The sequence below is a fragment of the uncultured Cocleimonas sp. genome, from assembly GCF_947495625.1.
Classification (GTDB): Bacteria; Pseudomonadota; Gammaproteobacteria; order Thiotrichales; family Thiotrichaceae; genus Cocleimonas.
Genome location: NZ_CANLZW010000028.1, coordinates 1 through 57,671 on the forward strand (window position 1 = coordinate 1; position 57,671 = coordinate 57,671).

Sequence of the window (57,671 nt, forward strand, 5' to 3'; positions counted from 1 at the left end):
AAGCGCAGCGATGAGCCTCCGCCTCCCCGATGCCCTAACTATGATCGTAGATTAAGGCAGAAACAACCATACAAGCGCGAGCGAGTAGTTTTTCCAATGCTGTAACTTGTTATGTAGTATTTATTTCATTGATCATTAGATGAATTGTTTTTAGTGAAAAACTGAATTACCCAAAGAATAATAGTAATTACTAGGCAAGAAATACCTATGCCCGGTCCAACAAGTATAAGACCTATACCTCCTTGCTCTCCACTATAACCAACAGTATAAATAGAAAAAGCTATAGCTAACAAAATTACAATCAAACAAAGTTTACTATGTATTTTATTTAACTTTTTATTTAAGCCAGCTCCAGATACTGAGAAAAGGGCAACAATAACAACTATGATTAAACCAACAATTTCCACTGCTATTCCTATTTAATTAAAAAGTGCCTAAAAGTGGGGGGGTGTCAAAATAAACCACACAAACGTCCAATATAGGTTTTAGCGTCGCAGACACATAAAGTTTGCTGTTAAGCGGATTGAGGTTAGAGCATATCACTTGAGCGTAGCGAATGTGATCTGGTCTTGCCTTAATTCCGTCTTCAACGCCTTGATATACCGTGCTATGAACACGAGCGAAGCGAGTAGTGAATGCCGGTATAGAAAGGTGTTCGAAGCGGTAGCTGAACAGCAAACTATATATCCGCATGCCATTCTCCTGAAGCATCAGCGGAAGGTGAATGGCGTGCGGATATATCGCCCCACTAATGGGACGCCGATTAATTAATTTGCATGCCATCATAAGCTAGGATAACCCAGAACTGCAAACGCCAATAAAAAACCCTGCTTAGGCGTTCCAAATTAAGTGGCTTGTTATGTTAAGTTCTCACTACTCATTCAATAAGTACAAGCTGTTCACCAGTTTGAGGGTCATAAGCAGACAACTTTATTTTTTTTGCGATATCGATTGCTTGTAATTGCGAGCAACCTCGTAATGAAATTATATTATTACTTTTTTGGACACTTATTTCGAATCCGTGGTCTGTAAAACAACCCTGTGACCAATAATTACCATCTTCTGATTCATTCCATTTAAGCTTGCCTAATATGTTTTCGAACATAGCTTTAATTACATCTTTATCGCCAATAGGCAATGAAAGGTCAGTAGTCCATTCATTTATAGATGGTGTTTCTGGATTGCATTTATAAAGAAATTGATCGTAACTCATATATTTATTTTAAAAAGTGCCCAACAGTAGGGGGGTGTTAAAATTAACTACTTAAACGTTCCAATATGGTTTTAGCGTCACAGACACATAACGCCGCAATAAACGGCGAGCGTTAGCGAGTCCAGCACAACGTGTTTTTGTTGTGCGTTTGTTTAATTGCCTTGTTATGTTGTTATTTACTATGATTTTTAACCAAAATAATTAATTGTATTAAAGCAATGCAGCCTAACAAAAAAGCTAAAGAAGAATAAACAGTATTTAAATTTTTAGATGCTTTAATTAATGAAATATCTGATCTTTGGTTTGATGAAATAACACCTAAAAAGTTTTCTGTTGTTAACTCAATCTTTCCAGATTTTATTCCGCTAATTAATTGTTTCCTTTTTTCAACTAATTCTACTGCTGGAGATACAAATTTATTTTGAAGTTGATTTAAATATATAACCCCAAGAGCAAGACTAAATAACAAAGTTGTTGTTAACATTAATATTACTAAATATGATTTTCTCATATACAACCCTTGTTTAAATTAAAGTACACCCCCGTACTTTTAGGCACTTTTTTATTCTTTTGAAACATAACAGCTTATTATACAGACGAAGATAATATCTTACTATACGGATTAACTCAATTTATCATCTGAAACCACGGCATACAAAGGTGGTTAGATTTTACGCGCACTTAATATCTTACTATACAGAATTAAACTGATGTCGTATTATTTCAGAATGTCTATTGATTTAACGCTTCCTAAATATAAGTCTCATAACTGGGCGACCTACCTGAATGTGTTACGTCAGCAAAAGGTTTATTCTCAATCACATCCTTATTACGTTATGGCGGTTGAGGCGTTTATTGGATCTTTCCCTAAACGGAATATTCAGGATATATCTCAACAAGAAATTGAAACGTATTTGGAACGTACATTAGCGACTCGTCTTGAGTCGTGGCAAAAAATGCAGTTGATTGAAGCGTTACGATTATTGTTGATTGAGGTGGCTGATACGCGTCCAGCTCGATTCGTAGATTGGGCTTTTTGGCGTGAGTCAGTAATGGGCGAGGGGGAGCAGGAAGGACCAGATAATCGACCTTTGCATCAAAAACAATCTGGTATTAATGGGTTATGGTTAAATGAGCTCGCACGTAAAATTCAGGCTAAAAACTATTCGATTAGAACTGAAAAAACCTATGTGAATTGGGTTAAACAGTTTGACTTCTTCTTGCAAGGTCGAAAATTTGATGAGGTTAAACCGCAAGATGTTGAAGCTTTTTTAAGTTATTTATCGGTCGATCGAAAAGTCTCTAAAAGTACTCAAAATGTGGCGTTAAACGCTGTGGTGTTCTTAATGAGAGAGATTCTAAATAAGAATCCCGAAGAATATCGTTTTACGCATGCCAAACGTGGCAAACGATTGCCTACGGTACTTTCTAAAAATGAAGTGAAAAATTTGTTATCTCACAGTGATGAGAATTATGCACTGCTAATCGGCTTAATGTATGGCACAGGTATGCGTTTGATGGAGTGTGTCCGTTTGCGCGTAAAGGATATAGATTTTGATTACGGACAAATTATGGTGCGTGAAGCTAAAGGCGATAAGGACAGGGTGGTGCCGTTGCCAGAGCGATATAAGCAACAGCTAAAAGATCAAATTAAGAAAGTTGAAGTACAGCACGCTATGGATACAAAAAAAGGAGCAGGAACGGTTTATTTACCTATTGCTTTAGCTAAAAAGTACCCGAGCGCACAATCAGAGTTGATATGGCAGTATGTTTTTCCCGCTAGCAAGATTAGCCTAGACCCTCATTCTGGGGTTAAACGTCGACATCATTTGCATGAAACTAGCCTGCAAAAAGCAGTCAAACGCGCTTCAATAAAAGCGAATATAAAGAAGAAGGTCAGTAGTCATGTATTACGTCATAGTTTTGCTACCCATATGCTGGAAGCGGGCTATGACATTCGTACGGTTCAAGAATTATTGGGGCATAATGATGTGGAGACCACGATGATTTATACCCATGTGTTAAATAAACCTGGCTTAAGTGTTAAGAGTCCGGTGGATTTTTAGGCAGATTAGATAAAGTAAATTAACAGGCATTCTAAATGTTCATAATCACTTCTAAAGGAACGGGTATGGTTCCTTTAGAATGCGATGTTATAGAAAGTTACTTGGTTTTATAGGATTTAAGCAAAAAATTCTCTTTATCAATATTAACCTTAATCAATATTTACCAAAGAATCTCGACTCAAATCATTGATGCTTTTAGCGCCTGTCAGCGTCATTGCGACACGCATTTCTTTTTCATACAAATCTAATAAATTTTCTACACCTGCTTGCCCTTGTGCTGCTAAGGCATAAATGAAAGATCGACCAAGTAGTGTGCAATCTGCACCTAATGCCATCATTCTGACTACATCTAAGCCAGATCGAATGCCTGAATCTGCAAAAATTTTAAGATCACCTTTTACGGCATCTGCTATATCGGGCAGGGCTCTCGCGGATGACATCACACCATCTAGTTGGCGTCCACCATGGTTGGAAACAATAATGCCATCAGCCCCAAAACTAACCGCGTCTTTAGCGTCATCTACATCAAGGATGCCTTTAATAATCATAGGGCCATCCCAATAATCTCTAATCCATTCCAGGTCTTTCCATGATATTGAAGGGTCAAAGTTATTACCTAACCAGCCAATATAGTCTTCTAATTTGGTGGGTTCGCCACGGTAAGTTGAGATATTGCCAAGATCATGGGGCTTGCCAAAAACGCCGACATCAAACGCCCATTGTGGGTGGCGCATAGATTGAAAAACTCGACGAGCAGCAGCATTGGGGCCACTCATACCGGAATGCATATCACGATAACGAGCGCCAGGCACAGGCATATCAACAGTAAAAACTAAAGTGGTTACACCTGCTGCTTTAGCGCGTTGCAGTGCATTCTCCATAAATCCACGATCTTTAAGTACGTAGAGTTGGAACCACATCGGCCGTTCTATTGCTGGTGTTACTTCCTCTATTGGGCAAACAGATACGGTAGACATGGTAAATGGAATGCCTTTTTTATCGGCTGCTTTTGCTGCGAGTACTTCCCCTCGACGAGCAAACATGCCTAAAAGACCTACCGGCGCAAGTACTATCGGCATCGCTAGCTTTTCACCAAAGATTTCTGTTTCCAGGTTTAGGTCTGACATATTATTCAAAATACGCTGTCTTAAGGCAACATCCGCTAAATCTTCAGTATTATGTTTTAACGTGTGTTCACCGTAGGAACCGCCGTCTATATAATGAAATAAAAATGGGGGGAGCTTTGCTTTTGCAGCCTTACGATAATCAGTTGGTGCAGAAATAATCATGTTAACAATCCTACTTTGTGTAACGTTATTTATAGGGCTATGTAACTAATACATAGTGTTTGTGTTTATACCTGGTAAAACTCACCAGATTCTTTTGTTGAAATAATCTTCTTTATTTGTGAGTCAAATATGCAGCGTCATAAGTTGTTGGTTTTTTAAACTAGGTTTGATCTTGGCTGAATTTTTGAGCCTTGTTTTTGTTCGGCTCAGTTTGTAACGCGTTTAATGTCGTTAAACGACGCAACGAACGCGTTTTACGAACTTCTTCTTTATCGATTTCTTGTAACGAGTCTTCTACAAATGCCAAATGATCTTGAGCTGCCTGTCGGGCTTTTTCCGGATCTCCTGCGATAACGGCTTCCATTAACGCTTTATGCTGATTACTCAGTGGTTCAAATACTCGTGGTAAGGTATAGAGCTTGTCCAGATTATGCGAAATACTATTTTGTAATAAGGTGAACAAACCGCGCATCATGTGCAATAAAACAAGGTTGTGTGATGCTTCGACAATACTTAAATGAAACTCTGCATCCGACTGTGCTTCTGCCAATGGGTCGTCGCCATTGTGCTGTAAAATCATTTTTTCATAACAGGCTTTGATGTTTTCTTTATCTTCGTCTGTTGCGCGGATAGCGGCATGCCACGCTGCATTCCCTTCTAAAGAGTGCCTGACTTCGAGTACATCAAAGCGTGATTCCGGGTGTTCTTGAAAAAAGCTGATCAGTGGATCAACGAATTCAGGATTCAAACTCGATTCGACCGTTGTACCGCCACCAGGTCGAGTTTTAAGTAAGCCACGACTTTGTAATTTTTGAATGGCCTCCCGCAATGATGGGCGCGATACGCCGAAGCTTTCAGCGAGTGTTCTTTCTGCAGGTAGGCGATCACCTGGTTTAAGACTGCCTTCAACAATCAGGGTCTGTAGTTTATCTGCAATGGTATCTGCAATTCGTTTTTTGTGCATGATGGTCTCTGGTCTTACCAATTATTTATTATTGTAGTCGATAAAAGCAAGAAATCAAGAAAGTTTATAAGTGTCTGAAGCCCTTATAAATAGGCAAATAGTATGAGAAATAATTTGATTTTTTCAGAAAATTAACTACTCTTCTTTTGAATTGGTAAAATAATTGGTAAATTGGTAATACCAATTATTTAAAAAGTATTGGTAATACTCGCTCTACACCTGCCATAAAATTTTAAGAGAAAAACTATGTCTAATAATGAATTGATAACAGCACTCAAAAATATTCTGGGTCAGGAAAAAGTAGCCACAGATGAAAAGAAAACGGAGTATTACCGTAAAGGATTCCGTGCGGGTAGTGGTGGTGCATTAGCAGTGTTGTTTCCTGATTCATTATTGACGTTATGGCAAGTTTTAAAAGTCTGTGTTGAAGCCAATACCGTCATTATTATGCAAGCTGCCAATACGGGTTTGACGGCGGGTTCTGTACCAAATAATGACGATTATGATCGTGAAGTGGTCATCATTAATACCTTACGCATCAATAATATCGTGCTGTTAAATGGTGGAGAGCAGGTCTTGGGTTTTGCTGGTGCAACCTTGCACGCACTTGAAAAGAAGCTTAAACCGTTGAAACGAGCACCGCATTCGGTCATCGGTTCGTCGAGCATTGGTGCATCGATCGTTGGTGGTGTATCTAATAATTCTGGTGGTTCTCTGGTAAAGCGTGGTCCGGCATATACTGAGCTGGCTTTGTACGCTCGCGTCAATGAGAAAGGCGAGTTAGAACTCGTGAATCACCTTGGTATTGATTTAGGTGACTCAGCAGATGCAACACCCGAAGAGATAATCGCCCGATTAGAACGACAAGATTTTTCCACTGATGATCTCGATGATGGCGGAAAGTTAGCCTCAGATAGAGAGTATGTGGAACGCATTCGGGATGTCGATGCAGTCACGCCAGCCCGATTTAATGCGGATAAACGTCGCTTATTCGAAGCCAGCGGTTGTGCCGGTAAATTAGCCGTATTTGCGGTTAGACTCGACACCTTTGAAGTGGCGAAGAAAGAACAAACGTTTTACATCGGAACCAATGACGCGCAGGTATTAACCAAACTGCGGAGACATATCTTAAGCGAGTTCGAGAATGTGCCCGATGTGGGTGAGTACCTTCATGGTGATATGTTCGATATTGGTGAAAAGTACGGTAAAGATACATTCTTAACGATCCAGCATCTGGGCACAGATAGTTTGCCAAAGATGTTCGCGTGGAAAGGGCGTATTGATGCAACCCTCAATAAAATTCCGCTACTTCCAAAATTCTTAACAGATCATGTGATGCAGTTTGCGAGTCATTTTTGGCCGAAGCATTTGCCAAAACGTATGGTTCAGTTCCGTGATAAATACGAACACCATCTTATTCTTAAAATGAGTGATGAGGGTATCGCAGAAGCCCAAAGCTTTTTAACTGATTTCTTTGCTTCAGATAATTCTGATGGGCTTGCCAACGATGGTGATTTCTTTGTTTGTACCGACGATGAAGCAAGTAAGGCGATGTTACTTCGTTTTGCCGCAGCAGGAGCCGCCATTCGTTATCAAACGGTCAAGAGTCATAAAGTTGGGGATATTCTGGCTTTGGATATCGCATTGCGCAGAAATGATCTGAACTGGGTCGAAGACCTGCCTCGTGAAATTAGCGATCAAATTGATTCTGCTTTGTATTACGGCCATTTCATGTGTCATGTTTTTCATCAGGATTATATCTTGAAGAAAGGTGCAGACACCGAAGCCGTGAAAAAAGCCATGCTTGCCGTTCTTGATGAAAGAGGGGCGAAATATCCTGCAGAACATAATGTGGGTCATTTATATGAAGCGGAGCAGGATTTAAAAGCATTTTATCGTGAGCTAGATCCTACCAATACATTTAATCCAGGCATCGGAAAAATGAGTAAGCACAAAAGAAATTGTAGCTGCTGTTTATAGTCATTAAACACAGTTTTCGAATATCAATACGATAATGTGTTTTTTGTTCATTTTTTATGATTATTTTGGATAAGAAGTATCTATTTTTATAGAAAAATATTCTATTTTAAATCTAATACACACCCCCCCACTTATAGGCCATTTTTTTTTATTCCGTCATAACAATAATTGATTAGTACTTATAGTTATTCCCTCAATAACTTTATCTAAAATATGAACTATAACTCTGATAAGAAAGTAGTTAAACGCCGTTTAATTAGGTTTGATTAAAAACTTACAAAACTAATAAATATTCCACCGCAGGAGTTCAAACATATGAGTAGTGAAGATGTAACCGATTTAGATCCTCAGGAAACGAGTGAATGGCAAGAAGCCATTGACGTTGTTATAGAAAGAGAAGGGCCCGAACGTGCTCGATATCTTTTAAATGAAGCAATAAATGCCGCTTTTGAAGCTGGTGTTGAACCACCCAAAAATAATACACCCTATATAAATACAATTCGGCGTGATCAGCAGCCGGAATATCCTGGAGATTTAGAAACGGAGCGAAAGATTCTTCGTGCTCTTCGTTGGAATGCAACGGCTATGGTTGTTAAGGCTAATAGAAAACCAGCCGAACCTGGCGGACACATAGCGTCATATCAGTCTTCTGCAATCATGTATGAAGTGGGATATAACCATGTCTGGAAAGGGGCAAACCACCCCAGCGGTGGCGACATGTTGTTCATACAAGGTCACACTGCACCCGGTACGTATGCACGGGCGTATTTAGAAGGTCGTTTGACTGATGAGCAACTGGATAACTTCAGAATAGAGGCGGGCGGCAAAGGTCTTTCTTCTTATCCGCATCCTTACTTGATGCCGGACTTCTGGCAGTTTTCTACGGTATCCATGGGCCTTGGTCCAATCATGGCTATTTATCAAGCGCGATTCCTTAAATATCTACAACATAGAGGCCTATCTCCCAAAGCTGAAGAACTTTCGGAACAACGTAAAGTCTGGGCATTTCTGGGTGATGGTGAGATGGATGAGCCTGAATCACAGGGTGCTATTTCTCTAGCTTATCGTGAAAAACTCGATAACCTTATTTTCGTCGTTAATTGTAATCTTCAACGATTAGATGGTCCGGTACGAGGCAACGGAAAAATAGTACAAGAGTTAGAAGGTAACTTTAGAGGCGCTGGCTGGAATGTTATCAAAGTTCTATGGGGGTCTGCCTGGTATCCACTGATAAATGATCCTCAGCATGGTGACACCTTGAAAAGAGCATTGATGGAAACCGTTGACGGTGAATATCAAAACTTCAAAAATAAAGGGGGTGCTTATGTTCGTGAGCATCTGTTTGTGAAATATGGAATCGAAGAACTCGTCAACGATTGGACCGATGATCAAATCTATCTTGATTTGCTTCGTGGTGGTCACGATCAGGAAAAAGTATTTGCTGCATATCACAGAGCGATAAATACACCAGATCGACCTACCGTGATACTTATGCATACCGTAAAAGGGTATGGCATGGGTGAAGCGGGTGAGGGAATGAATATCAGTCACTCTCAGAAGAAGTTAAGTGCCAGCCAGCTTGGTAAATTACGCGATAGATTTTCTATCCCTGTCTCTGATGAGCAGGTAGACGCGGCTGATTTCTACAAGCCAGCAGCTGACTCTCCTGAGATGATATATCTACATGAAAAACGTAAAGCCTTAGGAGGCTATTTACCAAGTAGATCACAAGAATATGAAACACTAAATATTCCGGATTTATCAATATTTGATGCACTGTTAAAAGATACAGGCGAACGTACCATGTCGACCACCATGGCAATGGTTAGGATTCTGGTTGCTATCGCACGTAATAAAGAGATTGGTCCTCGTTTAGTGCCGATTGTACCGGATGAAGCGCGTACCTTTGGTATGGAAGGTATGTTCCGCCAAGTCGGTATTTATGCGCATGAAGGCCAGAAATATGTACCAATGGATTCTAAGGACATCATGCCTTATAAAGAATCACAAAATGGTCAGATGTTACAAGAAGGCATCAACGAGGATGGCGCTATGTCCTCATGGATTGCGGCTTCAACGTCTTATGCTAATAATGATGTAATGACCATTCCGGTTTATATTTTCTATTCAATGTTCGGTTTCCAGCGTGTAGGTGATCTTGCCTGGGCTGCCGGTGATATGTTGGCAAGAGGATTCTTGATAGGAGCGACATCTGGGCGTACCACACTGAATGGTGAAGGTCTTCAGCACCAGGATGGACACAGTCAGTTATTTGCACAATTCATTCCAAACTGTATGTCATACGATCCTACATTTGCTTATGAGCTTGCGGTGATTTATCACGATGGTTTAAAGCGCATGTATCAGAACAATGAGAATGTTTATTACTACATTACCACGCTAAATGAAAACTACAGCATGCCAGCAATGTCAAAAGGTGCGGAAGAAGGCATCATTAAAGGTATGTACCAATTCCAAAAAGCGAAGGGTAAAGCAAAACATACTGTTCAGTTATTAGGTTGTGGTTCAATCTTGCGTGAAGTTATTGCAGCAGCAGAGCTGTTGAAGAATGATTGGGATATTGCAGCTGATATCTGGTCTACACCAAGTCTTAATGAATTAACTCGCGACGGGCAAGATGTGCAGCGTTGGAATTTGTTACATCCGGATAAAAAACCGCGTAAGAGCTGGGTGGAAACCTGTTTAGATGGGACTAAAGGGCCTGTTATAGCCGCTACTGATTATATGAAAATGTATGCAGAGCAAATTCGCCCATTCATTGCTAATGATTACCATGTACTTGGAACCGATGGCTTTGGTCGTTCTGATAGTCGCGAAGCATTGCGTGAGCACTTTGAGGTAGATAGTCGTTATGTGGCAATCACCGCGCTGAAAGCATTGGCTGATCAAAAGGCGAAAGGTATTACCAATAAAATAGTGTTAGAAGCTATCAAAAAATATGGCATCGATCCTGATAAAACTAATCCGCTACACGCATAATTCGGAGAAATAATAATGAATAAAGAAATGTTAGTTCCTGATATCGGTGATTTCTCTGAAGTCGATGTCATTGAAGTTCTAGTAAACGTTGGCGATACCATCTCAATTGATGATGAGCTAATAACTCTGGAGTCTGATAAAGCCTCTATGGATATACCTGCTACCGCAGGTGGTGTAATCAAAGAAATTAAAGTGGCTGTCGGTGATAAAGTGGCGGAAGGCAGTTTGATTTTGATTCTGGAATCTTCAGATGAATCAAGTGTTAATGTGGCTTCAGATCCTGCGCAACCAAAAGTAAGTGGAAGTTCAGCAGCATCTAGTGCTGCGCCAAGTGCTGGTGGAAGCGGTTATGGTGGAGGAGGGCTGGAAGAAATTCTAGTGCCTGATATTGGCGATTTTGACAGTGTCGATGTGATTGAAGTTTTGGTCTCTGAAGGTGATACCGTTCAAGAAGAAGACTCTCTGATCACCCTTGAATCTGATAAAGCTTCGATGGATATCCCTGCGCCAAAAGCGGGTGTGGTTAAACAATTAAAGATTGCAGTTGGCGATAAAGTTTCTCAAGGCAGTTTAATTATGCTGCTCGAAACGAAAGGTGGCACTAAAGCCGCCGCAGATTCAAATCCAGTGCCTGATGCAAGCAGCAGTGGTGCAGCAAAAGCACCGGCACGAGTTCCTGCGGCTTCTAATGTAAAAGATTCTGAAGCATTCCGCAGAGCTCACGCCAGTCCATCAATACGTCGCAAAGCGCGAGAACAAGGAATTGATCTAACACAGGTTACGGGCACTGGTCGCCAAGGCAGAATTACAGAAGATGACCTCAAGAGCTTCAGTGCAAATGGTGGTCAACCGGCTGCTGCAGCTGCTTCAAGTTCACCAGGTGCCGCACCTGCTAAAGCTGCTGGTGGAGAAATGGGTATTCCTCTGATTACTCAGCCAGACTGGTCTAAATTTGGTGAAATTGAAACGGTTCCAATGTCTCGCATTGGAAAGCTTTCTGCCAAGCATTTACATAAAGCCTGGTTGAATGTTCCGCAAGTGACGCATTTTGATGAAGCTGATATTACAGAGTTGGAAGCTTACCGTGGCACTATCAAAGGCAAAGCCAAAGAAATGGGCTTCAACTTCACGCCGCTTGTATTCATGTTGAAAGCGGTTGCGTCAGGTTTAAAAGAATTCCCTAAATTCAATTCAGCAATGGATGATGCGGGTGAGAATTTGATCATGCGCAAGTTCTACAACATCGGTGTTGCAGTCGATACGCCTGATGGATTAGTCGTTCCTGTGATTAAAGATGTTGATCGCAAAGGCATGTTTGAACTGGCGCGCGAGCTGGGAGAAATCTCGGTTAAAGCACGTGATGGTAAATTGAAAGCGGCTGATATGTCAGGTGGTTGTTTCTCAATCTCTAGCCTAGGCGGTATCGGTGGAACGAATTTTACTCCAATCGTAAATGCGCCAGAGGTTGCGATACTTGGTATCACTCGATCTCAGGAACGTTTGGTGCGTAAAGACGGTGAAATTGTTGATCGTTTAATTCAGCCGCTAGCTGTTTCATACGATCATAGAGTGATCGATGGGGCTTATGCGGCACGTTTCGCTAGTCACCTATCATTCGTATTGTCTGATGTTCGTAACTTAATGCTTTAAACAGGGAGTTTTAAATGAGTAATGTAATTGAAATAAAAGTCCCTGATATCGGCGACTTTGATGAAGTAGATGTGATTGAAGTTTTGGTAGGGCCTGGAGATGTTGTCGCTGAAGAAGATGCATTGTTAACGTTAGAGTCTGACAAAGCCTCAATGGATGTGCCATCTTCGCATGCCGGTACGATCAAAGAGATGAAGTTAAAGGTTGGCGATAAAGCCGGCGAAGGTTCTGTAGTTTGTCTTATGGAAGTAGAAGAAGGGGCGGCGGCAGCTGAACCAGAATCTGCTCCAGCCCCTGCAAAAGATGCTTCGACACAACAAGCGGCACCAGCGCCTGCATCTGTTAGCGCACCAAGCGCTTCCAGTCATTCAGGTGGTGCAGATGTAACGTGTGAAATGTTGGTATTGGGTGCAGGTCCAGGTGGTTACACCGCGGCTTTCCGTGCTGCAGATTTAGGTATGCAAACAGTGTTAATCGAGCGCTGGTCAACATTGGGCGGTGTCTGTCTGAATGTAGGGTGTATTCCTTCTAAAGCATTGTTGCATGCAGCCAAAGTACTCGATGAGTCTGAAGAGGTTAATGAGATCGGTATTGATTTCAAAAAGCCTAAAGTCGATATCGATAAACTACGTACCTGGAAAGAGAAAATCGTCGGACGTTTAACGGGCGGCCTTAGTGGTTTAGCCAAGCAACGTAAAGTACAGGTTGTAAGCGGGGTAGGTAAATTCCTCGATCCGAATCATGTAGAAGTCACTGCTGAAGACGGTAAAAAGACTGTCGTTAAATTCGATAAAGCCGTTATCGCGGCAGGTTCTGAGGCGGTTCATTTACCGTTTATTCCAGAAGATCCGCGTGTCATTGATTCAACGGGTGCACTGGAACTTGCTGATGTACCAAAGCGTATGTTGGTTATTGGTGGCGGAATTATTGGTCTTGAAATGGCGACGGTTTATTCAGCATTAGGCTCAAAGATAACCGTTGTTGAAATGCTACCAAATCTGGTTGCAGGTGCTGATAAAGATATCGTTAAGCCCTATAGCAATCGCATCAAAAAGAAATATGAAGCCATTTTGATGGAAACCCGAGTGACTGCTGTTGAAGCAACTAAGTCAGGCATGAAAGTGACTTTTGAAGGCAAGCAAGCACCTGAGAAACCTCAAGTTTATGATCGTGTTCTAGTAGCTGTGGGTCGTACACCTAATGGAAAATTAATTGGTGCTGAGAACGCGGGTGTTGCTGTCGATAAAAGTGGCTTTGTTCAAGTGGTCGATAGTCAGATGCGCACCACTCAGCCGCATATTTTTGCAATTGGAGATATTATTGGTCAGCCTATGCTCGCGCATAAAGCGGTTCATGAAGGCAAGACAGCAGCAGAAGCCGCATCAGGTTTGCCGAGTCATTTCGATGCCAGAGTTATTCCATCGGTTGCTTACACTGATCCAGAAATTGCGTGGGTAGGTGTTACTGAAGAAGAAGCGAAAGCACAAGGTCTCAAATACGGTAAAGGCGTTTTCCCATGGGCGGCCAGTGGTCGTGCATTATCAATGGGGCGTGAAGAAGGCATGACTAAACTTATTTTTGATGAAAAGAATGAGCGAGTTATAGGTGCTGGAATTGTTGGGATTAATGCAGGTGAATTAATTGCAGAAGTAGCGCATGCGATAGAAATGGGTTCAAATGCAGCGGATATCGGTTTGACTGTGCATCCGCATCCGACCTTATCTGAGACTGTGGCTATGGCGGCGGAAATGTTTGAAGGGACGATTACAGACCTTTACGCGCCAAAAAAGAAGAAGTAATAAGATTATGTCATATACAAAACCAGAACCTGGAGTTCCATTACGGCGGGCAGATAAAGTTGCCCGCATTCCAATTAAAGTAGTTCCCAAAGATGAGCCGTTGAAGAAACCTGCGTGGTTGAAAATTAAATTGCCATCGGCATCTCAAGCGGCACATATACGAGGAATGTTGCGCAATAAAAAACTGTATACGGTGTGTGAAGAAGCTTCTTGTCCTAATCTGCCGGAATGTTTTGGTAATGGTACGGCAACCTTTATGATTCTGGGTCAGGTGTGCACGCGCCGTTGTCCATTTTGCGAAGTAGGGCATGGGCGTCCACTGGCAGTTGATGAAGATGAGCCGCGTCACTTAGCGGAAGCGATTCAGCAAATGGGTCTCAAGTATGTGGTAATCACTTCGGTAGATCGCGATGATTTAAGAGATGGTGGTGCTAAACATTTTGCCGATTGTGTTCGCGCAGCGCGTGAAGCCCAGCCGGGTATTAGTGTTGAAGTGCTTACGCCGGATTTCAGAGGACGAATGGATATTGCGATTGCAGAAATGTCCGTAGAGGCGCCTGATGTATTCAACCATAATATCGAAACCGTACCAAGACTGTATAAACAAGCCCGACCTGGTGCTGATTATCAGTGGTCTCTGGATTTACTCAAAAAGTTCGGAGAACGTCATCAAAACATCCCAACTAAGTCTGGATTAATGGTGGGTTTGGGTGAGACCATGGACGAGATAAAACAAACGGCGAAGGATTTGTATGATCACGGTTGCCGAATGCTTACAGTGGGTCAATACCTTGCGCCTTCTGATTCTCATCTACCCGTAGAGCGTTATTATTCGCCGGATGAGTTTGAAGAAATAAGAATCTATGCGGAAGACTTAGGGTTTAAGCACGTTGCAAGTGGTCCATTGGTGCGTTCTTCTTACCACGCGGATCTGCAAGCAAAAACAGTGATTGGCAATACTGGTACTTAAGAACACCAAAAAAGTGCCTCAAAGTAGGGGGGTGACCTATAAAGTCATCTCCCTAGTTGTTTAATCATCTCCCCAAACCAATTCACCACAGGACGTTAAATCGTATCCTGTTAGTGCCTCGGCCATCTGTTGGCTAGGTAATGATTTCAATTCATTGATAAATTCTTGAAACAAATGCCTGAACCAGATATTTCTGGGGAGCGCTAAATCAAAAGATTCCCAACCTAAACTAATAAAACCTAAACCGAACTCTGTCGCTACCGAGCGTGCTCCAGGTGCGATGTCTGCCATATCCATCGCAATTGCGGCTGCGGCTTCGCGTTCTGAATTGGCTTCTACTTCACAATTTAGAAGATCAGTGGTTTTGTGATAATGGCTGAGAATTTCCAGTAAGAAACGTTGTGCACCTGAGCCTTTCTGACGCATTGCCCAGCGATATTGAGTGTCAAAAAATGCATCAGGGCTTTCAGATAACTGTAAAAGTTTAGGGCTGACTATTAGGCCTTGTTCACGCTGAAAGGCTCTAATCAATACCCAGTTTTTGTATTGTGTGTGCTGTTGTAAAAGTGCAGGGTGGCGCATTCTGCTTTCTGCAGTTGGGCCCCAATGCATACCGCAAACGTCAATACGTTGAGATTGTAAGAGTTTTAATCCGATGCCTGTTCCAGTCGGTGAATAACTAACGAGAGCGTGCGAACCCATTTGTGCGGCATAGTTATTAACTACGCGATACAGTAATGGATCATCGCTGCCAGCGATTATGAGTCTATCTTTTAATAGTCCGCTGTGTGATGAATCAAGCATCCAGCGATCGATAAGCTCTCTGGGAAACATCCATTTTCCGGTTACTTTAGTAGCTGGAATATGACCCTCATTAGCAAGTGAATAAACCTTCTTCTCGTTTAATTGCAGATATTCTGCAACCTGTTTCACGCTAAGAAATGGGGTGTTGCTATCGAAAGTAACTGGTTTGCTCATTTAGTTCTTTTTAGTTTTAGATGTTATTGATGTCGGAATAGCGTCAAATTCTATATTTTCAGCGCCGTTATAAACCAGAAAATGCTTACCCTTTGCGCGAGAAATTAGAACTACGCCGAGTTGTTTTGCGATTTCATAGCCCATTTGCGTAGCGCCAGAACGAGACAGTAAAACAGGGATGCCCATTTGTGCGACTTTGATTACCATTTCAGAAGTAAGTCTTCCAGTGGTGTAGAAGATTTTATCTTCACCCGTAATATCGTGAAGCCACATGTATCCAGCTATTGCATCTACCGCATTGTGACGTCCAACATCTTCGACAAAGCGTTGATTTTCGGTATCTCGACACAAAGCACAGCCATGTACAGCGCCGGCTTTTTTGTAAATTTCGTTATGCTTATTTAGCGTTGCGAGTAGCTCGTAGATTTTTGATTGGAGTAGAGATACTTTGGGTAATTCTATCTGGCTAAGGCCATCCATCATGTCGCCGTATACCGTGCCTTGTCCGCAACCTGTGGTTACTGTTTTTTTGCTGAGTTTCTCATCAATGCCGTCTAAAACTTCGTGGGTTGTTACAGCAACGGATTCGGTTTCCCAATCAACTTGAATCGCGCGTATGTCGCTGGCATTTTTTACCAGACGTTGATTGCGCAACCAGCCAAGCACTAATAATTCAGGCTGAGTGCCCAGTGTCATTAAGGTAACGATTTCACGTTTATTGAGGTAGATAGTTAGGGCGCGTTCGGCGGCGATGTGTCCATCGATTGTTTCGCCGAATTCATTGATACCACTTACAGCGAATGCCGCACCGAGTCCTTCGTCCGTGAGTTCAGGTTTTCGTGTAGAAGTGCTGAGTGTGGATTCGATCTCTGATTTAGGAGTCAAGGTGTTAACCTCCCGTGGCACTCATGTGACGCATAATAATAGGCTGTCCATTAAGATTGAAATCATGCCCTTTCGGTTTTAATTGCATCGACTCTATTATAGCGGCACGTAACGCATCATCATCGCTAGGGTTTGCTCTAACGATTTTGCGTAAGTCCATTGAATGTTCCTGACCAAGGCACAGTAAAAGCATGCCTTCAGCAGTGACACGTACACGGTTACAATCTTCACAGAAATTATGGCTGTGTGGAGAAATAAACCCAATGCGGCTTTCAGAGTCATTGAAACGGAAATATTTTGCAGGGCCGCCAGTGGTTTCTTCAGTCGCTGTTAGCTCGTATGTTTCTTGTAGCTTACTGAGTATTTTGTCACTAGAGTAATAAGTATCAGCACGATCGTGATCGCCAATTTCACCTAATGGCATTTCCTCAATAAAGCTGATGTCCATACCGCGACCACGAACAAATTCTACCAGCGCATTAATCTCATCATCGTTGTAATCTTTCATGATGACGCTGTTGAGTTTTACTTTTTGGAAGCCGACTTTTAATGCTGCATCAATACCAGACATGGTTTTTTCAAGCTTGCCGATGCGTGTGATTTTTTTGAAGCGCGCTTCATCTAGGGTATCAAGACTTACATTGATTCGAGTGACGCCAGCATCTTTCAATGGCTGTGCGTATTTTTCGAGTAGGGTGGCATTAGTCGTAATAGTGAGATCATTCAGGCCATCTAATTGTCCCAATGATTCAAATACACTGATAATGTTTCGACGTGTCAGTGGTTCGCCACCAGAAATACGAATTTTATTTACACCTAATTCAACAAAGGCTTTGCCAATACGACTCATTTCTTCAAGTGTGAGTAGTTGTTCGCGAGGCACAAATGTCATGTCTTCAGACATACAGTAAACACATCGAAGATCACATCGGTCAGTGACAGATAGACGCACATAAGTCACCTGTCGGCCAAATCGGTCAACGAGTTGTGGCTTTGTATTTGCCGGGTCTTGTTTCTCTATCGAATTTTGCTCAGATTTATCAGTCATTGTGGCCTGTGGTATTTTTTACGCATCCTGTTTTTAAGTGTGTCAGTTTTAAAGTTAGGATTTCGCGTAATTAGCGGGAAATATAATGTAACTATAGCGTATAGATCGTCTTTTAGCATCTTAGCTATAGTAATCCAAAGCAATTTTTGTACCACTTTATTTAGAGTTAGCCTAATCGAGACCTAAGTCATGTTTTATTTGATTTTTTGGTGTTTAATGTCCTTAAATGTTATGGCTAATGGTACAAATTATACCGTTGTTATTTTATCGAATTGTTATTAGGGTTAGCGTTCTTGAGAGATGAGTGCTGGTAATAAAAAGTATCAGTGAAAAGATCTTTTGTCTTATATCGTTTACCTAGCTTTAATGGTATTTGGGTAAGAAGCTGTAAAGTCGGATTTAAAAAAGTGCTTAGCCGTAGCGCAGCGAAGACAACGTTGGAACGAAGTGACGACGACCTGAAGGGTGAGGTTTTTATTTTGTTATGCAAATAAAAACCTCAAATAAGTAGGGGGGTGACCTTTATTTAAATATAAAAACACTTAAAAAGACTAAATGGCATATAACTTGCTAATCCAAACTAATGGGGAAATCTAAACTATAATTACATCTATGAATACACCAGAGAGCGGTTTTAAAAAAGAGCCTGCAAATAGCAGTGCGGAATTAACGACGACTAATTCTGAAAAGTTAAAAAATAGTTTTACAGTGTCAGTTATTATGGAAAGTCGACCTTCTCAAAACCAATGGGTTGATGAGGTTTGGGATGCTGTAGGTATTGTGGCGTTGTCCGACCCAGATGATGGTTCTAATAAAGACTCTGATAACAACAATGAAATCAAGGTAGTTGAGCAAGGTGATATCAAACAGCTTATCTATAGTGGCATGAAAGTTCGTCTATATAAGGATGAGTGCGAAAGTTATTACCATAACCTGATGTCACCAGAGCCAGGTTGTTTCATTATAGCTCGTGAGGAAGATGCCGAAGGTAACGATACAGGTATACCTATCCCATTTTTGGTCTCACTAAGTTTTGATGAGGCGCATGCTTATCTTGAGGGAGAAGCTACGATCTATGCTGTACCCATTCCCGCTGAGCTTTACCTTTGGGCAGAGGCTTACATAATAGATAATTATATAGCAGAGAAGCGTATTAAGCGTAAACGCACAGACTGGAAAGTAGATACTCGAGAAGGTAATCAACAAAACAAGCCACAAAATAAGCCACAAGATAAGTCGTCAGGTAATTAATCATGCCAACAGAAAAAGAAAGTCTTGGATCCCGCTGGTCGCGTCGTAAGCAGTTAGTTGCTGAAGAGGCCGCTAAAGATAAAAAAATAGCATCAGGTGAAATATCTTTAGAAGACGATGAGGATGTAGTTGTCGACCCTGAAGTGCTTCGTGAGCAGAAGCAAGCTGAGCTAAATGCATTAACCGATGAAGATATGCCAGATATAGAAACACTTGATGAAAATTCGGATTATGCTGGGTTTATGTCTACAGGTGTTAGTGAAAGCGTGCGCAAAATGGCGCTGCGTAAATTGTTTCATGGCGAAACATACAATGTTCGTGATGGACTGGATGATTATGACGGGGATTACACCTTTTTTGAAAAATTAGATCCATCAACAGTTACTTCTGATATGAAGCATATGATTGAGGTTGAAGCTAAAAGGGCGCTTGCCAAGAAAGAGCAGGAAGAGGAAGAAAGACGATTGGCGGAAGCTGAAAATGTTGATGGCTTAGATGAAGTTGTCGATGATGAAATAGAGGCTGATGATCTGGCGCTAGCTGATGATTCGTCTGAAGCTAATAGTTTATCGGAAGCAAATGGCTCATTGCTAGAAAAAGAAAGTTTAGAAAGCACGGTTGAAGTGCCTAGAGTAATAAATAAAAACAGCAATAATAACGCTGATAACAGTAATAATGAGGACGTTGCATGACAGATTTATTTGTCTCAGAGAGTAAAATACAAGCTAGAGAAGCAGCTTATGCTGCCGTTGAAAAATTAAAGCCACAACCTACATCTGTAGTTGAATATAAGTCGCGTGGTCATGTGATTGTCATTGCTAATTCACAGGCGGTGGTAACGAACCTGGATGCTCTGGAGTCTTTAGGTGACTCAAGCGGAGTAATTACAAGCGAGATTATTCAATTTGAAGGTAGCTCTCCAAATTCCCCGGTAGGGCAGCAAATATCAATCAAAGGCGCTTTGGGACAATTCGAGGTCAGTGTTGGAGAGAAAGAGTTTAAGGCTGACTTGATCCTCGATTTAAGCCCTAAACCTATTCTTGAAATGGCTTATAAACCACCTGGTTATATATCTACCGGCACAGAACTGGTAGATATGGATAAATTAAAGGGTGAGCTTGAAGATTTAGTAGGTGTATTTGAAAAGCCACGTTACTTTGATTACAACGAAAGTTTATGTGCGCATGGTCGATCGGGAAAAGCAGGATGTACTCGTTGTATTGATGCCTGTCCTGCAGAAGCAATTACTTCTTTGGTAGAAAAAATCAAGGTAGATCCTTTTCGTTGCCAGGGTGGTGGAATTTGTACCACTGTATGTCCATCAAGCGCAATCACTTACGCATATCCTAAACCCAAGGATTTGTTGACGCATATAAGAACGCTGATTCTAACGTATTCTAAACAGACCGATGAAAGTCCGGATCTCGTTTTTGCAACAGAAGATGAGCAGCAACGAGTTGAGCAGATGTTGCCTGCTGCATTAATTATCACTGTGGAAGAGGTGGCTAGTGTAGGTCCAGAGATGTGGTTTTCTGCGCTGGCCTGGGGTGCAAGATCTCTAAGGCTTTTTAATTTGGATGGAATGCCGGAGACTGCAGAAAGTGCTTTAAATCTTCATTTGAGTATGGCTCACAATATTCTGGATGCCATGTCATATCCTAAAAATTGTGTATCGGTAGTTGCTGATCAAAATGAATTAATAAGTAGTCAAAATTTACCAAAAATTACGGCTGCTACTCATGCTCCGTTAGGTGATAAGCGAACGTCATTTTATATGGCTCTTGATCATTTAGTCTCACAGGCTGAAAAGGTGGAGCCTGTAGTTTCATTACCTGCAGGTTCTATTTTTGGTGAAGCAGTAATAGATCAGAGTAAATGTACTTTATGTATGTCTTGCGTTGGTGCTTGTCCCGGAAATGCATTGCAAGATGGAAGGGAAATGCCTCAAGTGAGTTTGATTGAGGAAAAGTGTCTTCAGTGTAATGTGTGCGTTAATACCTGTCCTGAGAATGCAATTACAATTACTCCGCGATTTTTGTTTGATAGAGAAGCTCGTAAAAAAGCACGGGTATTGCATCAGGATGAGCCTTTCTGTTGTACGAAATGTGGCAAACCATTTGCGACGACATCCGGCATTGCTACGATTATGGTCAAGCTGGCAGGGCATTCCATGTTCGCAGATGAGCGATCCAGAAGTCGTTTAAAAATGTGCGACGACTGTCGTGTTGTCGATATGATGGAAGATCCAAATACTGATTTCTGAATTCAGTCAGTTTTTTTGTTAATTGCATGTTAAATGCATGAACGAACACTAGGCGCCTTTAACCGGTACATTTTGTACGTTGGGCCATGATCAGGGTAATTAGGATACATTTTAGCAAATACCTTGGTTAAATCCCTCCCTTTTGGTTATTTGATTCTCCTGATAAGTGGCACGTTCATTGCATAATAAATTAAATATAAGGAATTTATGTCTGAAGGAAAGATGTTACAACAAACCCGCTCTCAACAAATCGATGATAATTTGCAGCAGATTTCTTCTACGGAAGTACAAGATATGACTGCCCAAAGCGATGCTATGAGTGTTCAGGTAGAGCAACAATACAGAGCATCTGCTTACAGTATTTTAGCTGCCCTTATTAGAGGTGTTCCTACACAAGATATTTTGGAGCACGTTGCAGAGTTCGCTAAAGTTAATATTGAAAACGTTGAAGAAGATGAATTGCTACTATCAATGTCCGCATTAGGATTGGCAGCTCAGTCATCTAATGTTGCTGCGGTCGATGATGAATATCATGTTTTATTCGTTGGCTTGGGACGAGGCGAATTGATTCCTTATGGTTCTTGGTACTTAACGGGTTTTCTGATGGAGCAACCCTTGAGTATTTTGCGAGATGATCTTAAAGCGCTGGGCTATGAGCGCGATGAGAGTGTCGTTGAGCCAGAAGATCATGTGGCTGCTTTGTGTGAAATGATGGCGTTACTTATCACAGAAAGTGCAAACTCAGAGCAGCAAGAAAACCAAACTGGGAATATCGGAAAAGACGAGACACAAGTTATCTTTTTTGAAAAACATATCGAGCCTTGGATGGGGCGTTTCTTTAAAGATTTGTCTGTCGCAGACTCAGCTGTTTTCTATCGAGCAGTAGGGCGATTCGGTACAGCCTTAATTAATTTTGAAAAGTTATATTTGAACGTTGTTTAAACGTTTAGTTTATATATTTAGTTTACTGGTTTAGCCCGGGAGGGGTAATAAAGATGAAAAAATATGCAGAAGCAAAAATCAGTCGTCGTCAGTTCATAAGTGGTGGGGTCGTTTTAGGTGCTGGTGCAATTACTGCCGTAGCTATTCCTGGTGCTGCTATGGCTGCACAAGAAATACCCGAAGCCAAAAATACAAAAGAAGATAAAGGTTATCGGCTCACTCAACATATCGCTGATTACTATAAATCAGCTGCGCTATAAGGAGATAGTGGAATGAAACTCACAAAAAAGTCTGATTACGTTTCTGACGCAGTTATCGATAGTTCTTTGATTGAGAAGTCAGGGGCTTCTAAGAAAGCATCTGGTAACGCGATATCTCGACGTCAATTTTTACGCACTTCCAGTTTAATGGCTGGTGGAGCTGCTCTTGGTACTGCACTTTCTCCTGGAATGATGAGAAAGGCAGAAGCATCAGCAGATACAGTGCCAGGTTCAGCGATCAAACGAGTTAAGACAGTTTGTACGCATTGTTCGGTTGGTTGTGGCGTTATTGCTGAAGTGCAAAACGGTGTTTGGACTGGGCAAGAGCCTGCTTTAGATCATCCGTTTAATAAAGGTGCTCATTGTGCTAAAGGTGCTGCTATCCGTGAGCATGGTCATGGTGAGCGTCGTCTTAAATACCCTACCAAGCTTGTTGATGGTAAATGGAAAAAGGTTTCATGGGATCAGGCGATTAATGAAATCGGTGATAAGTTACTCAGTATCCGTAAAGAATCTGGTCCTGATTCGGTTTACTGGCTGGGTTCTGCAAAGCATAATAATGAACAAGCTTACTTGTTCAGAAAAATGGCAGCAATGTGGGGTACGAATAACGTAGACCATCAAGCCCGAATTTGTCACTCAACGACAGTTGCGGGTGTTGCGAATACATGGGGTTATGGTGCTATGACCAACTCCTACAACGATATTCACAATTCAAAATCAATCCTTTTGATAGGTTCTAATCCATCAGAAGCTCATCCAGTTTCAATGTTGCACATCCTGAAGGCAAAAGAAGAAAATAATGCCCCAGTCATAGTCATTGATCCACGTTTTACACGAACAGCGGCTCATGCAGATCATTTCTTGCAAATTCGCCCTGGTACTGACGTTCCTATCATCTGGGGTATGCTTTACCACATATTCAAAAATGGTTGGGAAGACAAAGGCTTTATCAGTCAACGTGTTTACGGAATGGAAGAAGTCATGCAGGAAGTGGCTAAATGGGATCCAGCAGAAGTTGAGCGTGTTACAGGTGTTAAAGAGCATCGTGTAAAAGCCGCTGCTAAAGCTATGGCTGATCACCGTCCAGGAACCTTTATCTGGTGTATGGGTGGAACGCAACACACGATAGGAAATAATAATACACGTGCTTATTGTACCTTCCAGCTTGCGCTAGGAAATATGGGTGTGTCAGGTGGCGGAGCAAATATCTTCCGTGGTCATGATAATGTTCAGGGTGCAACTGATTTAGGTGTACTTGCTGATACTTTACCTGGCTATTATGGTCTGTCAGCAGGTTCATGGAAGCATTGGTCAAAAGTTTGGGATCTTGATTATGACTGGATTAAAGGCCAGTTTGATGATGTCGCTTTTGATAAAGACAATAAGCAGTATGAAGGTGAGTACGACGAGAAGGATAATGCCCAACATGTGATGAACACAAAGGGTATTCCAGTATCTCGCTGGATCGATGGTGTTCTTGAAGATAAAGACAACATGGCGCAAAGAAATAATCTGAAAGCCATGTTCTTCTGGGGTCATGCTCCAAACAGTCAGACCCGTGGAACAGAGCAGAAAAAGGCCATGGAAGGCCTTGATATGATGGTAATTGTTGATCCATACCCCACAGTTTCTGCTGTTATGCATGATCGTAAAGACGGTGTTTACTTGTTGCCTGCTGCTACGCAAATGGAAACTTACGGTTCTGTTACTGCATCTAACCGTTCTTTCCAGTGGAGAGATAAGGTTATCGAGCCATTGTTCGAGTCTTTGCCTGATCACATTATCATGCATAAGCTAGCTAAGAAGCTTGGCTTTGCTGATCAAATGTTTAAAAACATTAAAGTTGAAAATGATGAGCCGAGTATTGAAGATACCTTACGTGAAATTAATCGCGGTATGTGGACTATCGGTTATACCGGTCAGAGCCCAGAGCGTTTAAAGCTTCAGCAGGAAAACTGGGGAGACTTTGATTTCACGAGCCTTAAAGCCGAAGGTGGCGCATGTGATGGTGAGTTCTACGGTTTACCTTGGCCTTGTTGGGGTACTCCAGAAATGAAGCATCCTGGTACGCCAAACTTATATGATGGTAGTACTTCGGTTGCAGAAGGTGGCTTAACATTCCGTGCAAGATTTGGTGTGGAGCGTGAAGGTGTTAATCTTCTTGCTGAAGGATTCCACTCAGCCGGATCTGAAATCAAAGATGGTTATCCCGAATTTACAGGTGACATGCTGAAGAAGCTGGGCTGGTGGGATGACTTAACTGATCCTGAAAAAGCCGCTGCTGAAGGTAAGAACTGGAAAACTGACTTGTCTGGAGGCATACAGCGTGTTGCTATAAAGCATGGTTGTGCACCGTTTGGTAATGCTAAAGCCAGAGTTAAAGTATGGACCTTCCCTGATCCGATACCAATTCATCGAGAACCTTTATATACAAGTCGTCATGACTTGGTGGCTAACTATCCTACGTATGAAGATCGTAAGTCATTTTGGCGTTTACCAACACGTTATTCATCCATTCAAGCGAAGGATTATTCAAAAGATTTCCCTTTGATACTTTCTTCATTCAGATTGGTTGAGTATGAGGGTGGTGGTGATGAGACAAGATCTAATAAATGGTTGGCTGAACTACAACAAGATATGTTCGTAGAAATTAATCCAAGGGATGCTAATAATATTGGTATTAGAGACGGCAATATGGTCTGGATTGAGACTCCTGAAGGTGCAAAAATCAAAGTAAAAGCGATGGTTACTCGTCGAGTAGCTTCTGGTGTAGCTTCTGCTCCTTACCACTTTGGAGGGCATTTCCAAGGGAAAGATTTACGAGAGAAGTATCCAGAAGGCTCAGATCCTATCGTTTTAGGTGAAGCTATAAATACCGCCATGACCTATGGTTATGACTCAGTAACACAGATGCAGGAAACTAAATGTAGCCTGTGTAAAATAACTAAAGCTTAGGAGGTAACATATAATGGCTGCTAATGTAAAATTTTATTGCGATTCAGAGCGTTGTATCGAATGTAACGCGTGTGTTACCGCTTGTAAAAATGAAAACGACGTCCCTTGGGGTATTAATCGTCGTCGTGTTGTAACCATCAAAGATGGTGAGCCTGGTGAACGATCTTTGTCAGTGGCTTGTATGCACTGTACAGACGCACCTTGTGCTGCAGTTTGTCCTGTAGATTGTTTCTACACAACAGACAACGGCATTGTGCTTCATGATAAAGATATCTGTATTGGTTGTGGATATTGTTCATATGCTTGTCCATTTGGAGCGCCTCAGTTCCCAACGTCAGGTGCTTTTGCATCACGTGGAAAAATGGATAAATGTACATTCTGTGCGGGCGGCCCTGAAAAGGCTGGAAGCGTTGATGAGCATAAGAAATACGGTTCTAATCGTCTTGCAGAAGGTAAATTACCACTTTGCGCAGAGATGTGTTCAACCAAAGCATTGTTAGCTGGAGACGCTAACATGGTTTCAGATATTTACCGTAAGCGTGTTATCAGCAGAAGCATGTCTACCCTAGCTTCAAGTGGTAATATTCAGCAGAATGGATTTAATCCAGACTTTACTGGTAAAGCTACAAAGTAAAATTTAACTCCTAGTTAGGATATTTGTACACCCCCTTTTTTTGGAGGAGGGGGGGTATTTAATTTACAAGTATATTCAGGAGATTATTATGGGAATGGCCACTAGGGCATTGCTATTTAGCTTTGTGTTGCTGTTATTAAATGTAACAGCAACGTCTACAGTTTTTGCAGATGAGACAGCAAATACTGCGGGAAATAACAGCGATACAATAAATCAACAAATAGAAAACCAGCCAATAGAGATTCAAAGTCCAGCCTCAGATTTATGGCGGGCAGTGAGACAAAGAAACGTCGATATTACTGGAACGTCCCAAGTCAAAGGCCCTACCGCCGATACATTAATTAATGTAAGTGGACAGGAGTGGCGTGAGTTTCGTCGTTCTCAATTAATTCCTTACAGTGCCTATGCCTTAGGTGGCGTATTACTAGCTATCGTTTTATTTCGTCTTATCCGTGGGAAAATAAAGATCAAAGCAGGACGATCGGGTATAAAAATTCATCGTTTTACTGGCTTTCAAAGATTCGTACATTGGTCTGTTGCAACTTTATTCATAGTTTTGGGACTTACCGGCATCATTCTAACTCTTGGTCGATTTGGTTTGATTCCTCTTATTGGTAAAGATGCCTTTGGCATACTCGCAACTTTAGGAAGAACTGTACATAACTACATCGGGCCCGTTTTTGCTGTTCTGTTGATTGTTATGCTGTTTACTTTCATTAAAGGTAATTTTGCTAACTGGACAGATATTAAATGGTTTGCCAAAGGTGGTGGATTGTTTGGTGGACATGCGAGTGCAGGGCGCTATAACGGCGGTGAAAAAGCCTGGTATTGGTTAGCAATGCTTGTCGGTACGGTTGTTATTATCAGTGGTTTGATAATGGGTTTTCCTCTATTTGGAGTTTCGCAGGAGGACATTAAGCTATCTCAACTCATTCATGCTATCGCATCTATTGGTTTATTAGCAGCGTCATTCGGACATATTTATATGGGCACATTTGCCATGGAAGGTGCTTATGAAGCTATGCAAACAGGTTACTGTGATGAAAACTGGGCCAAAGAACATCATGACTTATGGTATCAAGATCTTAAGAATGATGGTGTGATCAACTCTAACAATGCCGATGCAACGTCTTTGAAAAGAGAAGTATCTGATTCATCTGATACAAACCCATCAGGTGGTTTAGCAGTAGCTGCATCAAGCGCTAGCGTATTGAATTCTTCAAGTACTTCATCAAGCGAAAGTAATGCTAAGAAAGCTAAGTCTGTTTCTTCTAACAACCCGGATAATTTAAAAAAGATTGAAGGCATTGGTCCAAAAATAGAAGAAGTATTAAATGCTGCTGGAATTTTACGATATGAAGATATACAGAATTCTAGTCGTGATGCTCTTAAGCAAATACTTAATTCGGCAGGCTCTCGCTATAAAATGCATGAACCTAAAACCTGGCCTCAACAAGCTGAATTAGCAGCAAAGGGTGAATGGGACAAACTAAGTGAGCTGCAAAACGAAATTTTGAATAAATCTTAAGATTCTTTACAGGATTTTTCAGAATAATTATAAATAATTAACTATAGTTATAAATAACATTATAAGTAAATAGGTTACTAATTATATTAATAATAATACTTATAGAAGATAAACATAAAAAGCTTAAAGGAGATATGAATGCAAAAGTCGTTACATCTTGATCCGGCCAAATGTACCGGGTGCTTACAATGCGAAATGGCATGTTCTTATGAAAAACTGGGTGAATTTAACCCTTCAAGATCTGTCATTAAAGTATTTACATTCCATGAGGAAGGACGTTTCGCTCCTTATACTTGTACACAATGTGATGAAGCTTGGTGTTTAAGAGCTTGCCCTGTAGATGCAATCACAATGGATATGTCCACAGGCGCGAAAATAGTCATCGATGATAAATGTGTTGGTTGTAAGGTCTGTACGATTTCTTGTCCTTTTGGCACGATTAATTATGTGCAGGAAACTGGCAAGGTAGCTAAATGTGATCTATGTGGTGGTGACCCAGAATGTGCAAAAGCCTGTCCGACTGAAGCAATTACATATATCGACGCTAACGCGACTGGATATGATCGTATGAAGGCATTTGCAGAAAAAAGTCTTCCTAGCGCAAACACATCAGCATAGAGGTTAAATAATATGTCTTGGACAAGAAAAGTATTACGCGTCAACCTCACAGAAGGAACGTGTACCCCAGAACCACTTAATATGGAGTGGGCTAATAATTATCTAGGCCAAAGAGGCCTTGCAACGAAATACCTTGTGGAAGAAACGGATCCGAATGTTGATCCATTAAGTCCTGAGAATATTTTTATCATGGCCACGGGGCCGCTTACAGGAACAATGGCTTCAACAGCTGGTCGCTATTCTTGTATTACTAAAAGTCCCTTAACAGGTGCTATAGCCTGTTCTAACTCTGGTGGATTCATTGGTAATGAATTTAAAAACGCTGGCTTAGATATGATTATCTTTGAAGGTAAAGCCGCATCACCTGTTTATTTATATATTGAAAACGATCTTGCAGAATTAAAACCTGCTGATGACCTTTGGGGTAAATCAGCTTGGGAAGCAGATGAGATGCTGCATGCGAAACATCAAGATCCTAATTTGAAAATTGCAGTTGTTGGCCGACCTGCCGAAGAAGGCTGTTTGTATGCCGCTGTTATGAATGATCTACATCGAGCAGCTGGTCGCTCTGGTGTTGGAACCGTTATGGCATCAAAGAATCTCAAGGCTGTTGCAGTTCGTGGAACCAAAGGCGTGAAAGGTCTTGAAAATCCTGATGAATTCATGAAAACAGTGACCGATGGCAAAAAAGTATTAGCCGATAATGCGGTAACAGGCGAAGGCTTACCCGCTTATGGTACTCAAGTGTTAATGAATGTTATTAACGGAGTAGGTGGATTGCCTGCTAGAAATATGCGCGATGTTGGTTTTGAAGGCGCTGAGAATATTTCTGGTGAAGCCATGCATGAGCCACGTACGAGTGATGGTAAGCCGAATCTGACCACCAATGGCGCTTGTTTTGGTTGTACGATTGCTTGTGGTCGAATTTCTACGATTGATCAAACGCATTTCTCGGTTAAAGATAAGCCTCAATATCATGGTGCTTCTGGTGGTTTGGAATATGAGGCTGCATGGTCATTAGGTGCTGATACGGGTGTTGACGATCTTGATGCTTTGACCTACGTACAATTCGTTTGTAATGAAGATGGAATTGATCCTATCAGTCTTGGTTGTACGATAGCTGCTGCGATGGAGCTATTTGAGGACGGTAAAATTGATCTAGCTGAAACTGGCGGTATTGATTTACGTTTCGGTTCAGCAGAAGCATTAATAGCAGTAACAGAGGGCGTTATTGCTGGAACTCCCTTTGGTAAAATTATAGGTATGGGTTCAAAGCGCGTCTGTGAAAAGTATGGCGCACCTGAATTATCGATGTCTGTTAAAGGTCAAGAATTTCCTGCCTATGACCCACGTGGTATTCAAGGCATTGGTCTTGCTTACGCCACTTCAAATCGTGGTGCATGTCATTTGCGCGGATACACCATTGCATCTGAGATTTTAGGTATTCCGGTTAAAACGGAACAAACTGAGTCAGATGGAAAGCCTGAGCTTGTTAAAGCATTTCAAGATGCTACTGCATTGGTAGATTCAGCGGGTCTGTGTATTTTCACAACATTTGCCTGGGGTATGGAAGATATCGCACCTCAAATAGATGCGGCTTGTGAAGGTGACTGGAGTGTTGATAAGTGTCTTGAAGCCGGAGAGCGTATCTGGAATATGGAACGTCAATACAATAATGCAGCTGGTTTCACCAGTGATGATGACACCTTGCCTAAGCGCTTGCTGAAAGAAGCCATCAAATCAGGTCCTACAAAAGGACAAGTTAATAGATTGGGCGAAATGCTTCCAATTTATTATGAAGTTCGTGGCTGGACACCTGAAGGAGTTCCTACAACTGAGACACTTGAGCGTTTAAACCTGTCTTAAAGAGCCTATGAAGAGCTGACGAAAAACTGTTGAGTAACAGATTTTTCGAAAATGATTGGCTAGAACATTCAGTCTTATAGGCTGAACCAACAAAGAGCTTGGTATTTTCCAAGCTCTTTCTAGCTAACATCCCAAATACCAAATGCTTGGCTAAAATCCAATTTACGTGAGTAGATTCTTTGGCGAGTAATCTTAAATTCTTAGGAGTATCTATGCGACATGTGATAATTGGCGCAGGTCCTTGTGGTGTTGTAGCCGCAGAGACGTTACGAAAACAAGATCCAGATTCAACCATTATTTTGATAGGAAACGAGCCTATACCTCCTTATTCGAGAATGGCGATCCCTTATTTTTTGATGAAAGATATCGATGAAGCAGGTACACATCTTCGCTCAGACGACTTCTACGATACTCATAATATTCAATACCTCGGTCATGCTGTTGAAAATGTTGATACTGATCTAAAAGTATTGACTACGGATGACGGGACAGAAATACCCTACGATAAATTGCTAATCGCAGCCGGTTCCAAGCCATTGCTACCACCTATTGAGGGTGCAGACCTTCCTAATGTGCACAATTGCTGGACGATAGAAGACGCAAGGCAAATAGCTGAGCGCTCACATAGTTGCTTAGAAGTGGTGCTAATGGGTGCCGGATTTATCGGTTGTATCATTCTTGAATCATTAGCCAAAATGGGCGTAAACCTAACCGTTATTGAGATGGGGGATCGTATGGTTCCGCGCATGCTCGATGATAAAGCAGGTGGGCTTCTTGAAAAATGGTGTATAGAAAAAGGCGTCAATATCCGCACCTCAACACGTGTCAATTCCATTAAGGAAGAAGATGATGTGATGATTGTTGAGTTAGATAATGGCGAAACTATCCAGGCATGTACGGTAATAAGCGCCACAGGTGTTAAACCCAATACAGAGTTTCTTAAAGGTTCTGGTATAGAAGTGGACCACGGGATTGTGGTGAACACCAATATGCAAACCAATGTCGCCAATGTTTATGCTGCCGGAGATGTGGCTCAGGGCAAGGATTTCTCTACTGGAAATTACGAGGTGCAGGCGATTCAACCTACGGCGACCGACCATGGTCGTATAGCGGCATTAAATATGGCGGGTCATCTGGTTGAGCATAATGGCTCGGTGAATATGAATGTTTTGGATACACTCGGTTTAATCTCGCATTCTTTCGGTTTATGGATGGGTGTTGAAGGCGGAGATAGTGTCGATATTTACAATGAAGAAGCCTATAAATACATCAATCTAAGATTTGGTGCAGATAAGGAAGAAGATGTTTTAGTGGGTGCCAGCACGCTAGGTATGACGCAACATATCGGTGTTATACGTGGATTAATTGAAGGTAAAACGCATCTAGGTGTGTGGAAAAGTCGTTTAATGAAGGATCCTACTCGACTTATGGAAGCTTACTTATCTTGTACTCAAGAGCTTGATAATGTTGTTTAAAGTGATCTATCAGCTCTTTAACTTATTATTTTAACTGTTAAGTAATTTATGTATTTAAAAGGTCACCCCTCCACTTTTAGGCGTTTTTTATTCATATATGATGAAAAATGCACCATTCAGGTCGTCGTCACTGCGTTCCAACGTTGTCTACGATGCGCTTCGGCTAAGCGTTTTTTTAGTTAAAGGTTATATTATGGATAAGCCTAAAATTAAAATGTATCTGGAGTTATTCGCATCACTGATGCGTTTATTACCTCCCGGTACATCAAGACATAGGCGCGAAATAAAAGTGGTTGAAGGGACATCTGTGCAGGATGTGATCGATGAATATCATATACCTTTAGAGCTTGCTCATATTGTGTTGGTGAATGGTGTTTTTGTTTGTGAAGATCGCAGCTCACATATATTGGAAGCAGGTGATGTTTTATCGATATGGCCGCCGGTAGCTGGTGGTTAATCGTATTTTGGAATTTTTTGAAATTAGAATGTTAGTAATTTTAAATTGGCATAGAGTTGGTTGGTATAGCTTGAGTGGGAATAATAGGTTGGTACAAATAGTTGATTAAGAAACACTACGAGATGGCCTTTTCAATTCCGGAATTTACCAAGACCCTAAATGGTCAATTTGTTACTGATGAAGGCAGTTATCATTGCAATACTTTGTCAGACACTCAGTGGAATATTTATACCGAAGATGATGTTTTAAATGTATCGATCGATATTGAACAAGCACCGCCTCGTGTGATTGCCATGTTAAGGTTACCTGTACTCAATGTGGTTTTTGGATTTAAAAATACAACTGAAGAGCAACAGGCTAAATTCCTGAAACGTTTTTTTAAATACTTCCACAAAGGTGGCGGTTAAACCAAGTCTGTAATAGATGGTGTGAAAAGAGCCCTCGCAAAGCATAAATTCTATTAACGTTTTTAAACAACAAAACGTAATATCGTTCAAAAGTAGGGGGGTGACTTTAATACAATCTCAATCTCAATCTAACTCTAACTCTAACTCCAATTCAATCTTATTATAATTTCTATTCAAATATCTATTTAAAGCCATGAATAATAAAGAAAAAAGCCGTTATGCTCGCCAGATTCGATTAAGCAAAATCGGTGAAGCAGGACAGCAAAAATTATTAGATTCAACCGTACTGATTATCGGAATGGGCGGCTTAGGATCGCCAGCAGCATTGTACTTAGCAGCAGCCGGAATAGGTAAGTTGATCGTTAGCGATTTTGATCAGGTTGAAGACTCTAATCTACAACGCCAAATTATTCATCGAACTCAGGATATCGGAGAGTTAAAAGCGTTCTCGGCGAAACGCACTATCGCAGAGCTAAACCCAGATTGTGAAGTGGAAGCTTTGGATTGGCAGTTAGATGATGATGAATTAGAACAATATATTCAACAAGCTGATATCGTTTTGGACTGCACCGACAATTTCCCAACACGTTTTGCGATCAATCGTGCGTGCGTAAAACAATCGACGCCTCTGGTTTCAGGTGCGGCAATTCGTATGGAAGGCCAGATTACGAGTTATATTCCAGATTCTGGTGGACCCTGTTATCAATGCCTGTATAAGCCAGACTTTGAAAGTACCGAGACTTGTGCAATGGAAGGGGTGTTATCACCTGTTGTTGGTGTTATCGGAACGATGCAGGCGCTTCAGGCGATATTGGTATTGATTGGTGAAGAAGAGAATGTAAACGGTAAGCTGCTTTTGTTTGATGCCTTAAATATGGAATGGCAAAAAGTTACCATTCCCAAGAATCCAAACTGCGCTGTCTGCGCATAATTTTTCTATGCTTAACTTTAATCGCTAGGGGTTTATCGCTTGGCGATTGTTAGCACTGTTCCCAAGGTAAACCATTGAAGCGCCAACCATCCATGGTTCCGCGTTGGTTATTTTCATCAAGTTCACCCTCAAAGCCATCAGTGACGTGATAGATATTTTCCATCCCTTTTTCTATCAGTTCTAAACCTGCTTTTTCAGAACGATTACCACTTCGACAGATCAAAATAATAGGGCAATTGTTGTTGGTGCTGGCTTTCTGGATTTGATTAATTTCTTTGTAGAAATTTGGGTTTATTTCCCAATCAGGATCATCCATCCAGGCAACGTGAATGCTTTCTTTAGGATGTCCTATAAATAAAAACTCCATCGAAGTTCTTATGTCTATTAATTTAGCTTCATGGTTCTCTTTTAAAAGTGCTGAAGTTTCGAGTGAGCTTAAGTGCCCAAGTGTTTTTGTATTCATATGATTTAGTGTAGTTAGTTATTTCAATAATATGCGAATATTTGTAAGTAATTTATCAAATAGCTGTATTTTTTAATTCTGAATTGTTTCTTTAGTATCAATAACTTCAAACAGAACAAGAATAGTCTTTTGGAATACACTGTTGTTGTCATCAGAAATCATGAAATACTGATTAGCTTTATAGTGTGCCAGTCCTTCGAAATTATCTACTGACCAATCATCAGCGGCATCAAATCTTGCGATTGCTTCTGTTTTGCAGACTTTATTTTTTCTGCATTGATCAAGTTGCAATCGTCTAAGGTTAATTACAACCGGTGTTATTGGATTTAGATACGCTCTTTCAAGCACAATCACATCACCATTGGGTAAAACTTCGAGACCTGTTATAGCGCTATTAGGCGCTTTTGAACGTTCAAAATTCCATTCTTTTCCGTTGCTGGAAAACAATGTTTGTATGTTTTTGTCCCGGTTTTTAATCGGGTATTCAGCAGCAGTAATCACACCATATTTAGGGTGGTAAGTGACACTTTCAAGGGCTTTGTTCTTACTGCTAAATTTGTTTTTCTTTCTGATTTTTTTTGGCAATTTAATCTGCGAGATCATTCTGCCTTTGGTGGAAAACTTTTCAATTCTTGGCTTGTTCTCAAAAGAGATGAGTAGTTGCGTATCACCTTTTTTGCCGTTATTGGTGTTTAGCGTCGATAGGCCTTCAGAGTCTCGGTATTTTCCTTTGAGTGGATTGCCATTACTGTCGCTAAGTTTGACGGCGTATACGACCTTTAAGCCATCCAGCTGATTATTTTTCAGTGATACTTTTAGATGATAAAAATACCCTTCATCTGAAACGGCATAGAGGAGCTCTTCATCATTATCCCAGGCAATCCCTGAAAGTTCTTTAACGGGTATTGCGTTAAAGATGGTAGATTTTAATGCAATACTGCCATTCAGCTTTAATTGCATAAAGTCAGTATCAATATGCTTGGGAGTAATAGTTATCGGGTAACTATCAGGTTTCGTCTGACCTGAACTGCATGAAAACAGGAAAAGGGAACTGAATCCTATCAGGCATGAAAAAAGCCACTGAATTGAATTTTTCAGTGGCTTCTGATTGCTGTGTTGTGCTCGTTGAAAGTAATCTTTCAACTGGGTTTTTTTTCGCATGAAGCGATCATATCTTGATTAGCTAGAGGAACTCAACTGTCCTTTAAGAATGAATTTTCCGGCAGGACTTGTCTCTGACGTTTTATCCTTATGATCTACGCTAATGGCGAGTGAGCCAATGTCTTTCATATGGTGCCATTGCTTTTCACTGATTTTGATATTGGTTTTTCCTTTTTTGGAAATAGTCCCCATTTTCATAGGTTCTCCACCTTTTTTCGGTTGGCACCATAAGGTCAAGACCATATCATCCGCTATTTTAACGTCTTTCATAATATCGACTTTTATCATCATGTCTGACTTTTCAATTTTGGTGAAAGCCATTGGGCCATTAGTGTCTGACTCTAGCATCGCACTGTATGAAATAGGGTTGTGATTAGACATAGGATTGTAAAGCATTACAGCAGTCACAATTAATGCCATAGCAGCCATCGCAAAACCTTGTTTAAAGAAATTTGCTTTCCACCAGGGATCTTTCACCTCTTGAGGAGTACTTTCCTGTATGTGAGCTTCAATACCAGCCCATACGCTATCAGGTGCTTTCGCATCAGGTAATAGCTCTACAAGGTTAGCAAACTTATTTTCATAAGCTTCAACCGTGGCTTTTAAATAGAAATGGGTATCCATTAATACTTCGAAGCGTTTTCTTGCGCGCCCTTGCATCGAACCAACAGCGTATTCAATCGCTAGTTGTTCAAATACTTCAGGGTTTTGGTAGCGTTTTGCTCCCTGAGTATTGTTATTGTTTAATTTAGGCATGGTCTAATATCCTCTAAGCCTCTGCGTATCCAGGCTTTAATTGTACCAAGGGGTTTGCCAAGTTTCTGTGACAATTCCTGGTGAGTGTGTCCGTAATAATAAGACAATAAAATACATTCTCGCTGTGAAGGTTTCAAGGTATCCAGACAAGCCATTAAACCTTTCATTTCCTGGCTCATGTCTTCCATTGAATCTGGTGTTAAATCAGAAGAGGTAAACTCTAAACCTTCAAACTGAACTTCAGTTTCTACGGGTCTGGTTTTAAGGCTTCTTAATTTATCTAAACCTTTGTTTCTTATAACTGTAGACATCCAGGTCATTGCTTTACCTTTACCCGGAGTATAGGTGTCAGCCTTGTCCCAGATTTTAATAAAACCTTCCTGTAAAACATCTTCAGCTAAAGCTTCAGTTTGCATCAAGCGCAAGCAAAGGCTCATTAATTTTGGAGAGCACTTTTCATATAGCTCTTTAAAAGCTAACTGATCTCCTGCTGCAGTTTTCTGCAGTAATTCAGCGTAAATATCTTCCATTGTCTCTTTTCTTTTGTTGTTGTGGGTTGCACTAATCACGTGCTTGCTATCATATACGCACTAAATAATTTTTAGATGCAAAAAAGGCTCCAGAAGGAGCCTTTTTGTATGATTGTAAAGTTATTTACAATCATAGGTGTAGAACTAAGCTATTAAATCACTCAGCATCTACTTCTTTCATGCTTAGACGCATACGACCTTGACGGTCAATTTCAAGTAGTTTAACGCGTACTTCATCGCCTTCTTTAAGGTGGTCGCTTACTTTTTCAACACGATCATTACTGATCTGCGAAATGTGAACAAGACCATCTTTGCCCGGTAGAATAGTTACAAAAGCACCAAATTCCATGATCTTTGCGACTTTACCGTTGTAGATAGTGCCCACTTCAGCTTCAGCAGTAATATCTTCGATAATTTTCTTGGCAGCGTTAGCAGCAGCACCGTCAACAGCAGAGATTTTGATCGCTCCTGTATCATCGATATCAACCTGTGCGCCAGTTTGCTCTGTAATGCCGCGAATAGTCTCGCCGCCTTTACCGATAACTTCACGAATCTTGTCAGGGTTGATTTTCATCGTAACGTAACGTGGAGCAAAGTCAGAAATTTCAGCACGAGACTTATCGATAACTTTATTCATCTCATCAAGGATATGTAAACGTGCAGTTTGAGCTTGCTCAAGTGCGATTTCCATAATCTCTTTAGTGATACCGTCAATCTTGATATCCATCTGAAGTGCGTTGATACCGTCTTTAGTACCCGCTACTTTAAAGTCCATATCGCCTAAGTGATCTTCGTCGCCAAGGATGTCTGTTAGTACTGCAAACTTCTCGCCTTCTTTAACAAGACCCATTGCGATACCAGCTACAGGAGCCTTAATTGGAACACCGGCGTCCATCAAAGACAGTGACGTACCACAAACAGAAGCCATGGAGCTTGAGCCGTTTGATTCTGTAATTTCTGAAACTACACGAATCGTGTATGGGAAAGATTCCTGATCAGGCATAACCGCTAGAACACCGCGCTTAGCTAAACGACCGTGACCAATTTCACGACGACCTGGGCTACCAGTGCGACCAGTCTCACCTACAGAGTAAGGAGGGAAGTTGTAGTGAAGCATGAATGCGTCTTTGTAAGAACCTTGCAAAGCATCAACGATCTGAGCGTCACGAGTTGTTCCAAGAGTTGTTACTACTAACGCCTGAGTCTCGCCACGAGTAAATAATGCAGAGCCATGAGTGCGTGGTAAAACACCTACACGTGATTCAATAGCACGAACTGTTAAGCTATCACGACCGTCAATACGTGGCTCACCAGCGATGATGCGGCTACGAACGATGCTTTTCTCAAGGTCTTTAAATGCATTGCCAATGTCACTATCGCTAGGTACATTTTCTTCACCAGTCGCTAGTGCTTCCATTAACTTGGTTTTAGCAGCAGCAACTTTGTCCTGACGATCCATCTTGTCAGCAGTTGAAAATGCGTCTTTAAGATCAGCTTCACAGATATCTGCAACAGACTTAGCGAGTGCAGTATCTTTTTCTGCAGCTGTCCATTCCCATGTTTCGTTGCCAACTTCTGCAGCAAACTCTTTGATTGCAGCAATAGCTGGTTGCATCTGCTCATGTCCAAATACAACAGCACCTAACATGATTTCTTCTGAAAGCTCTTTTGCTTCAGATTCAACCATTAGTACAGCATGCTCAGTACCTGCAACCATAAGGTCTAGGTCAGATTCTTCTAGTTGTGCAACACTAGGATTTAAAATGTATGCGCCATCTTTATAACCAACTTGAGCAGCACCGATTGGGCCAGCAAAAGGAATGCCAGAAGCCGCTAGTGCAGCAGATGTACCTAACATTGCAGGAATGTCAGGTAGGATTTCTGGGTTTAAAGATACAACAGTGATGATAACCTGAACTTCGTTCATGTATCCGTTAGGGAATAATGGACGAATAGGGCGGTCAATCAAACGCGCTAATAAGGTTTCGCCTTCACTTGGGCGAGCTTCACGACGGAAGAAACCACCTGGTATTTTACCGGCAGCGTATGTTTTTTCTTGGTAGTTAACCGTTAGTGGGAAGAAGTCCTGTCCAGGCTTTGCTTCTTTTCTTCCAACTACTGATACAAATACTACCGTTCCACCCATATCTACTTTTACAGCAGCATGAGCTTGGCGAGCGATTTCGCCCATTTCTAATTCAACAGTATGTTCACCGTATGGGAAAGTTGTAGTTACAACATCAAACATGTTTTTTGTTCCTTTTATATAATCTTGTGTGTTCTTGCGTTTTAAATATTTGTTGAGTCTTTAGTATCGCTTAGTATCACGAAGGATGTTTATAAAAATTAATGCCTAAAAGTAGGGGGGTGTATTAATTTTTGTAAACAGCCTTAAGTCATGATACTGAAATAAAAACACCGCACGAATGCGGTGTTTAAAGCTGTCTAGCGACGTATACCGAGACGTTTGATAAGGTCTTGATAACGGGCTGAATCTTTTCGATTTAAATAATCGAGTAAGCTACGACGAGAGTTAACCATTCTCAATAGACCACGACGTGAGTGATGATCATGCTTGTGAATTTTAAAGTGCTCCGTAAGATGCTTGATATTCGCTGTTAAAAGCGCAACCTGCACCTCCGAAGACCCGGTGTCAGTGTCTGACAAGCGATATTCAGCAACGATTTTCGCTTTTGTTTCTGCGTTCAGAGACATAGTTCCTAAGTTCCAGATAAGTACCTACAAAGTATATTTTATTAAAATATCAGGGTAGATTGGGTTGAAAAAAGTAGTCAAAATCCTTTTAGCTCAGTGTAACAAGCCTTAAGTGTAAATCGACTACCCTAAAAACGGCGCATTGTAACACGCGCCAAGCACCAAAGTAAGCCTTTTAATTTCTTACTGATGCTTAATTGTTTATGTAAAAAGGGCTGAGCCGAAGCGTATGCGTAGACAACGTTGGAACGCAGTGACGACGGCCTGAAAGGTGAGGTTTTCATTTAACAAAATAAAAAACCTCATAAAAGTAGGGGGGTGACTTCAATAGTACGTTAATCGTGTTTGGGCCTACTTATTCAGCTAATGGCTCATGCGTATTCATCATTCTACGAGGAGCTATTTGAATCTCATCATTTTCATTCTTTGACTGTCTGCCAATACCGATAAATGTATCATTCTGATTGTAGAGTCGAATCATGTCGGAATCTGGAGTACCTGCTTTTTTTACCTTAATGCCATTGCGCAGAAGTTTTGTTTCTTCTTCGCTAAGGTTTAGGCTAGGTAATTCCTGAAGAGCTGTATCGATAGGTAATAGGGCTTCTTCTAGTTTCCCCTCTTCAGCTAGTTTCTCGATGTCTTCAATCGTATATAGTTTGTCACAATTAAAGGGAGAAACATGGGTTCTTCTAAGCATGCTTAAGTGCGCGCCAAATCCAAGAGCTTCACCTATATCTTGTGCGAGAGTACGAATGTAAGTGCCTTTGCTGCACCTCACATCTAGTGTAATTGTATCTTCAGTTTTTTCGATTAATACCAATTCGTGAATAGTTACATCACGTGGTTTGCGTTTAATGTCGATTCCCTGACGCGCTAATTTGTATAAGGGTTGGCCGTTGTGTTTTAACGCTGAATACATTGGGGGGATTTGTTGAATAGGGCCTCTGAAAGTTTCCAGAACCGCTTCTACATCATCTTCACTGAATGAGGTAACTTCACGCTCTTGTAAAACTTCACCTTCTTTATCGCCGGTCGTTGTTGTTATTCCGAGTTGAGCTGTGCATCGATAGCTTTTATCAGCGTCTAAAAGGTAGGGGGTGACTTTGCTGGCCTGGCCAAAACAAATAGGTAATACGCCAGTTGCTAAAGGATCGAGGCTTCCAGTGTGTCCGGCTTTTTTCGCCTGAAAAAGATAACGCACTTTTTGCAGTGCGTTGTTGGAACTTCTACCAAGTGGTTTGTCCAGTAGCAGAATGCCATCGACATCATTGCCTTTGCGTCTAGCCAAGGTTAGTCTTCTTTATCTGATGATTTTTTGTCAGAAGAGACAGCTTTGTCTATTAATACAGAGAGGTCGTTTGCTTTCTGCTCCGTGTCATCATAGATGAACGTAAGGGAAGGGGTGTTACGCAATTTAATCGCGTGACCTAATTCTCTTCGCAGAAAGCCTGCCGCATTGTTTAAGCCTTTTTCGCAAGCTTCGTGTTCTTCTTGATTCAAGGCATCAAAATAAACTTTAGCTTTAGAAAGGTCTTTGGTGATTTCAACATCAAGAATGCTGACCATGCTAACGCGTGGATCTTTGATCTCATTGCGAATTAGCATGGAAAGCTCTCGTTTGATTTGCTCACCAATACGGTCTGTGCGTGAATAATCGTAAGGCATATCAGTTTCTCTAGCTAGTTTAGCTAGACTCTAGTTTTCTCTCGATTTCAGTACGTGTAAATACTTCGATTTGATCGCCAGGCTGAACGTCATCGTAGTTTTTAACACCAATACCACATTCAGTACCCATTGCAACTTCTTTCACATCATCTTGATGGCGGCGAAGTGACTCGAGGTAACCTTCATAAATAACCACGTCTTTACGTAATACGCGGATCGGTAGGTCTTTCTTGATCTTACCTTCGATAACCAAACAACCAGCGATATTACCAAAGCCAGAACCTGTAAATACGTCCTTAACTTCTGCGATACCAACAAGCTCTTCGCGTAATTCAGGCTTAAGTAGTCCACTCATCGCATCACGAACATCATCAATTAGTTCGTAGATGATGCTGTAGTAGCGAATTTCAGTGTCAGACTCTTGTGCAAATCTTCTTGCTGATGCATCGGCACGTACATTAAAGCCGATAATGACTGCTTCTGAAGATTGAGCCAAGCTGATGTCAGTTTCACTCAAGCCACCAACACCAGAAGAGATGATATTCACCACAACTTCATCAGTAGAAAGCGCGTTTAAAGAACTCTTGATTGCTTCTAGAGAGCCTTGAACATCTGCTTTAAGTAATACATTAAGCGTACTCTTCTCGCCATCTTGCATTTTCTCGAACATCGCGTCCAGTTTAGCCGCTTGTTGTGCAGCAAAACGTGTTTCACGTTCTTTTTCGTGGCGTTTAGTCGCAAGTTCACGAGCTCTTCGCTCATTCTTAAGTACAACTAAGTCATCACCTGCAGAAGGTGTTCCTGATAAACCAAGAATCTCTATCGGAGTTGATGGGCCGGCTTCTGTAATAGGTTTGCCAAGATCATCTGTCATTGCACGAACACGTCCAAATTCAGAACCCGCTAGTACTACATCACCTTTCTTAAGTGTGCCTTCCTGAACCAGAACAGTTGCAACAGCACCACGTCCTTTTACTACGCTAGACTCAATGATGGTGCCTTTAGCTGGGCCGTCTTTACGTGCTTTAAGCTCTTTTACTTCAGCAACTAAAAGAATAGACTCTAACAGACCATCAATGCCTTCACCTGTTTTAGCAGATACATTAGCAAATACGTCTTCTCCACCCCATTCTTCAGCAACAACTTCAAACTTTGCAAGTTCGCTTTTAACTCTTTCTGGGTCTGCCGACTCTTTATCTATCTTATTGATCGCAACAATTAATGGTACTCCCGCTTCGCGAGTGTGTTTAATTGCTTCTTCTGTCTGAGGCATGACGCCATCGTCAGCTGCAACTACCAAAATAACAATATCAGTTGCTTTCGCACCACGAGCACGCATCTGTGTAAACGCCGCGTGACCCGGTGTATCTAAGAAAGAGATAACGCCATTCGCTGTTGCTACTTGATAAGCACCTATATGCTGGGTGATTCCACCTGCTTCGCCTGAAGCAACGCGACTTTCACGAATATAATCAAGTAATGATGTTTTACCATGGTCAACGTGTCCCATAATTGTAACAACAGGAGCGCGTGAGAATGTCTCATATTGGCTAGTATCTTCAAGCAGGTTTTCAGTCGATGATTTCTCTTCTTCTGATGTTCCTGCTTTAGCTTCGTGACCCATTTCTTCAACAATTAATATCGCTGTGTCCTGGTCAACTACTTGATTGATAGTAGCCATTACACCCATATCCATCATCGCTCTTATAACGTCACCACCTTTAACAGATAGCATTTGAGCAAGTTCAGATACAACAATAGTCTCTGGGATTTCTATGCTACGCACTACAGGTTCTGTAGGTGCCACGAATCCATGTTCAGTCGACTGATCAATTTTAACATTTCTGGTGCGTTTGCCTTTTTTCTTGCGACGTCCGCTTAAGCCTGCTTTAACATGAAGCTGACCACCAGGAGTTCCACCACGACCTTGGAATGGTTTTTTCTTACCTTTATTTGCGTTTGCAGTAGGAGATGGGGCCGGAGCAGGGGCCGCAGCTGCGGCTGGTTTTGCTGGCGCAGCGGCAGGAACAGGCTTCGCACGAGAAGGACGCTTCTTAAACTTCGCAGCGGCTTCGTCACGAGCTCGTTTAGCCATGAACTCTCTTCTTTCTTTTGGATCTTTCGGAAGTACGAGTTTAGTTTTAACCGGTGCAACTTCTTTAGGAGCTTCTTCTTCCGGAGCAGCGCTGGCTACCTCTGGTGTAGCTTCAGCTTCTGTAGTTACTGTTTCTGTTGGAGCATCAGAAGTTGTTTCAGATGGTGTTTCAGCTATTTCTGTTTCAGTTGACTCAGGAGTTGCTTCTTGTGACGCTTCAGCTACTGCAGTTTCTTTGGCTGTGTCGCGCTCTACTTTTTCTTCTGCTTTGCGTTCGCTAGTTGCCTGACGTTCTGCTTTAGATTTATCTATTGCGTCTTCGCGAGCTTTTCTTTCGTTAGAAAGCTGCTCAGCTAGATCGTCTGTACGATTTGCAGAAGCGTTTAAATCATCTATGTCGGCACTTGATGCTTCACTTGTAGTACCTGCAGTAGCGGCACGACTAAAGTTCTTCTTACGTCTAACTTCGACAGAGACGTTACTTTTTCCCGCGCCAGAGACGTTAATTTCTGTGCTAGAGCGTTTTTTAAGTGATATCTTGCCACCTGCTTTCTTAGGTGAAGCTTCAGTAGTTGTCGCTTGGCCTGTGCGAATAAATTCGAGCAGCTTTAACTTTTGCGCATCCGTAATGCTGTCTTCAGCGCCTGAAACACTGATTCCTGCGTCGTTAAGTTGTCGTAATAAACTTTCGACTGGAGCGCCAATGAGTTCGGCGAGTTGTTTTACTATTATGTCTGACATTTATTAACCCTCTATTTGGTTTACACATTTGAAGCAGATTCATCAGATTTATCTGACTTTTCTTCCGCTTCAGCTTCGGCAAACCATGGTGCACGTGCGGTCATGATTAACTTAGCAGCTTGCTCTTCATCTATACCTTCAATTTCAACTAACTCATCAGTCGCTTGTTCCGCAAGGTCTTCCATCGTACAGATGCCTTTGCTGGCGAGTAGTTGCGCGAGTGCATTATTCATGCCTTTCATTTCTAGAAGATCCTGAGCAGGCTTACCACCTTCTCCTGTTATCGCTAGTGCGAGTAGGGCGTTACGTGCTCTACTTCTTAATTCTTCGATAATTTCTTCATCAAATTCTTCAATCTTTAAGAATTCTTCCATCGGCACATAAGCAACTTCATCAAGACTTGAGAAGCCTTCATCAACAAGTATGCTAGCCACTTCTTCATCTACATCTAGTTTTTCTGCAAACAGAGAAACCATGATGCTTTGTTCGCTTTTACTTTTACTTTCGGCTTCTTCTTCACTCATAACATTGAGTGTCCAGCCTGTTAGCTTGCTTGCCAGACGTACGTTTTGTCCGCCTTTACCAATTGCTTGAGCAAGCATTTCTTCGTCAACACCGATATCCATGCTTTTCTTGTCTTCATCGATAACAATCGATAAAACTTCAGCAGGCTGCATAGCGTTGATAACGAAACGTGCAATATCATCATCCCAGGGAATAATGTCTACACGCTCATTGTTCATTTCATTCGTTACAGTCTGTATTCTAGACCCTCTCATACCAACACAAGCACCTACTGGGTCAAGATTTGGTACATTAGCTCTAACGGCAATCTTCGAACGAGATCCCGGGTCACGAGCGGCGCCCATGATATCGATTAGCTCTTGGCCAATCTCCGGCACTTCTAATTTTACAAGCTCAACCAGGAAGTCATCATCAATACGACTAACGATTAGCTTTGGCCCGCCGCGTCCTTCTTCGTCAATTTCCTGAAGAATGCCGCGCATACGATCGCCCATTCGAGCCATCTCACGAGGAATCATCATTTCACGAGGGATAATAGCTTCACTATTTTCACCAAGGTCTAATACGATGCCGCGTCTATCAACACGTTTAACTGTACCAAGTACCAGTTTCCCAACGCTTTCCTGAAAAGCATCAGCAACCTTTTGACGTTCTGCGTGACGAACTTTCTGCATAATTACTTGCTTAGCGATTTGCGCAGTAATGCGTCCAAATTCAATTGATTCAACAGGCTCTTCAAGGAATTCGCCAATTTCTAAGCCAAGCTTTCTATCATCTGCGTAGCTTTTTAAGATATGTCTTTCTGGTGATTCGAACTCTGGATCTTCATCATCCATTATTTGCCAGCGACGGAAGGTATCATAATCACCAGTTTCGCGATTAATATCTACACGGAAGTCTTGTTCTGCTCCATACTTTTTACGTGTGGCCGTTGCGATTGCAATTTCCACCGCCTCAAAAATGTCTTCTGCTTCGAGGTTTTTTTCGTTTGATACAGCATCAACAACGTATAGTATTTCTTTGCTCATAGTTTCTTTTTCAACCTTTAGTCCAGAACCAATCTGGCTCTATCAATGGATTCAAACGGAATTTCAAATTCTGTATTATCTACTTTGATTGTTACAAAGTTCTCATCGGCGCTGACCAATGAGCCTTTAAAATTTCTTCTTTCTTCAATTGGTGTTCTGGTTCTGATTTTTAACGAATCACCAATGTAGTCCTGGTACTGATCAGCAGTAAACAAAACTCTATCCATGCCCGGAGATGATATCTCCAGAATATAAGCTACTGGAATAATATTCTCAACATCAAGTACTGCTCCAAGTTGTCTGCTTACAGTTGCGCAATCATCTACGCTAATGCCGCCTTCTTTTTCAATAAACACTCTAAGAAGTGCACTTTCACTATGAGGGCGATACTCGTATCCCCAAAGTGTGAAGTCTAAGCCTTCAACTGTATTTTTGACTAAATTATTTAATGCAGTTTGCACAATGCTTCCTTATGTTTCCCTTGTTGGCGCGAGCTTACTTGGTTCGGTTTTTCTTGAGTTTTCTAGTAGTGTAAATAATAAAAAAGCCCCGTTAAAACGGGGCTTTTTTATTATGAAAATAACGTCGAAATAGTTACTTTCCTGAATTTGGTAGCGGGGGCAGGATTCGAACCTACGACCTTCGGGTTATGAGCCCGACGAGCTGCCAGACTGCTCCACCCCGCATCAGAGGAGGGAAATTATAGGGATACTTATTTGTAATATCAAGCAATACTTTTAAGAAACTCTTATTTAATTAAAACTAATTACGTAACCGTTGATAGATCAGTTGTCAGGCGTCATTTACATCAAAAAATAAATCTAAATTACAAGTTCTGAGCAATTAATTCTTCGAGTTTATCTTCGCTTAAGTAACCCGAGAAAACATGCAGGATTTTTTGCTCCGGACTTATCAAGACACTATAGGGTAGAGCACCATCAGGGTTACCATAACTATTCACAACGTTATAGGCGTCTTCTGTGCCATAGGTGATAGGATAATTAACCCCAATTTCTTTGGCATAAGACAAAACATCGTCTTTATCTTCTATGGCAACGCCTAAAAAGGTAAATGGCTTATCTTTATATTTTTCCTGCGTTTTAATAAACCCGGGCATTTCTGCGCGACAAGGTGGGCACCATGATGCCCAGAAGTTTAATAGCACCAGCTTACCTTTATAGTCTGCCAGTTTTACAGGGCCGTTTTCGCTAGCTAATGTAAAAGCAGGTGCGGTTTTACCTACCATGCCTTTAGTAAAAGCTGGCGGGTTATGACCTAATGTTTTCTCTATTAAGAATACTATTGAGGAACCTTCACCAAATAATTTTTTATGAACATCATTTTTAACGGCATAAGCACTGGCAAAACCTAAGAATAGAAATGTCGCTATGATAATGGGTAGTTTTTTCATACTGGCTCTTTGAGTCGGTGACTTATTGGACTGTCTTTAAAAATTCCTGAACATGACTGTTGAAAGGATCAGCCTTCATTTCGCCAACAATACGGTAAGGTAAATTTTCTTTGCTGTTCTTATCGAAGAATAGAATGCCTGGAGGCCCAAATAAACCAAACTTCTTTAATAGTGCTTTATCTAAGTCATCATTTGGCGTGACATCAGCTTGTAGTAATACGGTATCTTTTAACGATTCAATCACATTCTTATCGGTAAAAGTGCCGTGCTCCATTTCTTTACAGGAAATACACCAGTCAGCGTAGAAATCCAGCATCACGGTCTGACCTTGTTGTTTCGCTAAACTTAAAGCCTGATCAAGACCTTCTATGCCTTTGATTTGTCTAAAGTTGAGCTTTTGCTCAACTGCTGCAACTTGTGAGCCACCGCCAACGAAAGTTCCTTTTAACGGTTGGATTAAACTGCCATTACCACTAGCTGCACCTATTAATAGCATCGCACCATAAAGCAGAGTGACTAAACCAGATGCTTTAAAGAAGCGTTTCCAGCCAGTACTTGCTTCATTAAGTGCATCAAGACCACCCATGTAGATACCAGTGAAGATTGCAAGAATACCTGAAAGCAGAACAACAACTGGCATTGGAACAACACGTTCTAGCATCCAGATCGCAAGTGCCAGCATCATAATTCCGAAGCCTGCTTTAACCTTGTCCATCCAGGCGCCAGCTCTTGGTAAAATCTTACCTGCTGAAGTACCTATAATAAGAAGAGGAACACCCATGCCGAGGCCGAGTGCAAATAATGATAATCCACCCAACACCACATCTTTAGTCTGCGCGATATAAATTAAAGCGCCTATAAGTGGGGCGGTGACACATGGGCCAACGATCAGCGCAGATAACAAACCCATGATGCCAGCATTCAACATACTGCCACCAGATTGACTATTACTGATATTGGTTAGCTTGCTCTGAATACTCGCGGGCATTTGTAATTCGTAGAAGCCAAACATGGCAAGCGATAGCAAAACAAACAAGCCTGCGAATGCGCCAATCACCCAGGGGTTTTGTAAGGCAACCTGAAGGTTCTCTCCACTCAATGCCGCAATCACCCCGACAATGGCATAGGTTGAAGCCATTGCTAATACATAAGAAAGCGATAAGAAGAATGATTTACGCGTGCTGTTATCGCTACCTTGTCCAGCAATAATGCCAGATAGAATAGGGATCATCGGGAAAACACATGGCGTAAACGTCAATGCAAGACCAGCGAGGAAGAATGTAAACAGAACCACTAAGAAACTATCGGTAAGTAGTTTATTTACAAAGCCATCTTGTGCAGAAACTTTCTGTGATGGAGAGTCAGTTGCAGCGACTGCCGTTGTGTTATCCGTTTTTACTGCAACAGTATTTTCAGTTGATGCGGAATTGCTATCTCCAGCATTAGTGTTTGTAGATGAGCCCGTTGAAGCAATTGCAGCTGGTGCATTTGCAAGACTTACCTTTTGTGTTTTATGTTGTGGTGGATAGCAAATGCCCGTTAGTTTTGAACAACCTTGATAGGTTGTTTTAACCGTAACTTCATCCGCGCTACCCGTAAATGGTACTTTTACATCGAATGGCTTGTTATAGATAACGATATCGCCAAAGTATTGGTCGTGTTCTTCTTTGCCTTTTGGTAGAGCAATTTTATTTAAAGTAACGCCAGATGCTGGCTCAATAATTTCAAACTTAATTTTATGTTGATAAAGGTAATGACCTTTTAGAATGTCCCAGCGTGCATTTAAGGTCTGTTTGTCGGTAGCAGTTATATCAAAGCCAAATGCTTCATCGGGATGAAGTGGTTCATTAGGCGCATCAATCCCGGTAATACCCAACTCATCAGCCAGGCTTAAACCCGCTTTGGGTGCTTTGTCAGAAAGAGGAATTGGCGCAATAGAAGAAGAGGCTGTAGGTGTAAATAAATCTGTTGCAGGCGCAGTTAATGAAAGTGTTTTTTCAGTCTTTGCTTCATCCGCTTTGGCGATAGCCGCAGCGGGTAAAGCCGCCAGCTTTAGTGCTAGCGTTTTCTTTTGTGGAGGATAACAAACACCAATATCAGCGCAACCCTGAGATTTAGTCTTTAGTGATAACTCAGTTGCAGATGAAACAGAAGCATCACGAATCAGTGGAATTTGAACATCAATTTTAGTGCGATAGGTTTCTACTTTGCCAAAACCCGGATCGTCTTTTATTTTGCCCTTAGGAAACGTAGGCTCACCCAAAGTAATGCCGGGTGTTGTGCTTTCAAACGAAAAACGCTTGCGGTACATATAGTATCCGTCAGCGATATTCCATGTGGCCGTTAAGCTTTCCGGAGAACTACTCGATAATGACGGACTAAAAGCCTCATCAGGTGGTAGTAAATCTTCAGGATTCGCTGCATATGTATTTAATGATACAAACAGCAATATGATTGATGTTAGTGACTTTAGGGAACATGCACTATGAAAAATTTTCTTTAACATAAAAGCGTTATCTTGTTTATTTAAGATTTTTTCGAGTTAAATACAACCCCATAAAAATCTAATTTATTGTTCAAAGGGATAGTAATCGGTATCCCAACTCTATGAGTCATTGATAGTGATCAAAGTATCAAACAGACCGATTTTCTAGCGGTAGCTGCCTCTATTTGTCATCACCGGCGTTTTTCACAGTACAATTTCCGGCATAGATTCCAGCTTAATACGTTTTATAACAGAGTCATGGATGCAATAAAAGTATGCGAACTAGTAACACTGCTTATGGAAAACCTGCATTATAACGCCAATGCTATTCATCTATAAAATCAAAAAGGTCAACGTTACTAATAATTAATGAAAGCACTCAGTGGTAATTTGATGGTGCCAACTGCCATTTGAATAAAAAAATGCCTAAAAGTAGGGGGGTGACATTAATTAAGTAGCTATATTAGCAACAAATTAGCCCAATAACAGAACCAGCAGTAATTAGAGAATAATCAATAAATCCTCTAATTTCCCTTTATCTCCAATGAAGTCCTGAACCCATTTGGGTTTTTTCCCACGACCACTCCATGTTTCATTAAAATCATCTGGGTTTCTGTATTTTGCTTTAACAAATCCTATCTGCGTTTTGTTTTTATTATTCACAATTTCATCCAGACTAAAGCCGGCTTCAGCCGCCATCGCTTCCATTTGTTCTTTTAACGCAAGCTTTTCAGCCTTTCTTGCCTTATTTATATATTTGGGTAATTCACTATGAAGAAAAATCAGTTCTTCAAGATTTAATTCATTTAAATCAATGGTTTTCATAACTTATATCCAAATTCTCTTAAAAGGCTCGTAAAGGTTTAAATGATATTACTATTGAAGTAACGCCTTTTATAACTATATTGAAACAAAGGTATTAATTAAAATTACCCTTCTATATTGTGGAGTATCCATGCGTTCGACTACTATTTTTGCCATTCTGTTTTTAGTTATTCCCATCGCAGAAATCTACTTTCTGATAAAAGTTGGCGAAGTCATCGGCGCACTACCGACCATCATACTGGTGGTTTTAACCGCTGTTATTGGTGCAGGACTATTGCGCCAACAGGGTTTATCAACACTCGCACGATTTCAGCAAAACATGTCTCAGGGTAAAATTCCTGCGCAGGAAATGGTCGAAGGGATCATCCTTGCCGTTGGTGGCGCATTATTAATGACACCGGGTTTTGTCACCGACACTATTGGCTTCTTATGTTTGCTGCCTTTTAGTCGTCAATATATTGCCAGTAATATTATGAAAAGATCCGCAATGAAAGTAACTGCCAGTATGGGCGGATTCGGTGCAGGCTTTAATGGACAACCAGGTTCCCCATTCGACTCAGATGGTGCTAATGCTGATATTGTAGAAGGTGAATATACCGTCGTAAAAGACGGAGAAATCCATCAAGAAACCATCGTCATCAGCAATGAAAAAAAGCCTGATAGAGATAATTAAGCAAATAATTCACAAATTTCCCTTGAAATACTAAAAACTGACCCTATCATTAGCAGTCCCTGATCGAGAGTGCTAATGCATACTCGATGAGCCAAATTAAACATTACATAAATTTAATTAAAATTTACATTTAAAGGAGTTACACATGACTATTCGTCCTCTACACGACCGTGTTTTAGTACGTCCGACTGAAGAAGAAAAAGTGTCTGCTGGTGGAATCATCATTCCAGATAGCGCAAACGGAGAAAAACCAAACACAGGCGAAATCATTGCAGCTGGTAACGGCAGAATCACAGATTCTGGTGACGTTCGCGCAATGGACGTAAAAGTTGGCGACAAAGTTTTGTTCGGTCAATACTCAGGTCAAGCCGTAAAAGTTGAAGGTGAAGACTTAATAATGATGAAAGAAGAAGACATCCTAGGTGTTGTAGCTTAATAAAGCTTCCCGCTAAATCATTATTTAATATTAAAAAAAAGCTTTCGAGCTTTTCAAACAGAATTAACCTAACTGCTTAGATTGCACTTAAATCTATTTAAATATTATTTAGATTAACTAAGTAGTTACACAAAATAAGGTAAATATCATGGCTAAAGAAGTACTATTTGGAGATGACGCACGATCACTTATGGTTGAAGGCGTAAACGTTCTCGCAAACGCAGTAAAAGTTACATTAGGTCCAAAAGGACGTAACGTCGTACTAGATAAATCATTTGGTGCTCCAACGATCACTAAAGATGGTGTATCAGTAGCGAAAGAAATCGAGTTAGAAAACAAATTCCAGAACATGGGCGCACAGATGGTGAAAGAAGTTTCATCACAAACATCTGACATCGCTGGTGACGGTACAACAACAGCAACAGTATTGGCACAAGCAATCGTTCGCGAAGGCATGAAGTCAGTAGCTGCAGGCATGAACCCAATGGACCTTAAGCGTGGTATCGACCAGGCAACTAAGGCAGCAGTAGCAAAGCTACAAGAAATGTCAAAGCCATGTGCAGACAACGATGCAATCGCACAGGTTGGAACAATCTCTGCAAACTCTGATGAAAACATCGGTGGCATCATTGCTGAGTCAATGGACAAAGTTGGCAAAGAAGGCGTAATCACAGTAGAAGAAGGCACAGCACTAGAAAACGAACTAGACGTTGTAGAAGGTATGCAGTTCGATCGCGGTTACCTATCTCCTTACTTCGTGACAAACCAGCAAAACATGTCTGCTGAGTTAGAAGAGCCATTAGTTCTTCTACATGACAAGAAAATCACAAACATCCGTGACTTACTTCCTACACTAGAAGGCGCTGCAAAAGCAGGTCGTCCACTACTTATCGTAGCAGAAGACATCGAAGGCGAAGCATTAGCAACATTAGTTGTAAACAATATGCGCGGCATCGTTAAAGTAACAGCTGTTAAAGCACCTGGTTTCGGCGATCGTCGTAAAGCAATGCTAGAAGACCTTGCAATCCTAACAGGCGGCAAAGTAATCTCAGAAGAAGTTGGCCTATCTCTAGAAGCTATTACAGTTGAAGATCTTGGTTCTGCAAAGCGTATCGTAGTAGACAAAGAAAACACAATCATCGTTGATGGCGCAGGTTCTGGTGAAGACATTAAAGGACGTGTTGATCAAATCCGTGCACAGATGGAAACAACAACTTCAGACTACGATCGTGAGAAACTTCAAGAGCGTGTAGCTAAACTTGCTGGCGGCGTTGCTGTAATCAAAGTTGGCGCAGCAACAGAAGTAGAAATGAAAGAAAAGAAAGCTCGCGTTGAAGATGCACTTCACGCAACACGCGCAGCAGTTGAAGAAGGCGTAGTAGCTGGCGGTGGTGTAGCACTAGTTCGCGCACTACAGGAAATCTCTGATCTTTCAGGCGACAACCACGACCAGGATATGGGTATCAAAATCCTACTTCGTGCAATGGAAGAGCCACTTCGTCAAATCTGTACAAACGCAGGCGATGAAGCATCAGTTGTACTAAACGCAGTAAAGAACGGCGCAGGAAGCTTCGGCTACAATGCACGTACTAGCGAGTACGGCGACATGATCGAAATGGGTATCCTTGATCCAACTAAAGTAACGCGTACAGCACTACAAAACGCAGCATCTGTATCTGGCCTAATCATCACTACCGAAGCAATGGTAGCGGATAAGCCAGAAGAAGGCGGAGCTGGCGGCGGTATGCCGGATATGGGTGGTATGGGTGGAATGGGCGGCATGATGTAAATTTCAATAGTCTTTTTGCTCAATCTCGGCGTTGGGCATTTGACTACAAACCCTCACGTACTCAAGTACGCTTCGGTCTTGTAGCCAAATCCCCGCCTTGATCTTGAGCAAAAATCCTGCTTGAAATATCTGTCGGATACATTTTAGTATCTACCTAAAAAGGGACGCAATTTGCGTCCCTTTTTTTTAGTCTTTTTTAGTTTATTAACCAATAATAGGTTTATTGACAGACCCATATTTAGGTGTTAATATATAACCATAATAATAAGATGAGTTTTGTTGTTTGTTCAAAGACAGCAAAAATGAGGGGAGAGTAGCAAGGAGATAATAATGATTACTTTATTTGGAAAAATGCTTCGTAAGTTAAGAATTGATAAAGATGTAGTTTTAGGTGAAATGGCTCAAAGTATAGGTTTTTCTAGTGCTTATCTTTCTTCCGTTGAAAATGGAAAAAAGAAAATCACTGATGATTTGATTTATAAGGTAACTGAGTACTTTTCTCTTAGTAACGAAAAGATTGAAGAGCTAAAGCAGGCTGCATTAGATTCACCTGTCTCAGTCAAGATAGATCTCAGTAATTCTGTTGATGATGAGAGAGCTTTAGTCGGTGCTTTTGCAAGGAAAATAGGTGATTTATCAGAGGATGATAAGTCTGATTTTTGGGAAATATTGAATCGATAAGGAAGTTGAATCGATAAGGAAGTTATATGGCTAATAAAGGCTTTAAAGTAAAACCTAGAACTACTAAGAATATAAGAGCTATATCTCAAGGTTTCAAGGATGTACTAAAAATAAAAAAGAGTTACTTTCCTATTGTTAAGGTAGTTGAACTTTTACATCAGAAAGGGATTATTGAGTTGGAAATAGTGGCAGTTGAGGAAATGGCTAATGAGTATGGACTTTCTTACCCTAAAAAAGGCTTAATAAAAATAAGGGAAGATGTATATGATAAAGCAGTGAAAGGTGATGGTTTCGGTCGTTTTACCATTGCTCATGAAATGGGACATTTTATGCTGCATAGAAAAGAAACTGCATATGCTAGAAGCTCAACACGGGATCATAAAACTTTTGAAGATTCTGAGTGGCAGGCTAATAAGTTTGCTCAAGAGTTATTGATAGACATCAGGGAAATAAGTTCAGAGATATCTATGTATGAAATAGAACAAAAGTTTGGGGTCTCAGGAGCTTCTTCGAAAATAGCACGAGACGCATTAGTAAGAGAGGGACTTATAAAAATGCCCCTTCATAAAAGGGGCATTTATAGGAAGTAAAGATAATAGGAAAGTGAAAAGGTAAACAGAACGTACCAAAATCCACCATTCCAAACATATTACTTTCTTAGTTGGCGCTTTAAAGTATATAGCATGTACGGTTGGTTTGTCTAATTCGTTCTACGAGAAGAGGACTTTGCAATGAAAATTTGTAGATTTCCCAGGGCTGTACATGTTTCTTCGTATCTAAGGTTTCGATTAGGTAGATGGGAACGAGTGTGTGAACACTGCAGAACATATCCTGGTCAGCTAAGCTTATTTCGATAAGTAGAAATAAAGGAGTCTATTGTTAGGCTCCTTTATTTTGATCAAAAAAGTTATGTTTGTTTACATTATTTCACGTGAATAATTGATGTCAAAACGCGGTAACCAGGGCTAGGTCGGATAAGGAACGTCATCCCACATTTCTTTCCAATTGCACATGCTCATGTCGGATGGCACTACGTTTATCCGAGCTACAGGTCATTTTTGAATTAAAACTCCATTTAATAAAAAAGTGCCCATAAGTAGGGGGGTGACTTTTACCTAACTAAGTTATCTGTCAAAACGATCAGATATCGCCTGAATCCCCAACGCGCTAACCCGCACACGTAACGCGATAACCCGCATACGTAGGTTAGATAAGCTTGCGCCATCTAACGCATGGTTATTGGCACCTAGTTAGCCTGTAATACTCTTGATACTTAACTCTCAAAACCCAGATGACGCTGTCGCTTATCTAGGCTACATCTTTAACTAGAAAAAAGTGCCCCAAAGTAGGGGGGTGTAGTGGTTTATACTTTCTTTAGCGTTTTAGCGCCTAGAACGACTCGTGTGCCGTTGAGGTTTCCTTCGATGCTTCGATTGGTATCTGTTAATGCGATATTCTTTACGACCATGCCTCGTTTTGCGGTGAAATTAGCACCTGTGATAAAAACATCTTTGATCATAATGGCTGTGTCGCCTACGGCAAATGCCACGCCATTGCTGTCTAGGGTCGGTCCATCAACTGCTCTAAGGCCAGACATTGCCCATTTCTTTACATCATCTTCAATATAGAGCATTTCTAATAAATCATTTGGCCAGCCTTCATCTCTAAGGCGGTCTAGCATGCGCCAACTCATCGCTTGAATCGCGGGTATTTCAGACCACATGGTGTCATTCAAACAACGCCAGTGATTAGGCTGCATTTTTTCAGGGTGTTCGATTTGATCTAAACAGCTTGAGCAAACCAAGAGAGATTTATCCAGGCTCTTTAACGTAATCGGTGGGATGTCATAAGTAGCTAACTCTTCTTCAGAGCCACAGAATTCGCATTTGGAATCGGCACGTTTTAGTAAAAGAGGGTCAATTGACATGTTTAACTCGTAGTTCACAGAAAAAATGATTCTAGAATATTTTACATATTTCTTCATTAATCGAGATGATAATAATTGCTTACTCGATTAAAAAGTGTGTACAAGCGCATTAGGTCAGATAAAGAACGCGATTCGACAACACTAATAAAATTAATATTAAAAAAACGCCCCAAAGTAGGGGGGTGACCTATAAGAAGTTATTTTAAGGAGGCTAGAAGACTCAGCACGTTGCTTCAACTTCCCTCGGCATTTCATTTAGGAAATGGCTCTCACCTTCTTTGGTATCTAGACCATTTCAAGTGGCACTTATGTAAAGATTTTGTAAAGATCAAAAGTAATCAATCTGAACCGCTTATACTAAGCATACAATTGGGCCATAGATGTTTTATGAAGTTTATGATGCTTTTATAGGGTATTGAATAAAGCGAATTTACAGGAAAATATGCATGTTAAGAAAAATAAATAAACTACTGATATTAATAATGATTTTAAAAATAAGTTTTATCAGTGCTAATGCCTTGGCGGCTCAAACAGAAAATGCAGTTGAGATTAAGTCTGAAGATAAAATCAGAATTGATATTGTCTCTGATGTTGTGTGTCCTTGGTGTGCGGTTGGTTATAAGAGACTCAGCCAGGCTATTGATGAGTTAGAATTTCAGGATAAAGTCGATATTCATTGGCATCCTTTTCAGCTTAACCCTGATATGCCGCAAGAAGGAATTAATGCCGATCAATATTTAATGGACAAATTAAGACTCTCTCCCGAGGAGCTAAAACAAAAAAGATCATCGGTTGCAAAAACAGGTGAAGATTCTGGCTTTACATTCAATTACTACGAAGAGATGAAAAAACCTAATACGTTTCATGCTCATGTTTTACTTGATTATGCGAAAGCCTTTAATAAGCAAACGGAACTGAAAGTAAGACTGCAGGAATCCTATTTTAGCGAGAAAAAAAATATTGGTAATAGGGACGTTTTATCTTCAATTCTGAAAGAAGTGGGATTAGATGCAGTCGAAGGAATAGCAAGGCTTGATGATGCTGAAGCAATAAAGCGTGTTAAAAATGATGAAAAATACTGGAAAGATTTAGGCGTTCACAGTATTCCAACGATGGTTTTTGATAAGCGGGTAGCTCGTCGAGGAGCCAATCCGGTTGAAGCCTATAAAGCCTTGTTGGTAGCCTTACACAATGAGAAGAAGTAGAAAATCATGCTTCCTTAATGCGTTAACCCGCATACGTAGGTTAGATAAGCTTGCGCCATCTAACGCATGATTAGTGGCACCAGGTTAGTCAGCTGCTAATATTGATAGTTAACTCACGAAACCCAGATGACGCTATCGCTTATCTAGGCTACATGTATCGATATATCGATATATTTGGAACAGTGAGATTAACAAAGAAAAACCGCCCTAGCCGAACGCAGTGAGACAACGTTGGAGCTCTGCGACGACGGCCCGAAGGGTGTGGTTTTCATTATTATTGAGTGAAAAACCACATAAAAGTAGGGGGGTGTGAATTTGATCTACATTATTCTGGTTGCGCCCGATACTCGAATGGAAGATCCAATCTGTTCTGTAAACTCTGCGCGAATTAAGGAACGAGCGCCCATATCTTCACCTTGGATAATATTAATTTCGCCCTTGTTTTCAATCTTATTTTTAATATAGTCTGGCCATTTTAAATCTCGTAAGTAACCTGCAAACGCAGCAGTTGCGGCACCTGTGGCGGGATCTTCAAAGACACCGCCTGAAGCGAAAGGATTTCGTGTATGAAATGTTTGAGGTGTTTCTGCATACGCGAACATTACCGTTACCAAACCTTTTTTGTTCATAAAGATTCGTCCAGCATCCAAATCATAATCCATTGCACTTAACGCTTCTCGGGAATTCAATCCGATAATTAAATGGTTTGCCCCGCCATTGGCAAATGCCGGTGGTATCTTTGAATCAAGGTCTTCTTGGGTGTAACCAAATAATGCTAAAGCCTCGTTGATCATTGCTGGATCAGCGGGTTCTGAGCGTGTAGTTGGCGATTGCAATGCGGCTGAATAAGTGTCTACAACGGAATAAGTGTCTACAACGGAATAAGTGTCTACAACGGAATAAGTGTCTACAACGGAATAAGTGTCTACAACGGAATTAGTGTCTACAACGGAATTAGTGTCTACAACGGAATTAGTGTCGCCGTCCACGAACCCTTCGACAGTGATATTGGTTTCATTGAGTTGTAACGGATATATACCTACGCCATTTTGCATCGCTAATGCCGCGCCGAGTGCGATGGTCGCATGTCCACAAAAGGGGACTTCAGATTCAGGTGAAAAATAGCGA

Annotated in this window: 51 protein-coding genes and 1 tRNA gene (1 of these 52 running past the window's edge); 26 read left to right on the top strand and 26 right to left on the bottom strand. The window is 41.2% G+C overall.

The window, feature by feature from the left end; genetic code table 11:
• Positions 1–125 precede the first annotated feature (125 nt).
• The 4 genes from Q1A31_RS15010 to Q1A31_RS15025 form a co-directional block, all read right to left on the bottom strand.
• Positions 126–407 (bottom strand): hypothetical protein, encoded by a 282-nt coding sequence (locus tag Q1A31_RS15010; protein WP_299878430.1) that lies wholly within the window; start codon positions 405–407, stop codon positions 126–128.
• Between the two features lie 16 nt (positions 408–423).
• Positions 424–693, bottom strand: coding sequence for a hypothetical protein (locus Q1A31_RS15015; RefSeq protein WP_299878437.1), 270 nt, complete (start codon positions 691–693; stop codon positions 424–426).
• Between the two features lie 184 nt (positions 694–877).
• Positions 878–1,213 carry a hypothetical protein gene (locus Q1A31_RS15020; RefSeq protein ID WP_299878440.1) on the bottom strand — a complete coding sequence of 112 codons (336 nt, stop codon included), beginning with the start codon at positions 1,211–1,213 and terminating at the stop codon, positions 878–880.
• Between the two features lie 172 nt (positions 1,214–1,385).
• A complete protein-coding gene (locus tag Q1A31_RS15025; protein ID WP_299878441.1) occupies positions 1,386–1,724 on the bottom strand; it encodes a hypothetical protein in 339 nt (112 codons plus the stop codon).
• A gap of 199 nt (positions 1,725–1,923) precedes the next feature.
• Between Q1A31_RS15025 and Q1A31_RS15030 the strand changes: the two genes are divergently transcribed.
• A complete protein-coding gene (locus Q1A31_RS15030) occupies positions 1,924–3,279 on the top strand; it encodes an integron integrase (protein WP_299878443.1) in 1,356 nt (451 codons plus the stop codon).
• A gap of 149 nt (positions 3,280–3,428) precedes the next feature.
• Here Q1A31_RS15030 and lldD read toward each other — a convergent pair whose 3' ends face one another.
• On the bottom strand, positions 3,429–4,568 hold the full coding sequence (gene lldD, locus Q1A31_RS15035; RefSeq protein WP_299878445.1) for an FMN-dependent L-lactate dehydrogenase LldD: 1,140 nt from the start codon (positions 4,566–4,568) through the stop codon (positions 3,429–3,431).
• Between the two features lie 160 nt (positions 4,569–4,728).
• Positions 4,729–5,532, bottom strand: coding sequence for an FCD domain-containing protein (locus tag Q1A31_RS15040; protein ID WP_299878448.1), 804 nt, complete (start codon positions 5,530–5,532; stop codon positions 4,729–4,731).
• Positions 5,533–5,778: 246 nt separating this feature from the next.
• Between Q1A31_RS15040 and dld the strand changes: the two genes are divergently transcribed.
• From dld to lipA, 5 genes are all read left to right on the top strand, one after another.
• Complete coding sequence (gene dld / locus Q1A31_RS15045) at positions 5,779–7,512, top strand: D-lactate dehydrogenase (RefSeq protein ID WP_299878451.1); 1,734 nt, start codon at positions 5,779–5,781, stop codon at positions 7,510–7,512.
• Between the two features lie 315 nt (positions 7,513–7,827).
• The gene (gene aceE, locus Q1A31_RS15050) at positions 7,828–10,512 is read left to right on the top strand and encodes a pyruvate dehydrogenase (acetyl-transferring), homodimeric type (RefSeq protein ID WP_299878454.1); all 2,685 of its coding nucleotides are present in this window, start codon (positions 7,828–7,830) and stop codon (positions 10,510–10,512) included.
• A 15-nt stretch (positions 10,513–10,527) separates the two neighbouring features.
• Positions 10,528–12,162 (top strand): dihydrolipoyllysine-residue acetyltransferase, encoded by a 1,635-nt coding sequence (locus Q1A31_RS15055; protein ID WP_299878457.1) that lies wholly within the window; start codon positions 10,528–10,530, stop codon positions 12,160–12,162.
• Positions 12,163–12,176: 14 nt separating this feature from the next.
• Positions 12,177–13,961, top strand: coding sequence for a dihydrolipoyl dehydrogenase (gene lpdA, locus Q1A31_RS15060; protein ID WP_299878460.1), 1,785 nt, complete (start codon positions 12,177–12,179; stop codon positions 13,959–13,961).
• A 7-nt stretch (positions 13,962–13,968) separates the two neighbouring features.
• Positions 13,969–14,931 carry a lipoyl synthase gene (gene lipA / locus Q1A31_RS15065; RefSeq protein ID WP_299878463.1) on the top strand — a complete coding sequence of 321 codons (963 nt, stop codon included), beginning with the start codon at positions 13,969–13,971 and terminating at the stop codon, positions 14,929–14,931.
• 60 nt (positions 14,932–14,991) lie between these two features.
• Here lipA and Q1A31_RS15070 read toward each other — a convergent pair whose 3' ends face one another.
• Genes Q1A31_RS15070 through moaA form a run of 3 tightly spaced genes read right to left on the bottom strand, consistent with a single transcriptional unit; the run spans position 14,992 to position 17,842 of the window.
• Positions 14,992–15,909, bottom strand: a complete 918-nt coding sequence (locus tag Q1A31_RS15070) for a helix-turn-helix transcriptional regulator (protein WP_299878466.1) — start codon at positions 15,907–15,909, stop codon at positions 14,992–14,994.
• On the bottom strand, positions 15,910–16,794 hold the full coding sequence (locus tag Q1A31_RS15075; protein WP_299878469.1) for a formate dehydrogenase accessory sulfurtransferase FdhD: 885 nt from the start codon (positions 16,792–16,794) through the stop codon (positions 15,910–15,912).
• Between the two features lie 4 nt (positions 16,795–16,798).
• A complete protein-coding gene (gene moaA, locus Q1A31_RS15080; RefSeq protein WP_299878472.1) occupies positions 16,799–17,842 on the bottom strand; it encodes a GTP 3',8-cyclase MoaA in 1,044 nt (347 codons plus the stop codon).
• A 612-nt stretch (positions 17,843–18,454) separates the two neighbouring features.
• Here moaA and Q1A31_RS15085 point away from each other — a divergent pair.
• The 14 genes from Q1A31_RS15085 to Q1A31_RS15150 all read left to right on the top strand — a co-directional run bounded on the left by Q1A31_RS15085 (position 18,455) and on the right by Q1A31_RS15150 (position 33,432).
• Positions 18,455–19,093 carry a DUF3305 domain-containing protein gene (locus tag Q1A31_RS15085; RefSeq protein ID WP_299878475.1) on the top strand — a complete coding sequence of 213 codons (639 nt, stop codon included), beginning with the start codon at positions 18,455–18,457 and terminating at the stop codon, positions 19,091–19,093.
• Positions 19,094–19,095: 2 nt separating this feature from the next.
• Positions 19,096–19,785 (top strand): DUF3306 domain-containing protein, encoded by a 690-nt coding sequence (locus tag Q1A31_RS15090; protein ID WP_299878478.1) that lies wholly within the window; start codon positions 19,096–19,098, stop codon positions 19,783–19,785.
• The gene (locus tag Q1A31_RS15095) at positions 19,782–21,356 is read left to right on the top strand and encodes a 4Fe-4S binding protein (RefSeq protein ID WP_299878481.1); all 1,575 of its coding nucleotides are present in this window, start codon (positions 19,782–19,784) and stop codon (positions 21,354–21,356) included. The genes Q1A31_RS15090 and Q1A31_RS15095 overlap by 4 nt, the downstream gene beginning before the upstream one ends.
• A gap of 207 nt (positions 21,357–21,563) precedes the next feature.
• Positions 21,564–22,298: a molecular chaperone gene (locus Q1A31_RS15100; RefSeq protein ID WP_299878484.1), complete on the top strand. Its 735-nt coding sequence runs from the start codon at positions 21,564–21,566 to the stop codon at positions 22,296–22,298.
• Positions 22,299–22,351: 53 nt separating this feature from the next.
• Positions 22,352–22,558, top strand: coding sequence for a hypothetical protein (locus tag Q1A31_RS15105; RefSeq protein WP_299878487.1), 207 nt, complete (start codon positions 22,352–22,354; stop codon positions 22,556–22,558).
• 12 nt (positions 22,559–22,570) lie between these two features.
• Positions 22,571–25,516 carry a molybdopterin-dependent oxidoreductase gene (locus tag Q1A31_RS15110; RefSeq protein ID WP_299878491.1) on the top strand — a complete coding sequence of 982 codons (2,946 nt, stop codon included), beginning with the start codon at positions 22,571–22,573 and terminating at the stop codon, positions 25,514–25,516.
• Positions 25,517–25,529: 13 nt separating this feature from the next.
• Complete coding sequence (gene fdh3B, locus Q1A31_RS15115; RefSeq protein WP_299878494.1) at positions 25,530–26,150, top strand: formate dehydrogenase FDH3 subunit beta; 621 nt, start codon at positions 25,530–25,532, stop codon at positions 26,148–26,150.
• An 88-nt stretch (positions 26,151–26,238) separates the two neighbouring features.
• Positions 26,239–27,678: a formate dehydrogenase subunit gamma gene (locus Q1A31_RS15120; protein WP_299878497.1), complete on the top strand. Its 1,440-nt coding sequence runs from the start codon at positions 26,239–26,241 to the stop codon at positions 27,676–27,678.
• 138 nt (positions 27,679–27,816) lie between these two features.
• Positions 27,817–28,296, top strand: a complete 480-nt coding sequence (locus tag Q1A31_RS15125) for a 4Fe-4S dicluster domain-containing protein (protein ID WP_131906094.1) — start codon at positions 27,817–27,819, stop codon at positions 28,294–28,296.
• Positions 28,297–28,308: 12 nt separating this feature from the next.
• On the top strand, positions 28,309–30,162 hold the full coding sequence (locus Q1A31_RS15130) for an aldehyde ferredoxin oxidoreductase family protein (RefSeq protein WP_299878503.1): 1,854 nt from the start codon (positions 28,309–28,311) through the stop codon (positions 30,160–30,162).
• A 212-nt stretch (positions 30,163–30,374) separates the two neighbouring features.
• Positions 30,375–31,637: an NAD(P)/FAD-dependent oxidoreductase gene (locus Q1A31_RS15135; RefSeq protein ID WP_299878506.1), complete on the top strand. Its 1,263-nt coding sequence runs from the start codon at positions 30,375–30,377 to the stop codon at positions 31,635–31,637.
• Positions 31,638–31,830: 193 nt separating this feature from the next.
• Positions 31,831–32,094 carry a MoaD/ThiS family protein gene (locus tag Q1A31_RS15140; RefSeq protein WP_299878509.1) on the top strand — a complete coding sequence of 88 codons (264 nt, stop codon included), beginning with the start codon at positions 31,831–31,833 and terminating at the stop codon, positions 32,092–32,094.
• Between the two features lie 101 nt (positions 32,095–32,195).
• Positions 32,196–32,501: a hypothetical protein gene (locus Q1A31_RS15145; RefSeq protein ID WP_299878512.1), complete on the top strand. Its 306-nt coding sequence runs from the start codon at positions 32,196–32,198 to the stop codon at positions 32,499–32,501.
• Between the two features lie 193 nt (positions 32,502–32,694).
• Positions 32,695–33,432: a HesA/MoeB/ThiF family protein gene (locus tag Q1A31_RS15150; protein ID WP_299878515.1), complete on the top strand. Its 738-nt coding sequence runs from the start codon at positions 32,695–32,697 to the stop codon at positions 33,430–33,432.
• Between the two features lie 49 nt (positions 33,433–33,481).
• On the opposite strand, the gene Q1A31_RS15155 is transcribed toward Q1A31_RS15150, so the two are convergent.
• The 15 genes from Q1A31_RS15155 to Q1A31_RS15225 form a co-directional block, all read right to left on the bottom strand.
• A complete protein-coding gene (locus Q1A31_RS15155) occupies positions 33,482–33,895 on the bottom strand; it encodes a rhodanese-like domain-containing protein (protein ID WP_299878518.1) in 414 nt (137 codons plus the stop codon).
• 72 nt (positions 33,896–33,967) lie between these two features.
• Positions 33,968–35,056 carry an esterase-like activity of phytase family protein gene (locus Q1A31_RS15160; RefSeq protein WP_299878521.1) on the bottom strand — a complete coding sequence of 363 codons (1,089 nt, stop codon included), beginning with the start codon at positions 35,054–35,056 and terminating at the stop codon, positions 33,968–33,970.
• A gap of 18 nt (positions 35,057–35,074) precedes the next feature.
• On the bottom strand, positions 35,075–35,812 hold the full coding sequence (locus tag Q1A31_RS15165; protein ID WP_299878523.1) for an anti-sigma factor: 738 nt from the start codon (positions 35,810–35,812) through the stop codon (positions 35,075–35,077).
• Positions 35,800–36,342 (bottom strand): RNA polymerase sigma factor, encoded by a 543-nt coding sequence (locus Q1A31_RS15170; RefSeq protein ID WP_299878526.1) that lies wholly within the window; start codon positions 36,340–36,342, stop codon positions 35,800–35,802. The genes Q1A31_RS15165 and Q1A31_RS15170 overlap by 13 nt, the downstream gene beginning before the upstream one ends.
• 157 nt (positions 36,343–36,499) lie before the next feature.
• The gene (gene pnp / locus Q1A31_RS15175; RefSeq protein WP_299878529.1) at positions 36,500–38,590 is read right to left on the bottom strand and encodes a polyribonucleotide nucleotidyltransferase; all 2,091 of its coding nucleotides are present in this window, start codon (positions 38,588–38,590) and stop codon (positions 36,500–36,502) included.
• 197 nt (positions 38,591–38,787) lie between these two features.
• Entirely contained in the window at positions 38,788–39,057 is a 270-nt protein-coding gene (gene rpsO / locus Q1A31_RS15180) for a 30S ribosomal protein S15 (RefSeq protein WP_131906084.1), read from the bottom strand.
• Positions 39,058–39,412: 355 nt separating this feature from the next.
• Positions 39,413–40,345 (bottom strand): tRNA pseudouridine(55) synthase TruB, encoded by a 933-nt coding sequence (truB, locus tag Q1A31_RS15185; protein ID WP_299878534.1) that lies wholly within the window; start codon positions 40,343–40,345, stop codon positions 39,413–39,415.
• Positions 40,346–40,347: 2 nt separating this feature from the next.
• Positions 40,348–40,722 (bottom strand): 30S ribosome-binding factor RbfA, encoded by a 375-nt coding sequence (rbfA, locus tag Q1A31_RS15190; RefSeq protein WP_299878537.1) that lies wholly within the window; start codon positions 40,720–40,722, stop codon positions 40,348–40,350.
• 19 nt (positions 40,723–40,741) lie between these two features.
• The gene (infB, locus tag Q1A31_RS15195) at positions 40,742–43,558 is read right to left on the bottom strand and encodes a translation initiation factor IF-2 (protein ID WP_299878540.1); all 2,817 of its coding nucleotides are present in this window, start codon (positions 43,556–43,558) and stop codon (positions 40,742–40,744) included.
• 20 nt (positions 43,559–43,578) lie between these two features.
• Positions 43,579–45,111 carry a transcription termination factor NusA gene (nusA, locus tag Q1A31_RS15200; RefSeq protein WP_299878542.1) on the bottom strand — a complete coding sequence of 511 codons (1,533 nt, stop codon included), beginning with the start codon at positions 45,109–45,111 and terminating at the stop codon, positions 43,579–43,581.
• Positions 45,112–45,128: 17 nt separating this feature from the next.
• Positions 45,129–45,572 carry a ribosome maturation factor RimP gene (rimP, locus tag Q1A31_RS15205; RefSeq protein ID WP_299878545.1) on the bottom strand — a complete coding sequence of 148 codons (444 nt, stop codon included), beginning with the start codon at positions 45,570–45,572 and terminating at the stop codon, positions 45,129–45,131.
• 148 nt (positions 45,573–45,720) lie between these two features.
• Positions 45,721–45,797: transfer RNA gene (locus tag Q1A31_RS15210), tRNA-Met, on the bottom strand.
• A 140-nt stretch (positions 45,798–45,937) separates the two neighbouring features.
• Positions 45,938–46,522 carry a TlpA disulfide reductase family protein gene (locus Q1A31_RS15215; protein ID WP_299878548.1) on the bottom strand — a complete coding sequence of 195 codons (585 nt, stop codon included), beginning with the start codon at positions 46,520–46,522 and terminating at the stop codon, positions 45,938–45,940.
• 22 nt (positions 46,523–46,544) lie between these two features.
• Positions 46,545–49,028, bottom strand: a complete 2,484-nt coding sequence (dsbD, locus tag Q1A31_RS15220; RefSeq protein ID WP_299878551.1) for a protein-disulfide reductase DsbD — start codon at positions 49,026–49,028, stop codon at positions 46,545–46,547.
• A gap of 480 nt (positions 49,029–49,508) precedes the next feature.
• A complete protein-coding gene (locus Q1A31_RS15225; RefSeq protein WP_299878554.1) occupies positions 49,509–49,832 on the bottom strand; it encodes an H-NS histone family protein in 324 nt (107 codons plus the stop codon).
• A 130-nt stretch (positions 49,833–49,962) separates the two neighbouring features.
• On the opposite strand from Q1A31_RS15225, the gene Q1A31_RS15230 reads away from it, so the two are divergent.
• The 5 genes from Q1A31_RS15230 (at position 49,963) to Q1A31_RS15250 (ending at position 54,001) form a co-directional block, all read left to right on the top strand.
• A complete protein-coding gene (locus tag Q1A31_RS15230) occupies positions 49,963–50,505 on the top strand; it encodes an FxsA family protein (protein ID WP_299878557.1) in 543 nt (180 codons plus the stop codon).
• A 145-nt stretch (positions 50,506–50,650) separates the two neighbouring features.
• A complete protein-coding gene (locus tag Q1A31_RS15235) occupies positions 50,651–50,941 on the top strand; it encodes a co-chaperone GroES (protein WP_299878559.1) in 291 nt (96 codons plus the stop codon).
• Positions 50,942–51,086: 145 nt separating this feature from the next.
• Positions 51,087–52,730, top strand: coding sequence for a chaperonin GroEL (gene groL, locus Q1A31_RS15240; protein ID WP_299878582.1), 1,644 nt, complete (start codon positions 51,087–51,089; stop codon positions 52,728–52,730).
• Between the two features lie 330 nt (positions 52,731–53,060).
• A complete protein-coding gene (locus tag Q1A31_RS15245) occupies positions 53,061–53,411 on the top strand; it encodes a helix-turn-helix domain-containing protein (RefSeq protein WP_131906072.1) in 351 nt (116 codons plus the stop codon).
• A gap of 26 nt (positions 53,412–53,437) precedes the next feature.
• The gene (locus Q1A31_RS15250) at positions 53,438–54,001 is read left to right on the top strand and encodes an ImmA/IrrE family metallo-endopeptidase (protein WP_299878564.1); all 564 of its coding nucleotides are present in this window, start codon (positions 53,438–53,440) and stop codon (positions 53,999–54,001) included.
• Between the two features lie 773 nt (positions 54,002–54,774).
• Here Q1A31_RS15250 and Q1A31_RS15255 read toward each other — a convergent pair.
• Positions 54,775–55,338: a PhnA domain-containing protein gene (locus Q1A31_RS15255; RefSeq protein ID WP_299878567.1), complete on the bottom strand. Its 564-nt coding sequence runs from the start codon at positions 55,336–55,338 to the stop codon at positions 54,775–54,777.
• Positions 55,339–55,784: 446 nt separating this feature from the next.
• On the opposite strand from Q1A31_RS15255, the gene Q1A31_RS15260 reads away from it, so the two are divergent.
• On the top strand, positions 55,785–56,543 hold the full coding sequence (locus tag Q1A31_RS15260) for a DsbA family protein (RefSeq protein WP_299878570.1): 759 nt from the start codon (positions 55,785–55,787) through the stop codon (positions 56,541–56,543).
• Positions 56,544–56,863: 320 nt separating this feature from the next.
• Here the strand turns inward: Q1A31_RS15260 and Q1A31_RS15265 are convergent, their stop codons facing one another.
• Positions 56,864–57,671, bottom strand: partial view of a PhzF family phenazine biosynthesis protein gene (locus tag Q1A31_RS15265; RefSeq protein ID WP_299878573.1) — the 3' portion only. It continues 182 nt past the right edge of the window; the window shows 808 of its 990 coding nt (coding positions 183–990); its start codon lies off the right edge, out of view — the gene reads right to left on this strand; it ends in the stop codon at positions 56,864–56,866.

Bases quoted from the DNA above. Each gene is read 5' to 3' on its own strand.
- Q1A31_RS15015 (WP_299878437.1), bottom strand. From the start codon at position 693: ATGCGGATATATAGTTTGCTGTTCAGCTACCGCTTCGAACACCTTTCT.
- Q1A31_RS15020 (WP_299878440.1), bottom strand. From the start codon at position 1,213: ATGAGTTACGATCAATTTCTTTATAAATGCAATCCAGAAACACCATCT.
- Q1A31_RS15025 (WP_299878441.1), bottom strand. From the start codon at position 1,724: ATGAGAAAATCATATTTAGTAATATTAATGTTAACAACAACTTTGTTA.
- Q1A31_RS15030 (WP_299878443.1), top strand. From the start codon at position 1,924: ATGTCGTATTATTTCAGAATGTCTATTGATTTAACGCTTCCTAAATAT.
- lldD (WP_299878445.1), bottom strand. From the start codon at position 4,568: ATGATTATTTCTGCACCAACTGATTATCGTAAGGCTGCAAAAGCAAAG.
- Q1A31_RS15040 (WP_299878448.1), bottom strand. From the start codon at position 5,532: ATGCACAAAAAACGAATTGCAGATACCATTGCAGATAAACTACAGACC.
- dld (WP_299878451.1), top strand. From the start codon at position 5,779: ATGTCTAATAATGAATTGATAACAGCACTCAAAAATATTCTGGGTCAG.
- aceE (WP_299878454.1), top strand. From the start codon at position 7,828: ATGAGTAGTGAAGATGTAACCGATTTAGATCCTCAGGAAACGAGTGAA.
- Q1A31_RS15055 (WP_299878457.1), top strand. From the start codon at position 10,528: ATGAATAAAGAAATGTTAGTTCCTGATATCGGTGATTTCTCTGAAGTC.
- lpdA (WP_299878460.1), top strand. From the start codon at position 12,177: ATGAGTAATGTAATTGAAATAAAAGTCCCTGATATCGGCGACTTTGAT.
- lipA (WP_299878463.1), top strand. From the start codon at position 13,969: ATGTCATATACAAAACCAGAACCTGGAGTTCCATTACGGCGGGCAGAT.
- Q1A31_RS15070 (WP_299878466.1), bottom strand. From the start codon at position 15,909: ATGAGCAAACCAGTTACTTTCGATAGCAACACCCCATTTCTTAGCGTG.
- moaA (WP_299878472.1), bottom strand. From the start codon at position 17,842: ATGACTGATAAATCTGAGCAAAATTCGATAGAGAAACAAGACCCGGCA.
- Q1A31_RS15085 (WP_299878475.1), top strand. From the start codon at position 18,455: ATGAATACACCAGAGAGCGGTTTTAAAAAAGAGCCTGCAAATAGCAGT.
- Q1A31_RS15090 (WP_299878478.1), top strand. From the start codon at position 19,096: ATGCCAACAGAAAAAGAAAGTCTTGGATCCCGCTGGTCGCGTCGTAAG.
- Q1A31_RS15095 (WP_299878481.1), top strand. From the start codon at position 19,782: ATGACAGATTTATTTGTCTCAGAGAGTAAAATACAAGCTAGAGAAGCA.
- Q1A31_RS15100 (WP_299878484.1), top strand. From the start codon at position 21,564: ATGTCTGAAGGAAAGATGTTACAACAAACCCGCTCTCAACAAATCGAT.
- Q1A31_RS15105 (WP_299878487.1), top strand. From the start codon at position 22,352: ATGAAAAAATATGCAGAAGCAAAAATCAGTCGTCGTCAGTTCATAAGT.
- Q1A31_RS15110 (WP_299878491.1), top strand. From the start codon at position 22,571: ATGAAACTCACAAAAAAGTCTGATTACGTTTCTGACGCAGTTATCGAT.
- fdh3B (WP_299878494.1), top strand. From the start codon at position 25,530: ATGGCTGCTAATGTAAAATTTTATTGCGATTCAGAGCGTTGTATCGAA.
- Q1A31_RS15120 (WP_299878497.1), top strand. From the start codon at position 26,239: ATGGGAATGGCCACTAGGGCATTGCTATTTAGCTTTGTGTTGCTGTTA.
- Q1A31_RS15125 (WP_131906094.1), top strand. From the start codon at position 27,817: ATGCAAAAGTCGTTACATCTTGATCCGGCCAAATGTACCGGGTGCTTA.
- Q1A31_RS15130 (WP_299878503.1), top strand. From the start codon at position 28,309: ATGTCTTGGACAAGAAAAGTATTACGCGTCAACCTCACAGAAGGAACG.
- Q1A31_RS15135 (WP_299878506.1), top strand. From the start codon at position 30,375: ATGCGACATGTGATAATTGGCGCAGGTCCTTGTGGTGTTGTAGCCGCA.
- Q1A31_RS15140 (WP_299878509.1), top strand. From the start codon at position 31,831: ATGGATAAGCCTAAAATTAAAATGTATCTGGAGTTATTCGCATCACTG.
- Q1A31_RS15150 (WP_299878515.1), top strand. From the start codon at position 32,695: ATGAATAATAAAGAAAAAAGCCGTTATGCTCGCCAGATTCGATTAAGC.
- Q1A31_RS15155 (WP_299878518.1), bottom strand. From the start codon at position 33,895: ATGAATACAAAAACACTTGGGCACTTAAGCTCACTCGAAACTTCAGCA.
- Q1A31_RS15160 (WP_299878521.1), bottom strand. From the start codon at position 35,056: ATGCGAAAAAAAACCCAGTTGAAAGATTACTTTCAACGAGCACAACAC.
- Q1A31_RS15165 (WP_299878523.1), bottom strand. From the start codon at position 35,812: ATGCCTAAATTAAACAATAACAATACTCAGGGAGCAAAACGCTACCAA.
- Q1A31_RS15170 (WP_299878526.1), bottom strand. From the start codon at position 36,342: ATGGAAGATATTTACGCTGAATTACTGCAGAAAACTGCAGCAGGAGAT.
- pnp (WP_299878529.1), bottom strand. From the start codon at position 38,590: ATGTTTGATGTTGTAACTACAACTTTCCCATACGGTGAACATACTGTT.
- rpsO (WP_131906084.1), bottom strand. From the start codon at position 39,057: ATGTCTCTGAACGCAGAAACAAAAGCGAAAATCGTTGCTGAATATCGC.
- rbfA (WP_299878537.1), bottom strand. From the start codon at position 40,722: ATGCCTTACGATTATTCACGCACAGACCGTATTGGTGAGCAAATCAAA.
- infB (WP_299878540.1), bottom strand. From the start codon at position 43,558: ATGTCAGACATAATAGTAAAACAACTCGCCGAACTCATTGGCGCTCCA.
- nusA (WP_299878542.1), bottom strand. From the start codon at position 45,111: ATGAGCAAAGAAATACTATACGTTGTTGATGCTGTATCAAACGAAAAA.
- Q1A31_RS15215 (WP_299878548.1), bottom strand. From the start codon at position 46,522: ATGAAAAAACTACCCATTATCATAGCGACATTTCTATTCTTAGGTTTT.
- dsbD (WP_299878551.1), bottom strand. From the start codon at position 49,028: ATGTTAAAGAAAATTTTTCATAGTGCATGTTCCCTAAAGTCACTAACA.
- Q1A31_RS15225 (WP_299878554.1), bottom strand. From the start codon at position 49,832: ATGAAAACCATTGATTTAAATGAATTAAATCTTGAAGAACTGATTTTT.
- Q1A31_RS15230 (WP_299878557.1), top strand. From the start codon at position 49,963: ATGCGTTCGACTACTATTTTTGCCATTCTGTTTTTAGTTATTCCCATC.
- Q1A31_RS15235 (WP_299878559.1), top strand. From the start codon at position 50,651: ATGACTATTCGTCCTCTACACGACCGTGTTTTAGTACGTCCGACTGAA.
- Q1A31_RS15245 (WP_131906072.1), top strand. From the start codon at position 53,061: ATGATTACTTTATTTGGAAAAATGCTTCGTAAGTTAAGAATTGATAAA.
- Q1A31_RS15250 (WP_299878564.1), top strand. From the start codon at position 53,438: ATGGCTAATAAAGGCTTTAAAGTAAAACCTAGAACTACTAAGAATATA.
- Q1A31_RS15255 (WP_299878567.1), bottom strand. From the start codon at position 55,338: ATGTCAATTGACCCTCTTTTACTAAAACGTGCCGATTCCAAATGCGAA.
- Q1A31_RS15260 (WP_299878570.1), top strand. From the start codon at position 55,785: ATGTTAAGAAAAATAAATAAACTACTGATATTAATAATGATTTTAAAA.